Source organism: uncultured Rummeliibacillus sp., assembly GCF_934216135.1.
In the GTDB taxonomy this organism is placed as follows: Bacteria; Bacillota; Bacilli; order Bacillales_A; family Planococcaceae; genus Rummeliibacillus.
The window spans coordinates 1-57671 of the sequence record NZ_CAKQBI010000012.1; the positions used below are offsets into that span (position 1 = coordinate 1).

A 57671-nucleotide genomic window follows, 5' to 3' on the forward strand; every position below is an offset into this window, starting at 1 on the left:
CAATATAAAGATATAGGTAACACAATAGGATAAGGGTGGAGAATTGTGTCCCCACCCCAACTATTTACAAAGAGCCAAATTTAATTACTTTCTATCAAAGGACTATAAAGAAATCCATTATCCTATTCATAAAAAAAGAGTTGCCCGAAAAGGGCAACTCTTTTTTTATGAAGTAGCTTCTTTTTTCTTATCTCTACGTAGACGTACCTTGTAGACGATTAACACTAAAGCCGCAACTATTAATCCCTCTACCATTGGTAAGAAGAATGCTAAAAACGTTAATATAATACATCCCAAGAACAAGAACACATAAATCACAGCTGTTTGCCATGCTTTAAGTGCAGTCCTTGCAAATCCAAGATGATACACAATTGCTGTCAAAACGAAGATAACAGCTAAAAGAATATAACCTGCAATCGTATAATTTGGTGAATATTCGTAAATATAGCGAGCAACACCTGACATACGATCAAATACTTGGTCATGACCATCCGTAGAAGTAGATGCAGCGGCTTGTATAAAATTCAGTTTTAATAGGAAACCGGAATTAAACAAGATTAACATCTCCCCGTCTAGTGAAATTATTATTCAGCGCTACGTTGTTTTTTAGCAGCTTTTTCACGTTCATTTTTGTTAAGAATTTGTTTACGAAGACGAATAGTTTCTGGTGTAACTTCTAAGTATTCATCATCGTCCAAGAATTCTAACGCTTCTTCAAGAGTTAAGATTTTTGGTGTTTTAATAACATTTGTTTGGTCTTTGTTAGAAGAACGGACATTTGTTTTTTGTTTCATTTTAGTGATGTTAACAGTTATGTCGTTATCACGTGAGTTTTGACCTACGATCATACCTTCATAAATTTCAGTACCAGGTTCTACGAATAACACACCACGATCTTCTACTTGCATCATACCGTAAGTTGTAGATTTACCAGTTTCCATAGAAACAAGGGCACCATTACGACGACCACCAACACGACCAGATGCTACTGGTTGATAAGAATCGAAAGTATGGTTAATAATACCGAAACCTTTAGTTAATGACATAAACTCAGTTGTGTAACCGATTAATCCACGTGCAGGGACCATAAAGATTAAACGTACTTGTCCGTTACCTTCATTGATCATATCTTGCATTTCACCTTTACGATCACCTAATGATTCAATAATTGAACCAACGCAATCTTCTGGTACGTCAATTTGTACACGTTCTACTGGTTCACATTTAACGCCATCAATTTCTCTGATGATAACTTTTGGTTTAGATACTTGTAATTCATAACCTTCACGACGCATGTTTTCTACAAGGATAGATAAGTGAAGTTCACCACGACCAGAAACTGTCCATGCATCAGGTGAATCAGTTGGATCTACACGTAAAGATACATCTGTTTGTAATTGTGCATTTAAACGTTCTTCAATTTTACGAGCTGTAACCCATTTACCTTCACGACCTGCGAATGGTGAGTTATTTACTAAGAAAGTCATTTGTAAAGTTGGTTCATCAATACGCATTGGTGGTAACGGTTCAATATTGTCTTGTGGACAAACTGTTTCACCTACGTTGATTTCTTCCATACCTGAAACAGCGATTAAGTCACCTGCATAAGCTTCTTGAATTTCTTCACGTTTTAATCCGAAGAAACCAAAGATTTTAGTTACACGGAAGTTTTTCACTGTACCATCTAATTTAGAAAGTGCTACAGATTGACCGACATGGATAGTACCACGGAATACACGACCAATACCGATACGACCAACGAAGTCATTGTAGTCAAGTAATGCCACTTGGAATTGTAATGGTTCTTCACGAGTGTCAGCAGGTGCTGGGATATGACGAATGACTTCTTCAAATAGACATTTCATATCAGGTTCTTGTTTAGAAGGATCTGGATCTAAAGAAGCAGTTCCGTTTACACCTGAAGCGTAAACTACTGGGAATTCTAATTGGTCTTCGTCTGCACCTAATTCGATCAATAAGTCTAAAACTTCGTCTACAACTTCTTCTGGACGAGCTGAATCTTTGTCGACTTTGTTGACAACTACGATTGGTGTAAGTTTTTGTTCTAAAGCTTTTTTAAGAACGAAACGAGTTTGAGGCATACAACCTTCATATGCATCTACAACTAGTAAAACGCCATCTACCATTTTTAAGATACGTTCTACTTCTCCACCAAAATCGGCATGTCCTGGTGTATCTAAAATGTTAATTTTAGTATTTCCATAATGAACGGCTGTGTTTTTGGCTAGAATTGTAATACCACGTTCACGTTCAATATCATTAGAGTCCATTGCACGTTCTTCAACATGTTCGTTTGAACGGAATGTACCTGATTGTTTTAATAATTGGTCGACTAAAGTTGTTTTACCATGGTCGACGTGGGCAATAATTGCTATATTTCTGAGATCTTCTCTTAAATTTGTCATTGTTCCACTCCACATTCTTTTTTCGAGTCCATAACTTTGCTATTATAACATAAAAAACAGGGAATTGTCTTTTTTTCACTTACTTTTTCAACTTTTTTATTTATTAGTCATGAAATCCTTGATAATCTTATTATTTCGTTTGACAATAGAATTATAACAAATATTTTTTTGGAGGATTATAATGAATAAAGCAAAAATCGTCATGGCTATCTTTGCATTAGCAGGAATTTTAGCCATGTGTTCAATCGGATATGCAATCGCTGCTAGTAGTATTTTAGGTATTATTGGTGGTATTATAGCAGTTTGTGTCGTCTTTGGATTAGCATTTAAAACAAAACGCCAATTCCGCGACAAAGGATTATTGTAATAAAAGCGGAATGCGCTCGTTTAGCCCTGAAGTGCGTTGGAGGGCTCGAATCGAAAGCATCTTTCCAGCTTTCGACCGAGAGACCGAAACGACTCGAAGGGCTAGCGCATGGAGCTGGATATAATAAAAGCGGAAGCGGCTCGTTTAGACACGACTTGCGCTGGAGACTTCGAATCGAAAGCATCTTTTCAGCTTTCGACCGAGAAGTCGAAGCGACCTCGAGTGTCTAGTAGCATCAATATATAAAAGAGATTGCCCCAATTAATTGCTTTGGGACAATCTCTTTTTTTAGAATACTATTTTAATTTAATATAATGTTCAATAATTTCCTCATGAATAGAAGGATTTGCAATAATAAATCCATCTTGTTTTAACAGATTAATCGGTTTGTTTACTAGATTACTCGCAATTGCTCCTACTTCATTGGCAATTACTGCACCACCGGCAATATCCCAAGGAGATAACCGTAATGATAGATAGGCATCCATTCTTCCACTTGCAACTGATGCAATTTCTAACGATGCAGAACCATAAGATCTTGTCCCTCTAACCTTCCGAATAAGCTCTATCATAGGTTCATGCTCGATTCTCTTATTTGGAGTTACCCAAACTGCATTTACGCCAATGATTGATTTATCTAACGAAATTGGTTTGAGTGGTTTTAATGGTACATCATTCATAAAAGCACCCTTACCTTCAATTGCGTAGTACATCTGATTTCTCATCACATCATATATATATCCAAGTTTCCCTATTCCATTCATATAAATACCAACTGAAATAGCAAAGTTTCGATGTTGTCGAATAAAATTCATAGTCCCATCAATTGGGTCGACTATCCAAACAACCCCTTCAAGTGAATCAATCTTCTCCCCCATTCCTTCTTCACCTAAAATTTTGTAGGAGGGATCGAACTCTTTAATCTTTTGTATAAAAAATACTTCAGTTTCTCGATCTATATTGGTTACTAAATCATTGGCATCAGCTTTTGTTTCAATTTTCCACTTTTCTGAAAATGAATGCCGGATACGTTCTCCTGCTTCTATTATAATTGACTTTGCAAATTGATGAACTTCAGCAATCCCCATCGTTACCACACCTTCCCCAAAATACAGAGTTATTGTTATTCTTTTCATTATAACAAAAAAGACACCTGCTTCTCATAATGAAAAGCAAGTGTCATGTTAAAATATTTGAGGTTTCTCTAGGCGAACGCATGAAATGCCTCCAGTTCCATATGAATTTCAGCTAACCTCGCCTTACTTTGAGCAATTTGTTTTGCATCATTCAATTGCATTGCATCAAATAAAGTAGCTAATTCATAATCCACTTCAAGATGGAGTCCTTTAATATATTGCTTTTCAAAATCAACTTTACGAATGATATGAACGACTTGTTTCATGCAAATCAACTCCTTAAAATTTGAGGTTCAACATCAGAAAATAGAATTTTCTGACCATTTTCTACATTATATTCACTTTATTACGTTTGGTAAGTCCTTCTACAAGATTTTTTCCCATTTTTGAAATAAAATAAACATAAAGTTGAAAAAGGAGAGAAAAAAAGTGACTGTAAAATGGACTAACCAAGACTTTGATGTTTTTACAACGCCTGGTCTTGAAGAACGAATGTCAGAGCTTATCAAGCATGTACGCCCTAAATTTGAAGAATTAGGAACAACATATAGTACATACTTTTCAGTTAAAACGGGTGAAGAATTTTTCCCGCATGTTGCAAAACATGCAAGACGTAAAGTAAATCCTCCCATCGATAGTTGGGTTGCTTTCGCACCAAATAAAAGAGGCTATAAAGCACTTCCTCATTTTGAAATTGGACTTTTTAAAACGCATATTTTTATCATATTATGCTCTATTTACGAAGCTCCAACAAAGAAAGAAATAGCAAATAGTTTATTGAAAAATCTGAATATTTTTAGCGGAGTTCCAGGTGATTTTTATATTTCTGGCGACCATTTTGATCCAAATGGCATTTCATTAAGTGACGCAATAACAGATGGTTCACTTGAAAAACTTTTGGAACGACTACGAGATGTTAAAAAAGGCGAGTTTATGATCGGCATTCAAATCCCTAGAGAACAAGCTGTTAATCTATCCGCGGAAGAATTCGCGACAACAGTAGAAGAAACATTTGATGCATTATTGCCTATTTACAAAACAATGGTAAATGTGTAGCGAAAAAGCAATCGGTAATTCTCTTTTTTGAGCAGACCGATTGCTTTTTGTTATCTTCTACGTTTCACTGTTGTTCCTTTAATAATTGTACCATTTTGACTTGTTTTTGTCTGTTTAACAATCTCGTAGCTTCCATAACCACTTTCATCTTCAAAATCGCGAAAAATTGTTTTTTCTTCTGCCATAGATGGAACAATTTCTTTAAATCTACGATATTTCGATAATACTTCTTCTCGTTTTACACCTTTTTCATATGCCTTTTCAATTGTTTGAAAAAATGCGATTACATCAACAATTTCATCAGTAGACCACTCTGTTGAAAATGGGTATGAGTATTCCATATGGCAAGCCACCTCTTCATAATATTAAATATTGAGACTTCATTAATATTGTAAACTGTATAGCGAAAGGTCTGCAACTTTTCGTTATTAATAAATAGTATATTCCCTGGGAAATGACTTTATTCTAAAAAAATATTATGACAAATAAAGGTAATATTATTGAACCCAATACGGCCGTTAATGTCATCGATACAGATCCCATAGATAATGTCTTTTCACCATATTCTGTTAATTTTCCAACACCTATTCCATGAGCACTACTTCCCATAGAGACACCCTTTGCAATTGGCGTTTCAATTTTACAAATTTTATAGATGAATGGACCAATGATTGCACCAATTATTCCAGTTATAATTACAAATACTGCAGCTAGTGTAGGATTCCCATCTATCACTTTACTAATCTGCATTGCAACTGGTGATGTTATAGATTTTGGAATAAGCGTCATTAAATACTCATTTTTTAGATGTAATACACCTGCAAGTGCTATTACAATAGCAATACCACAAAATAACGCTGATCCGATTCCTGTTAAGATTGCTTTATAATTCTTAATAATAAGCTCTCGTTGTCTATACAATGGCAAAGCTAAACTTACCACTGTAGGCCCAAGAAGCCGATCAATCCATTGTCCTCCTATCATATATGTTTCATACGGAATCTGGAATACTAATAATACACTGACGATAATAATCGCACTTGTAAATACAGGGAAAAGGATAGGATGATAAAAATGCGTATAAACCTTTTTCATCAGAAAAAACACAAGTAATGTTGCCACACAAACGGTTATCGCTATCATTTTATAACTCCCCTTTTTGTTGTATTTTTTCAATAGTCGTTTCCACAATAGGTTCTACTAAATTTTCTGATTGCTTTTCTATATGATTTTCAACTAATTGCGTAGCTCTTCCTGATGCAACAATAGACAGTATTGTACTAACTAAGATAATTCCAATAATAATGAGCCCCTGCCAAGAAATAAGCTCTGGATAATCTACAATTCCTACTGTTACTGGAATAAAAAACAATGTCATATACGCTAGTAATGTTTCAGCTCCGCTGGAAATCCAACTCTCAGGAATTATTTTTGTAGCAAGTAACACAAACAATAAGATTAGTCCTACAATACTCCCCGGAAATTTAATATGTAAAGCTCCCATCAGCAATTTTCCACACTCAGATAATACATATAAGAATGCTACTTGGCTTAAAATTTTCAAATATTTCAACCCTCTCTGTTGCATAACAGAACACCCCATCCCATACTAATATAGTACAATTTATCAAAATATTCTAAATTTGTCTAGTTTATTTCTTCTAAAAGACTGATATAAAAAAGCCAGTCTTTGTAGAATATTCTACAAAAACTGACTTGTGATTTATTGGTATATATTTTAGTCTTCTTTATTCTCGTGTGCACGGTCTTTCTTCAAGATTTTAGAAATCAATTCGTATACTAAAGGTACAATTACTAATGTTAAAATTGTAGAACTGATTAATCCACCAATAACAGTAACCCCTACGCCTTTAGAAATAAGGCCGCCACCTTCAGCACCGATTGCTAATGGGATTAACGCACCAATTGTTGCGATAGCTGTCATTAGAATTGGTCGTAAACGTGTTGCACCTGCTTCTAATATTGCTTCACGCATGGTCATACCTGCATGTTCCATATGGATGATACGATCGACTAATACAATGGCGTTGGTTACAACAATACCTATTAACATTAATAATCCAATCAGAGAGGATACACTAATTGTTTCACCTGAAATATACAAGGCAACAAGTGCACCAATCACTGTAAATGGTAGTGAGAATAGGATTGCAAATGGTGCTAAACCTTCACCAAATGTAACAACTAGCGTGAAGTAAACAATGGCAATTGCTGCAGCGATTGCTAAACCTAATTTAGAGAAGGCTTCATTCATATCTTCTGCAACGCCACCGGTATCGACATTGACATTATTCGGTATGTCTAATTTATCAATATCTTTTTGAACTGCTGAAGATGCTTTTGTAATATCTTTTGACGTTACAGTAGCGGTAACATTTGCATAAATTTTACCTTTACTACGGTTAACTTGAGTTGATGTAGTTCCCTCTTTTACTTTCACAACATCAGATACTTTTACTTTTTTACCTACTGGTGTTTCAAGTTCTTCATTTAAAACTTCTTGGAACTTTTCAGGGGATGCGGCTTCCTTATGCACATTCACATCTAGTTCTTTACCATCCTTAGTTACAGTGGTTAAAACTTCTGTTTGTGTATTTGGATTAATCGCCATTGCAATTTGGCCAGTTGTCAACCCTAGAGCTTTAACTTTATCTTGGTCAATTACTAATGTTTTTTCTGCATAGTTCTCAGCAAGTGAAGTTTTAACATCTTTTAAGTTATCTTGTTTCTTCATTAATTTTTCAATGTCTTTTATAACCGGTCTAATATCTTCAACCGTATTACCATAAACAGAGTAAGAGAGTTCGTTACTTGATCCTGTAGATGTGAAATCTTGGCTCTTCCAAGTACCTTTTTGATTGACAGCAAGAACTTCTTTAATAAGTTTTTCTTTTACATCGCCAAAGTTTTCTGTATCTGTATCATAGATAACATAAACTAATGCACCATTCGATGCACCAGGCATCATTGGATTAGATCCACCAATTGAAGATTGAACTGTTTTAACATCTTTTTTGTCCATAATCATTTTTTCAATAACTTCTACATCATCAATGACTTTGTCTCGTGTTTCACCAGGTTCAGGTGTGTATGTTAAGTACACCATTTTTTGTTGGTCATCTGGTAAGAAACTAAAACCAACGAGAGGAGTTAAGAATAAGCTTGCGACTAAAATTACTATCGAAATAATAGATGTGGTCCATTTATGATCTAATACCCATGATAAAATACGTTTATAACCTCTCGATAATTTACCATGTTCTTCTTTTTTCGTTTTTTTGTTACCATATAACTCTTTTTTAAACAATGTATGCGCTAAAACTGGAACAATTGTAATCGCGACAATTAGGGATGCGATTAATGCAAACGCCATTGTTAAACCAAACGGTAAGAATAATTCACCTACCATGCCACCTACTAGACCAAGTGGTAAGAATACCGCAATTGTGACTATTGTTGAAGATAAGATAGGTTTGAACATTTCAATAGTTGCTTCTCTGATCAAAGCACGCCCATGTAACTTTTCATCTTCTAGATAAATTCTTCGATAGATATTTTCGACAACCACAATTGAATCATCGATTACCCGACCAATCGCAACTGTCATCGCACCTAATGTCATCATATTCAACGAAATATCCATTTGTTTTAGTACAGTAACAGCAATTAATAATGACATTGGAATTGAAATAATTGAAATAATAGTTGAACGAACATTACGTAAGAACAACATAATAATGATAACGGCGAAAATTGCCCCGAATAATGCCTTATCGAGCATCGTTTGAACAGAATCTTCTATCGGTTGTCCTTGATCGAGCGTTACCTCAATATCCATACCTTTGTTTTCTTTTTCAAACTTCTTCGCTTCATCCTTAATATCATTTACAACATCAACTGTATTTGCTTCTTGAGATTTAACAACTTGAACTGCAATAGCTGATTGTCCATTTGTACGCGAAACTGACTCTACATCACCAATGACTTTAATAGATGCTAATTCCCCTAATTTCACAAATGGTTTAGTTTGTTGGAAAGCTTTTGCACTTGCCGCTCCTTGTACATTTGCTTGAGCTGCTTTTGCCTGTGCTTGAGCTGCTTGTGCATTGGCAGAAGCACTTTGCATCGTTACAGGTATTTCTAAATTTTTCAAATCTTTTATTGTTGTCATTTTCCCATCAACAACAACTGATTGTTCCTCATCTTTGAATTGGAACATACCTAATGGTACTTGGGTGTCCATTGCTTGAACATATTGTTTAATAGTGTCTTCTGTAAGACCGTATTTAGCTAATTTCTTTTGATCGTAAGTTAACTCTACTTTTTCTACTTGTTGACCAGATACTGTTACAGATGCAACACCATCTACTCCCTCAAGTTTTGGTACAAAATAATTTTCTGTTGTTTTTGTTAAATCTGCTATAGATTGATCTTTATTGGCAACACTTAACGCAACAACAGGAAAAGCATTAATATTCACTCGATCTACAGTAGGTTTTTGAGCTGTTTCTGGTAGTTCTACCTTTTCAAGTGCTTCCTTTATATCACTAACTGCTTCTTTCATATCCGTCTCATATTTAAATTCTATTTGTAGACTAGAAGCATTTTGATATGAATTGGAGTAAACAGCTGAAACACCTTTCAAATGGTTTACTGCCTTTTCAAAAGGAATCGAAATATCATCAGCAACTTGTTGTGGCGTTGCTCCAGGATAGACAGTTGTTACAGTAGCAATCGGAACTGTAATATCTGGTATAGTTTCTAACTTCATTTTTGTTCCTGAATATACGCCTGCAGCAGCCACAATAATCGTTAGAAGCCATACAGCTAGTTTATTTTTTAAAACAAATTTAATCAGCGAATTCATTTTACACCGTCCTTTTTTGACTTATCGGTCACTATTCAATATAATAATGACCAATAAGTCAAAAGTCAAACTATACTATAGTAAGAATCATAGAAAGAGTGAAAATATGTCTAAACGTGATCTAATTATTGAGAAATCCATAGAGATCTTATCTGAACGATCAATAGCATCTACATCCATACAAGATATAACAAATGCATGTGGGATATCAAAAGGCGCATTTTATCTTTCATTTAAATCTAAAGAAGAACTGCTAATTGCAATTGTTGAGTATATTATTCAAGAAATGACTTCAAAATATCAGGACCTACTAAATCTACAAGTTGACCCAAAAGAAAAATTAACACAATACTTTATGTTATCATTTCATTTTTTTGAAAAAAATTCACCTTTTATCTCATCTCATATACGTGAACTTATCAAAATTGTAGATGAAAATGTTTCAGAAAAAATTCATAATCATTTTAGAATTGCTGATCACATGACCCTAACGATTCTTAAAGAAGTGTATCAATCTAAAATAGAAGAAACTCAATATGATTTACTAATATGTATTCGAAGTATGATGAAAGGATACGCTGAATTCATAGTTATGCAAAAACAAAAAGTTGATTATTATCAATTGAGTAAATACTTTGTGAATCGTATTGATCTACTTGTTGAGGCAAATGTACCTCCACTGATAACAAAGGAAATGTATGAACATAATCCACGAAACGTACAACGTATTGAAAAGAAAAACATTATTGACGAAATTAAAAATTGTAAAGAAAATTATCTAGATAATAGTTTTCTCATTGACACCTTTGATATGATCATTGAAGAATTACAAAAAGATTCCCCAAGAAAAGCCATCTTATTAGGGATGGCATCAAATCTTACGACTACCAATCATTTAAAATGGTTGGCTGTATTGCTCAACCAATTTACTGATGAAATGTAAAAAAGCAGTCTAACATCTAAATGTTAGACTGCTTCTTCATTTTGTCAGTATTACATATATCCCCAAACCATGGCTAACAATGTACCAAACACAGTGATTAAACCAACTACAACTGAGTAAATAATTGTAGCATATAAAGCTTTTTTATCTTCTGTTTCACCAATATGCATAAATAATACTAATTGAACAAGCGCTTGTGCAGCTGCTGTTACAAGAAGAACTGTCATGGCAACACCGTTAGACATTCCTTTAAACATCACTACGGTTAGTGCTGCGAGTGTTAAAACAAGAGAACCGACAAAGCCCATTACATGTTCTTTAGGAAATAGTTCTTTCATTTTTACAACACTCCTTTCAAGTAAACAAAGCTGAAGATGAAGATCCATACAACATCAAGGAAGTGCCAGTATAGTGAGAAGATAAATGCTTTGTTTGCTGTTTTAGCATTTAAACCACGTTTTTTAATTTGCATTAAGATGCCTGAACCCCATAGAAGACCGAATGTTACGTGAGCACCATGGGTACCTAGTAATGTCATTAATGAAGACATGAAGGCATTAGTTTGAATTGTTGCGCCATCATGAATATATGTTAAGAACTCATTAATTTCTACACCTAGGAATACAGCACCTAGAAGTAAAGTTAAGATGTAGAAAACCATCATTGCTTTAGTTCGTCCAATACGCATCGCATGAACACCTAAACCAATTAAGAAACTACTTGTTAACAATACGAATGTTTCAACTAATACAGGTGGTAATTCAAAAATTTCTTTACCTGTTGGACCTGAACCTGTGCGATCAACTAATGCGAAGTATACACTAAATAATGTCGCAAAGAGAAGGATTTCGGCCCCAAGGAAAACCCAGAAACCAAAGATTTTCAATTCATTTTCTTCTGTACTGTATTCTAAAGGAACTGATTTATTTTCTTTTGACATTATTGTTCACCTCTCAATCGACGTTCAGTTGCTTCGATTTCAGCCACTTCAATATGATGACCTTCATCTTTTTCAAATGAACGATAAGCCATAAAGCCTAATGTTGCAATAGCAAATACAATTACTAAAGACCATACACTAAATACAAAGAAGAATGAGAATAAGAATAATACACCAGCCATCCACATTGGAGCGCCACTATTATTTGGCATATGAATACGTTCATATTTGCCTGCTGTAATATCTCTACCTTCTTTTTTCGCATACCAGAATTCATCTAAACGATTGATTTTTGGTACAATTGCAAAGTTATATTCTGGTACTGGACTATGAGTTGCCCATTCAAGAGAACGTGCATCCCATGGATCGCCATTTAAATCGCGTGGACTATGACGGAAGCTGTAGTAAATGTTATAGCAAATTAACATAAATCCTACTGCCATCACAAGAGCACCAGCGAATGATAACATATTCAAAGGACCGAATCCTGTATCTGCTGAGTATGTGTACATACGACGAGCATATCCATCTAACCCTAAAATAAATAGAGGGAAGAATGCAACATTAAATCCTACTGCTATACACCAGAATGCTGCTTTACCTAATTTTTCATTCAAGCGGAAACCAAAGATTTTTGGCCACCAGAAATGATAACCAGCTAATACACCAAATACTGTACCTGGGATTAATACATAGTGGAAGTGAGCAACTAAGAACATTGTGTTGTGATATTGATAGTCGGCACTTGCCATTGCAAGCATAACCCCTGTTACACCACCGATTGTGAAAATCGGAATAAACGCTAATGCGTAAAGCATAGGTGTAGTAAATGAAATTTTCCCATGTCGCATTGTTAATAACCAGTTAAAGATTTTAACACCCGTTGGAACTGCGATCAACATAGTTGTTGTTGAGAAAATACCATTAACCATAACACCATGACCCATTGTGTAGAAATGGTGAACCCATACCATGAATGATAATAGTGAGATTAATACCATACTAAATACCATTGATGTGTAACCAAATAAGTTTTTACGTGAGAATGTTGAAATAACCTCACTAAAGATACCGAATGCTGGAAGAATAACGATATATACTTCAGGATGTCCCCAAACCCAGAATAAGTTTGCCCAAAGCATATCCATACCGCCATCTTGCATAGCGAAGAATTTAGTACCAAATTGACGATCTAAAGTCATCAAAGCAAGTGCAACAGTTAATACTGGGAATGCAAATGTAATGATGATATTTGTGATTAATGCTGACCAAGTAAACATAGGCATTTTCATTAATTTCATACCAGGTGCACGCATTTTCATAATTGTTGTGATAAAGTTAATCCCTGTCATTAGAGTACCCAAACCAGAGATTTGTAAAGCCCATGCATAATAGTTATTCCCTACACCAGGGTTAAATTCAATACCTGCTAATGGGAAATAAGAAGACCATCCTGCGTTTGGTGAACCACCAATTACGAAGGAAATATTTAGTAAACCTGCACCAGCTGCAAATAACCAGAAGCTAAGTGCATTTAATCTTGGAAATGCTACATCTCGTGCACCAATTTGTAATGGTACAACGACATTCATCAAACCAATGATAAATGGCATCGCCATAAAGATAATCATGATTAAACCATGAGTTGTGAATATTTCATTGTAGTGCTCCGCATTCAATAAGCCATTCTCTGGGACAGCGGTTTGTGCACGCATTAATAATGCATCAATACCACCTCTAAATAGCATAACCAATGCTACAAAGATATACATGACACCGATTTTTTTATGATCGACAGTAGTTAGCCAGTTTTTGTAAAGCCAGCCCCACTTCTTGAAGTAAGTCAATCCTGCAAATACCGCAATAGCACCAACTACAATACTTATCCCAGCACCTAAAATCATCGGCTCTTTCATCGGCGCGAATAATTCTTCCATGCTCATGTGTGTAACTCCTTTCTTGTCTCAATAGTCTAGTAATCTTTTAAATCGATCACTAAAACTAGTGAGACATATCCATTCCTTCCATTTCGTGAGACTCTTTTGAATCATCTTTTTCTTTTTTACTATCATTGTGTTTGCTCATATCCATTGGAGCTGGACTAAATGATAAGTGTGTTGAAGAAAAACTTTCTCTTCCTACGAAAGATGTTTTCAATAATTTATTGAATTTTGCTTCTGTTAATTTTGGTTCATTTGTTTTTACGTCATTAACCCATTCATCAAAGTCATCTTGTGACATTGCTTGTGTTTCGAATTCCATTTTCGCAAATCCTTCACCGTTGAAGTTTGAGTTACGACCCATATATGAACCTTCTTCATCAGCAGCTAAATGTATTTTAGTTACCATATCGCTCATAGCATATTTTTGACCTGCTAATTGAGGAATCCAGAAACTTGTGATTGGTCCAAATGAATACAATCTAAATTCAATTGGTCGATCTGTAGGGATGTTCACATAGTTTACTGTTTCAATACCTTGTTCTGGATAGCTGAAGTGCCATTTCCAGTTAGATGATGAAGCATAAACAACAAGCGGTTTTTTATCCCCATAACCTTTTGGTTGGTTTTCAACTTTAGAAGTCGTAAATACCGTTACAATTGCTAAAACGGTTACTATTAAAATTGGAATTACTGTCCAAGTGATTTCCAATACTTTACTTCCCTCTTCGTGTGGAGGTTCATAATCTGCTGTTTGTTTTGATGCACGATATTTCGTTAACATATTAACAAGTAATACATAAACGACTAATAAAATAACAGCCATTACTATTATGGATAAGATGATTGTATCCGATAAAGTCTTAGCATTCGGACCTTTTGGATCAAAAATCATCAAAGGTTGGCAGCCAGACAACATTAATGCCAAGAAAGCCATAACTGTCGGCATAATAAGAACTTTTTTCTTCATAATGTACTCCCTTCTCAAAAAACAATTAAAATATAAAGCTTTTAAAATGTTTTATTGAAGTATTCGTCCTTCTAAGATTTGAAACTACCTTCTGAATTAATATAGATTGAATTTGCTACAGTTATAGATTGTAGGTATATAACACTCACTCAATGTTTTAATAGCTCATGTTATATAAACGGACAATATAATAATATTCCCACAACCTATATAGTGGAAAAATGGCACCCAGGTTTTCGCGCCTTTTTCTCCTGAGGTTTTTCAATCATTTTTTAATTCAAATGAATTATACCTCCATATATTTAATAAAAAAATAAAAAAAACCTAATTCCATAATTTAATTGACTCATTTTGAACATTTTGTGGATATAATTTGTATAAAATGTGTACTTATTTTTAAAAAGGGTCTTTTTATTCATGAATATGTTATTATTATGTAATTATTTTATTTAATTTTCCAAATGTATTCGTTTCCATTGTAATAAAAAGGAAAATCTATTATATAAAAATAGATAGATCATTTCAAAAGTATAATATTTTCTGTTAAAAAAGCATTTACTCGAAGGATTAAGCTGATTAAATACAAGAGATAGATAAAACCTGTTTTACTTTTTTATAAAACGCCAGTTAATCTAACATTCAATAGATATTAACGTATTTATCCTCATCATATATAAAAATTGGTATCACATATGTAGCTGCTTTTTCAGTCCTCCTCGTAGTTTTTTAAGAAGTATAAAACTGAAAAAGTATAATTGGCATCAAAAATAAAAAAGCCCCTTAAGATACATGGAAATGTATCTTAAGAGGTAATTTCAAAGAAATTATTATTTTTTAGCAATAATATGAATTGGGTTACCTAATGCAACTTCTGCAGTTTCCATTGTAATTTCACCTAAAGTAGGGTGAGCATGGATTGTCATTGCTACATCTTCAAGTGTCATACCAGCTTCAATTGCTAAGCCTAATTCAGCAATCATATCTGATGCACCAACACCAATAATTTGAGCGCCTAGTAATAAACCATCTTCTTTACGAGCAACAAGTTTTACAAAGCCTTCTGTTTCGTTTAATGCTAGAGCACGGCCATTAGCTGCGAATGGGAATTTGCCAGCAGATACTTCAAAGCCTTCTTCTTTTGCTTGTGCTTCTGTAAGACCTACAGTAGCCATTTCTGGATCTGTGAAGCATACAGCTGGAATAGCTAGATAATCGACAACTGATTTTTGTCCAGCAATAGCTTCTGCAGCAACTTTACCTTCATAAGATGCTTTATGTGCAAGTTGTGGTCCAGGAACGATATCACCGATTGCATAAATGTTTGGTATATTCGTACGACCTTGTTTGTCAACTTTTAATAGACCACGTTCGCCAAATTCAATACCAATTTCTTCTAAGCCCATATCATTTGTATTTGGACGACGACCTACTGTTACTAATACATAATCAGCATCCAAAGTTTTTGCTTCGCCTTTTACTTCGTATTTAACTGTAACACCTGTTTCAGTTTCTTCAACACCTTGTGCTAAAGCTTCTGTTTCAATTGTTACACCTTTTTTCTTAAGACCTTTTTTAACAATAGTTGTCATTTGTTTTTCAAAGCCAGCTAAGATATCTTTACCGCCTTCAAGAATTGTTACTTGTGAACCTAGATTTGCATATGCAGAACCAAGTTCAGTACCAATGTAACCGCCACCAATTACAACAAGTTTTTCAGGTACTTCTTGTAATGAAAGTGCACCAGTTGAGTTTAATACACGTTTTGAGAATTTAAATGTTGGAATTTCAACGGGGCGTGAACCAGTTGCAATAATAGCATTTTTAAATGTATAAGTTTGTGCAGAGTTTTCAGTGATTACTCGTAAAGAGTTAGCATCATGGAAATAAGCTTCGCCTTTTACAACTTCAATATTATTTCCTTTTAATAAGCCTGATACTCCACCAGTTAATTTTTTAACTACAGAATCTTTGAATGCTTGAGCCTTTTTAAAGTCCATTTTAACTTCTGGAACAATAACGCCCATATCATCTGAGTGTTTTGCTTGTTCGAAACGATGTCCGACAGAGATTAATGCTTTTGATGGAATACAACCAACATTCAAGCATACGCCTCCTACGTATTCACGTTCTATAACTGTTACTTTTTGTCCAGTTTGTGCTGCGCGGATTGCTGCAACGTATCCACCAGGGCCAGCTCCTATAACAATTGTATCTGTTTCGATTGGAAAATCTCCTACTACCATTTTAATTACGCCTCCATTAATAATAATTCAGGTTCGCTTAACAAACGTTTAATATGGTTTAACGCATGTTGAGCTGTTGCGCCGTCGATCATTCGATGATCAAAGCTCAATGATAATGCTAACACAGGTGCCGCTACAATTTCACCATTTTTTATCACAGGTTTTTCAGAAATCCTACCGATTCCCAAAATTGCTACTTCAGGGTGGTTAATTACTGGAGTAAACCATTGACCACCTGCTGAACCTATATTAGTAATTGAGCAAGAAGCACCTTTCATCTCATTTGAAGCCAATTTTCCTTCACGAGCTTTTGTCGCTAATTGATTGATCTCATCTGAAACGGCAAATACTGATTTACGATCAGCATGTTTGATAACAGGAACAAGTAATCCTTTATCTGTATCTGCTGCAATACCTATGTTATAGTAATGCTTTTGAATAATTTCTTGTGTTGCATCATCCAAGGAACGGTTAAACTCTGGAAATTCACGAAGAGTACTTACTAGAGCTTTTACCACATAAGGAAGATAAGTTAGCTTAATACCTTTTTCTGCGGCAATAGCTTTGAATTTTTTGCGATGTGCCACTAATTCAGTTACATCTACTTCATCCATTAGCGTTACATGAGGTGCTGTTTGTTTAGAGTGAACCATTGCTTTTGCGATGGCACGGCGAATGCCAGACATTTTTTCTCGTGTTTCTGGGAATTCACCTTGAAGTTCAACAGGTGTTGATGTAACTGTTTCAGTCGAATTTTCATCAATTGCAGATGACACATCCACTTTTTCTGCGTCTTCTTTTGCTCCGCCATTTTTAAATGCCTCAATATCCTCTTTTAGGACACGACCATTTTTCCCTGTTCCTGCAACTGATTTAATATCCACACCGTTGTCACGAGCAAATTTACGAACAGATGGCATCGCAATTACACGCGCTGGTGAATCTGCTTCTACTGCTTTAGTTTCAGGTTCTTTTTGTTCTACAACAGGCGCTTTTTCTACCTTTTTGCCATCTTCAGCAGTCGCTTGTACTTGTGCTTCTGTATTTGCTGCTTCCTCATCTTCCTTATGACCATGAAGCTCAAGATCTTCGTATCCAGGCGCATCAATTTCTAAAAGAACCGTACCAACTGTTGTTAATGTACCCTCTTCAACAAGAACCTTTTCAACTGTACCTTCAACTGGAGAAGGTATTTCTACAACTGCTTTGTCATTTTGTACTTCTGCCAATACAGTATCTTCTTCAATTTTATCACCTGGTTTAACAAACCACTTTACAATTTCTCCTTCATGGATACCTTCTCCTATATCTGGTAAACGGAATTTATATGCCATGTAATTCACCCTTTCTTTGTATTAGTTAAATTAGAATTCTAAAACTTTTTTAGCTGTTGCAACAATATCTTTTGAATTTGGTAACCATACAGCTTCCGCTTGTGGGAATGGGTAAACTGTGTCAGGTGCTGTTACTCGTAAAACTGGTGCTTCAAGACTTAAAATAGCACGTTCTGTAATTTCACTTACAACATTTGCAGCAATACCAGCTTGTTTTTGAGCCTCTTGAACAACAATTGCACGGCCTGTTTTTTCAACAGATGCAATAATTGTTTCAATATCTAATGGCTGTATAGTTCGTAGGTCAATTACTTCAGCTGAATAATTTTCTTTTTGCAATGCTTCAGCGGCTTTTAACGATTCATGAACCATAGCACCATAGGCAAAAATAGAAATATCTGACCCTTCACGTTTAATATCAGCTTTACCAAGAGGAATTGTATAAGATTCTTCCGGTACTTCTTCACGGAAAGAGCGATAAAGTTTTAAGTGTTCTAAAAATACAACGGGATCATTATCACGAATAGATGAGATTAAAAGACCTTTTGCATCGTAAGGAGTTGATGGAACGACTACTTTAAGTCCCGGTTGAGATGCAACTAAACCTTCTAAACTATCTGAGTGCATTTCAGGCGTATGTACACCGCCACCAAATGGAGAGCGAATTGTAACAGGTGCTCCTAGGCTTCCCCCTGAGCGATATCTCATACGCGCTAATTGACCACAAATCGAATCCATTACTTCATATACGAAACCGAAAAATTGAATTTCAGGTACTGGTCGGAATCCTTGAAGAGCGAGTCCAATAGACAGACCACCAATTCCAGATTCAGCAAGTGGTGTATCAAATACACGATCCTCACCAAATTCTTTTTGAAGACCTTCAGTTGCACGGAAAACGCCTCCGTTTACACCTACATCTTCACCGAATACTAACACATTTTCGTCTTCTTTTAATTCACAACGAAGTGCATCTGTAATTGCTTGAATCATTGTCATTTGTGCCATCGGTTACTTCGACTCCTTCTCAGTGTAGATTTGAAATTGTTCTTTCAAGTTGAATGGAAGATCTCCATCATTCATATTACGGATAAGATCTGTTACTTTTTGTTTTGGTGTTTCATCTGCTTTTTTGATAGCAGCTTTAATTTCTTCTTTTGCATTTGCAATCACTTCTGCTTCTTTTTCTTCACTCCATAATCCTTTAGACATTAAGAATTTACGGAAGCGAACAATAGGATCTTTCTTTTCCCATTTAGAATCTGTTTCAGAAGTACGATAACGAGTTGGATCGTCTCCTGCCATTGTATGTGGACCATAACGGTAACAAACTGTTTCGATTAATGATGGACCTTCACCTGCAATTGCACGTTTGCGAGCATCACGAGTTGCCACATAAACTGCCAATGGATCCATACCATCTACTTGAATACTTGGAATACCTGCTGCTATCCCTTTTTGAGCAATTGTAGAAGCAGCTGTTTGCAATTCACGTGGAGTAGAAATTGCATATTGGTTGTTTTGGACGATGAATATTGCCGGTGCTTTAAATGCTCCTGCAAAGTTGATTCCTTCATAGAAATCACCTTGTGATGAACCACCATCACCTGTATATGTTACGGCAACTTCTTTTTTGCCGCGTTTTTGAATACCTAGTGCAACTCCCGCTGTTTGAACATATTGGGCACCAATAATAATTTGAGGTGATAACACATTCACATCTTCAGGAATTTGACCGCCTACGAAATGTCCACGTGACCATAGGAAAGCTTTCCAAAGTGGAAGTCCGTGCCATACAATTTGTGGTACATCACGATAGCCAGGTAAAATATAATCTTCTTTTTCAAGTGCATAATGTGAAGCAATTTGAGAAGCTTCTTGACCAGCAGTTGGTGCATAGAACCCTAAACGTCCTTGACGATTCAATGAGATTGAACGTTGATCCAAAATACGTGTAAAGACCATACGACTCATCAATTCAACTAATTGTTCATCGGATAACTGAAGGTCTACCTCCGTGTTAACAATTTCCCCTTCTTCATTTAAAATCTGGAACATTTCAAATTTCTCTTCGATTTCCTGTAAATTTACTACCGGATCGAATTGTTGAACTTTTTTAGAAACCATGCTATCACATCTCCTTCATTTCTGTATTATAACTTTATACTAATTTCAGTAATACAGCAACCATTTATAATAGTATACCGAATAGTCACTCAACGGTCAACGTAAGTATATATAATATCCAATAATAAGCGTAAACTTTTAGATAACATACTGTATCATACAGAATCGGCACACTGTTATATATAACAGTATTGTTTCATCATTCTTTACTAACACAGTTTTAACAGTTCAATTATTACCTTTTCTTTCATTCCTAAAACAATCTTTTATGTATATTAGTTACTTTCCATTGAATGCAAAGGTTCTTAGGTTATAATAAATAGGAACTATTATTGAAAGGGAGAGCACTATGATTTTAATGCACGATATCATTCGAGAAGGTCATCCAACTTTAAGAGAAGTTGCAAAAGAAATGACTTTCCCTCTATCTATAGAAGAAAAGCAACTAGGTGAAGATTTACTTCAATTTTTGATTAACAGTCAAGATCCAGAAATAGCAAATAAGCATAGCTTACGTTCAGGCATTGGTATTGCAGCTCCACAAGTAAATGTCTCTAAAAGAATGTTTGCTTTGCATTTACCTGATAGTAAAGGCAAACAAATTAGCATGGTTGTCATCAACCCTAAAATTGTCAGCCATTCTGTAGAAGGATCTTATGTATCCTCTGGAGAAGGTTGTCTTTCAGTTGACAGGGATGTACCGGGATATGTTCCCCGTCATGCACGTATTACAGTAAAATTCTTTACACCAGATGGTGAAGAAAAGAAAATGCGTTTAAAAGGTCTACCTGCGATAGCATTTCAACATGAACTAGACCATCTAAACGGCATCATGTTCTACGATCACATTAATAAGGACAATCCTTTCGCTGAAATACCAAATGCTAGTCCATTAGAAGAATAAAAAAGAGGCTATACAAGAGTGAAAATCCTTCACTTTTGTATAGCCTTTTTTTATAACTAAATTTAATACATTAACATAAACCTAATTTTTTCATAGCTAGCGCTAATCCATCGTGATCAACATGATCGGTTACAAATGTTGCTGCCTCTTTTGCTTTTTTATGGCCATTCCCCATTGCAACACTAGTTCCTACAGATTGAAGCATTTCTACATCATTCAATCCATCACCAAACGCTATTGCATCCTCAATATCAAAATCCGTATTCTTTAAGAACTGTTCTATTCCGTATGCTTTTGACACGTCTTTATTAATAACATCTACAGAAAATTTATGCCATCTAATAAATTTCAACTCAGGAAACAGAGATGCATAATTCCCTTCTTCTTTTTCATTAACATATAGCAATATCTGATAAATATCTGAATGCTTATAATATTCTTCGTCGACTTCTGGCATCGGATAATACAAAGAATCCATACTAACTTGTACTCTCTCATCATCTTTTGTTGCTGAAGTCATTTTCACATCATCTAAATAGACAATAGGGACATTTTCATTTGTAGCTTGTGCCACAAGTTTATCAATTGTCTCCATCGGAATTGGTCTTTTTGAAATTACCTTTCCTTTGTATACAACATATTGTCCATTAAAGCTAACAAAGGAATCTAAACCGAGCTCCTCTAATACTGGTTTCAAAAAAAATGGTGATCTGCCGGTCGCTATCGCTATCTCATGTCCATTCTCCTTCGCCTTCTGAATAGCATTGTAGGTTGCTCTTGGTAACTTTTTTTCTGAATTATATAAAGTTCCGTCAATATCAAAAAATAAAATTTTATTTTTCATAAAATTTTGCCAACCCTCTTTCATATTTTCACTGTTAAGGAAATTATCTTTACATTTATTACCTAATTTAATATAATAAACATAAGGAGTGATATGCCATGTTCAAACGTCTAAAAAAACAACTGTTGAAAAGGCTTCGTGGCTTACTCGAGAAAAAAACAATCGCATAAAATCACTTTGCCCTTCATAATTTGGAGGGCTTTTCTTTATTTTAGTTTATCTACATGATAATATAAAGGAAATGCAATTATTTTGAACGTGTTAAAGGAGAGCAAAAAAATGATTTACAAAGTTTATTACCAAGAAAATGTGCTTGAAGTACCAGTTCGCGAAAATACTAAAAGCTTATACCTTGAAGCAGAGGATGTACGTGAAGCCCGTGAAAAGCTTCAAGGTCGCGGTTACAACATCGAATATATTCAATTGCTTGAAGGAAATTATTTAGAATACGAACAAGCAAGTGAAAATTACAAATTGGAGAACTTCTAATTTAATGAAGTTTGTCAAAAATGACCAAACTGCAGTTTTCGCACTCGGCGGACTGGGCGAAATCGGTAAAAATACTTATGCAGTTCAATTCCAAGATGAGATTATCTTAATAGATGCGGGTATTAAATTCCCCGAAGATGATCTTCTTGGTATCGACTATGTCATACCTGATTATACTTATCTAGTACGTAATGTCGATAAAATTAAAGGTCTTTTTATTACTCATGGTCATGAGGATCATATTGGTGGTGTACCTTATTTACTTCGCCAAATTAACATTCCTGTTTACGGAGGCAAATTAGCACTCGGCTTGTTACGCAACAAATTGGACGAGCATGGCTTACTCCGTCAAACAAAACTGATTGAAATTAAAGAAGACGACGTTATTAAATTCCGTAAAACATCTGTAAGCTTTTTTAGAACAACACACAGTATTCCAGATGCATTCGGTATCGTTGTAAAAACACCACCTGGTAATATCGTTCACACAGGTGATTTTAAATTTGATTTCACTCCTGTAGGAGAACCAGCAAACCTCACTAAGATGGCTGAAATTGGTCGCGATGGAGTTCTTTGCTTATTATCCGATAGTACAAATGCTGAGCGTCCAGAGTTTACAATGTCTGAACGTAAAGTAGGAGAAAGTATTGATGAAATACTTCGTAACGTAGAATCTAGAATTATTTTTGCAACATTTGCATCTAATATTCATAGATTAAAACAGGTTACAGATGCAGCGGCCAAACACGGTCGTAAAGTAGCTGTATTCGGTAGAAGTATGGATAATGCGATTACAATAGGTCGAGAATTAGGCTATATTACGGCACCTAAAGAAACATTTGTAGATGCACAAGCATTAAATCGTTTACCAGCTAACGAAGTTATGATTCTTTGTACTGGTAGTCAAGGTGAACCAATGGCTGCTTTATCTCGAATCGCAAATGGTACACATCGTCAGATTCAAATTCAACCTGGTGATACAGTCGTATTTTCTTCTTCTCCAATTCCAGGAAATACGATTAGTGTAAACAAAACCATTAACTTGTTATATCGTGCTGGAGCCGAAGTTATTCATGGTTCACTCAATAATATCCATACTTCTGGTCATGGTTCTCAACAAGAGCAAAAGTTAATGTTACGTCTTATTAAACCAAAATTCTTTATGCCAATTCATGGTGAATACCGTATGTTGCGTATGCATGCAGGTTTGGCTGAAGATTGTGACGTTAATCCAGATAACATCTTTATCATGGAAAATGGTGAAGTTCTAGCATTAAGTTCAGATGAAGGCCATGTTGCAGGTCGTATCCCTTCAGGTTCAGTCTATATTGATGGGAATGGCATCGGTGATATAGGTAATATCGTATTGAGAGATCGTCGTATCCTTTCAGAAGAAGGCCTTGTTATTGTAGTAGTAAGTGTTGATATGGAACAACAAAAAATCGTCGCTGGTCCAGATATTATTTCACGTGGATTTGTTTACATGAGAGAGTCTGGTATGATGATTAATGAAGCACAACAAATGCTAAACAAACATTTGCAACAAACATTACAAGAGAAAACACCTCAATGGTCAGAATTGAAAAGTGAAATCACAGATGTTTTAGGACCATACTTATTTGAAAAGACTAAACGACGTCCAATGATTTTGCCAATAATAATGGAAGTATAATAGAAAGTTCTTTACATGATAGGCTATGAAAAAGAGTGTCTGAAAATTTAGAGACACTCCTTTGCACCAAAGATGGTGGAATTTTGATTCGCCCACCGCTGGGGCATACTTCATAAATTTATTATAAAAAAAGGGGTTATCCAAAAGTTTTTCACTTATTGGATAATCCCTTTTAGCTTCCAAAATTAATTCGTTTAGTTAAGCATTTTCTTCTCAAAGCGACTAATATCTGCATCTGCACCAATAACAATTAGTATATCGCCTTCATGAATAACTTCATCAGCTTGAGGTGATACAATAATATCGGTTTCTCGTTTAATAGCAACAATATTAATACCATATCGTGCACGAATATCTAGTCCTATAATCGTATGTCCTTCAAGTTGATTGTTTACTTTGATCTCCATGATAGAATGCTCATCTGATAATTCTAAATAATCGAGTACATTATTAGACATCATATTGTTAGCAATCCGAATCCCCATATCCCGTTCTGGGTGCACTACGTGATCAGCTCCTATTTTCCGAAGTACTTTTTCATGGTAATCATTCTGAGCCTTAACAGTTATTTTTTGTACACCTATTTCTTTTAACATTAACGTCGTTAAAATACTTGATTGAATATCATCACCAATTGCTACAATAACATGTTCAAAATTGCGGATTCCTAAAGATTTTAAAACAGATTCATCTGTTGTATCTGCTACAACGGCTTGTGTAGCTATTGCTGCAAATTCATCGACTCGTTCAGGGTGTTTATCGATAGCCATGACTTCTGCACCTTGATGGACAAGTTCATTGACTATACTACCTCCAAATCTCCCTAAACCGATGACAACAAATTCCTTTTTCATGCTTATACCTCCGATTTCTGTAGCACATCTCCAAGCTGTATCTCAATCTATTTTACCAAACAATTTCAAGTTTCGCTTTCAAGATTAAAAAAAGGCTACCCTATACAAAGGCAACCTTTTATTTAAATTGATTTAAATTATGCATTTCTTACTTCATCAAGCACCCGATTAACACGTTTTTCAAGCATTTTCATGCCGCTACCACCTGCTTGGAAATGACGAAGTTTGCCGTCTTTATCAAAAACATAATATGCAGGTACATATTGATTTTCAAATACATCTGTAAGTTTCAACTCACTATCAACAAAGATTGGTTGAGTAATACCATGGTTTTCAGCAATAACTTTAATTTCATCCAGATCCAAGTCTTTTTCAGAACGTGGTATATGAACTGCCACTACATTTAACTCATCTTTATATTTATCGCGGAAGTTATTTACTTCTGGCATAGCTTCTTTACATAAATGACAACTTATTGACCAGAAGTGGATTAATGTTGGTTTTTCACCAACTAAATCAGCTTTTGAAACTTGACCATTTAACCAAGCTACTTCACCTACTAATTCAGGCATTTCAGAACGTAATTTCATACTATTTCACCTCATAATTTTCATTAAGTATGTTTTTTCAATATACTTTTTTAAAAAAGGACCTAACTCATGTTAGGCCCTAAAATTAAGAACTATCAGGATTAACCTTCTAGTAATGCATCACCTGGGTGCCAGTTTGCTGGGCAAAGGCCACCAGTTTGTAATGCTTGAAGTACACGTAAAACTTCGTCTACGTCACGACCAATATTGTTGTGATGTACTACTTGGTATTGTAATTCGCCTTCTGGATTGATGATGAATAGACCACGTAGCGCTACGCCTTCTTCTTCAATTAGAACGCCATATTCTTTTGCTACTTGTTGGTTATGGTCAGCTGCTAAAGGATAATTCAATTGACCAATCCCATTATCAGTACGGTCTTTGTTAATCCACGCTAAGTGAGTGTGGATTGTGTCCGTTGATACACCGATAATTTCTGCATCAAGATCTTCAAATTCGTCGAAACGGTCAGACATTGCAGTAATTTCAGTTGGGCAAACAAATGTAAAATCCATTGGATAGAAGAAAAGTACTGTCCATTTGTCGTTTTTCATATTTTCTTCCAGACTTACTTTGCCATATTCTTTGTTTGGCATTACTGCATGCATTTCAAAGCGTGGTGCTTGTTTTGCTACCATACGTTCTGCCATCTTAAATCCCTCCATTAATCTTTAATTTCTGTAGCTTTTCGGTCTACCATCTATTTGATAATGTAACAAATACTTCTATTAAACGCAAAGATTACAACCTATAATTTCTCGTAATTCCGATAAAATGTGGCGAAATTTCTAATTTTTTCTTTCTTATCGTCCGCATTTATTTCTATCAACAATTAATAGTTTAATTATAAAAACACAATAGATCGCCCCCAAGAAAATAGGCCATCCATTGTGTTTTATCAACATGATATTTTGTGAAAATCTATTCTTCTTTGCTTCCTAGGCAGCGTTCACATTCATATAATGTAGATTCGACTTGCTCCACAATTTCACATCCGCATTCAGTACAAAGTTTTGGAAATCTTTCGTTTTGTTCGTTTTGCATACTATCTCCTCCTAATTATAGTTAATGTTTGGCTACCAAGCTGTTTAGAATTTTAAGAAATATGTTGGTAGCTTGGGATTGTTAAAAATTCTTCAAATTCATCTTGTATTGTTAACTCAGAAAAAATTTCAGCTGCTTCTTCAAAACGCCCAGTTACATAATTTTCATATCCAACTTGGTCTTCAATTTTTTGAAGCTCTTCTTTTAGTATTTTTTTAAATAACACGACATCAATTTTTTGGCCATTTTCTAATTTACCCTCAGGATGTCTAATCCATTGCCATACTTGTGTACGAGAAATTTCAGCTGTAGCTGCATCTTCCATCATATTATTGATAGGTGCAGCACCGTTACCTCTCAACCAAGAAGCAATATATTGCACACCAACACTGCAATTGATTCGTAATCCATCTTCAGTAATCGTACCTTGTGGAACTTCCAATAAATCTTCAGCAGTTACATGTACATCCTCACGCTTACGATGAATCTGATTTGGCGTTTTCATATGCTCATCAAATTGTTCCATTGCAACAGGTACTAAGCCAGGATGCGCAACCCATGTTCCATCATGTCCATCTGTCACTTCACGTCTTTTATCTTCACGAACCTTTTCAAACGCAATCTCATTTGCTACAGCATCATCCTTGATAGGAATTTGTGCAGCCATACCACCCATAGCAGGTGCATTACGTTTATGGCAAGTTTGGATACATAATTGTGTATACGCTCTCATAAATGGCGATGTCATCGTTACTTGGCCTCTATCAGGTAAAATAACATCCGAATGATTACGTAGTCGCTTAATATAACTAAATATATAATCCCATCGCCCACAATTTAAGCCAGCAGAGTGATCTTTTAGCTCATATAGTATTTCATCCATTTCAAATGCCGCCGTTATCGTTTCAATTAGGACTGTTGCTTTAATCGTACCTTGCGGAATATCAAGATAGTCTTGCGCAAAGACAAACACATCATTCCATAATCTCGCTTCTAAATGACTTTCTAATTTTGGTAAATAAAAATATGGACCAGATCCACGTTCGATTAATTCTTTTGCATTGTGATAGAAATATAAACCAAAATCAAAAAGGCTTCCTGACATTTGCTCACCATTGATTTCTACATTTCTTTCCAATAAGTGCAACCCTCTTGGACGAACTAACAACGTTGCAGTTTTATCATTCAAACGATATTCTTTACCATTTGATGATTGACTAAAGGAAATTGTTTTACGTACTGCATCGTACATATTAATTTGACCTTCAATCATATTTTCCCATGTTGGAGAAGTAGCGTCTTCGAAACATGCCATAAACATTTTAGCTCCTGAATTTAAAGCATTAATAACCATCTTTCGTGTAACTGGACCAGTAATTTCAACTCGGCGGTCTTGCAAATCTTCAGGTAAGGTGGCAATTGTCCAATCACTTTCCCGGATTTCCTTCGTTTCATCTAAAAAGTTTAAAGCAGTGCCTTCATCTAATTGCTTTTGGCGTTCTTCCCTTTGTTCTAATAATACTTTTCTTCTTTCATTAAATCGCAACTGTAATGTTGCAATAAATTGCAAAGCATCCGGTGTCAATATTTTTTCTGTTGATGCATTTTTTGAACCTTTTATCTCAATAGTAGGCTTGGTGGTTTGTTGAATCCCCAAATGAATCATCCTTTCAAATTAGCTACTTAGAAAAACAATGATAGACTGTTTGAAGCACTCTATGAATATCTATATCTCAAATTATTGTAAGCAATTTAAATATAGGTTTTATAAATAGAAGGTACAATAAACAGTCGTGTTGTCATATTTGACTAATTGGTTCAATTAAGCAAACTGTGCAGTTTCAGTTGAACCTTTCATAGCTGTAGTTGAAGACGTACCACCTGAAATCACTTGTGATACTTCATCAAAGTATCCAGTACCCACTTCACGTTGGTGTTTAGTTGCTGTATAACCCTTTTCTTCACTTGCAAATTCTTCTTGTTGTAATTTAGAGTATGCAGCCATTCCATTATCTTTATAGTCATGAGCTAATTTGAACATACTATGATTTAATGCATGGAAACCTGCTAGTGTTACAAATTGGAATTTGTATCCCATTTTTCCTAGTTCAATTTGGTATTGTGCAATCGTTTCATCATCAAGATTTGCTTTCCAGTTGAACGATGGAGAACAGTTATAAGCTAATAGCTTGCCTGGGAATTTCTCATGAATCGCATCAGCAAATTGTTTTGCTTCTTTTAAATCGGGTTTAGATGTTTCACACCAAACAAGATCTGCATATGGCGCATAAGCTAAACCACGAGCAATTGCTTGATCGATACCAGGTTTTGTACGGAAGAATCCTTCTGGTGTTCTTTCGCCTGTGATAAATTCTGCATCACGAGGGTCAATATCACTTGTAACCATGTCTGCTGCATCCGCATCAGTACGAGCGATTAAAATAGTAGGAACACCTGATACATCTGCTGCTAAACGAGCAGCAATTAGGTTACGGATTGCATTTTGTGTTGGTAATAACACTTTTCCACCTAAGTGACCACATTTTTTCTCAGATGCTAATTGGTCCTCAAGGTGAACTCCTGCTGCACCAGCTTCGATCATTCCTTTGATTAATTCAAAGACATTTAACGGGCCACCAAATCCTGCTTCTGCATCTGCTACGATTGGAGCAAACCAGTCAAACTCGTCTTTACGACCTTCTGCATAATCAATTTGATCTGCACGTTGTAGTGCTTGATTGATACGTTTTACTACTTGTGGAACAGAGTTTGCAGGATATAAAGATTGGTCCGGATACATTTGACCAGAAAGGTTTGCATCAGCTGCAACTTGCCAACCACTTAAGTAAATTGCTTTTAAACCTGCTTTAACTTGTTGAACTGCTTGATTTCCCGTAAGGGCTCCAAGTGCATTGATAAAATCTTCTTCTTGCAAAGATTTCCATAAACGGTTTGCACCTTTTTCTGCTAAGGTATGTTGAATTTGTACTGATCCTCTTAGTTTTACTACTTCCTCAGCCGTATATGGACGCTCAATACCATTCCAGCGCTCCTCATTTTTCCAGCTTTTTTCAAGTTGCTCAATTTGTTGTTGTCTTGTTAACATATAATCCACACCTTCCACTTTGTCTTTTTAACGCTAGCTCTTTATATAAAATACACCCCTATATTTTGTTGCATAACAGCTATCGTTGTTATAAACTAATATACAACAGAAGGTGTATTTTGTTATTATTTTTGGATGAAATCCCCTTTTTTTGAGATAAATGATTGTATTTCAAAGATGAATGAGGAGGAAGATAAAATGGTACAGGAAACAGAAATTTCTATTAAGATAGCAGCAAATCAGTACTGTTCTTTATTAAAAGATTGGCTTCCAGAAGATGCTTCAATTGCAATTGCAGTTGAGGAGACCTATGTTTATTACGCTGCTGGTACACATGACATTCTATTAGATAACGGGAAAAAGATTAAAAGAGGAAGTATTGCAGATCAAGTGATTAATAAGCGAAGGAAAGTAGAAGCTATTATAGATGAGGAACTTCTTGGTACTGCATACTACGGTATTGGTTATCCTATAAATTTCTTAGGGAAACCTGCTGCTTTAATCATTATTCTTTCCCCTGAACACCCAGAGGCTAAAGGTAAACCTTTACGATTCGTGACAGGAAAACAGCAAGATCAATGGGTACCAATCTCCATTGAACAAATATCTCACTTTGAAAGTCTAAATAAAAAAACTTGGTTTTATGTTGATGATGAACAATACAAAATCAATTTTACCTTAAAAGAACTATCGAGAAGATTACCAGACTTCTTTTTAAGAATCCATCGTTCCTATATTATTAACATCCACTCTATTGATCGAATAACACGTGATTTTTCATCGAACTTAATCATTAGCATGAAAAATGGTACAGAGCTTCCTGTAAGTAATTCATATTTAATTGATGTGAAACGAGTATTAGAATTTTAATCTTTTTATTTAAACAAAAAGCTATTTCTGAAAAGCCCTTTAAGACACATCCATAGTAACGAAACGTGAAAGTAATGATTGGATAATCGCTAGAGCAGTACTTTATAGCTTATATTTTTTACAAAAAGAAGGACTTTCCTATAAGATTTTTATAGGAAAGCCCCTCTTTTTTAAGATGCTATTTTACTAATATTATAGTTTAAATCGTACCACTTTATTTTGAAGTTCTTCGGATAGGTTAGCTAACTCTTGTGCATTTTTGCTAATTTCTTCATTTGAAGCAAGTTGTTCTTCAGTAGCAGCACTTGTGTCATTTGCACCATCAGCAACTGAAGATGCCAATTCTTGAACTTGTTTTGCTCCATTAGTTACTCGTTCTGTTTCATCTTGGATTTTTTTGATTGCAACAGAAACAAATTCAACTTTTTCAACAACGCCTTGAACGCCTGTCTCAATTTCATTGAAAACACTTAGTGATTCGTGAGTTTTATTAAGTCCCTCTTTTACTTTTTCTCCACCAGTAGTAATCGCTTTTACTGCATTGGCAGAAGCATTTTGGATTAATTGAACCATTGATTCAATTTCAGATGCTGAATTTTTAGATTGTTCAGCGAGATTTCTTACTTCTTCAGCTACTACAGCAAAACCTTTACCATATTCTCCAGCTCTAGCTGCTTCTATTGCTGCATTTAGCGCAAGTAAATTAGTTTGTTCTGAGATATCTGTTATTAAATTTGTAATAGATTGAATGTCATCAGAATGCTTAGCCATCATTTGCATAATTTCTGTTGTTTCTTGGAATGTACTATGGATGGTATCCATTTGAGTAGCTACATCTGAAACAACTGAAGAACCTTGATCGACTAAACGATTTACACCATTTGTTGCTTGAAGCATTTCTGTATTATGACTAGCAATTTGATCGACGCTTTGTTGCATTTCTAACATAGAATTTACAGAACTAGTTATATGTTTAACCTGTTGTTCACTAGCTGCCATTTGTTCCTCTGCTGATTTTGCAACCATTTGTGTAGATGCTAAACTTTCTTGTGAGCTTGCAGATAATTCTTCTGCATTCGCAGCAACTTGCAAAGAAGTATCACGTACACTCGAAACAATACCTCTTAAATCCTTCGACATGCGATTAAAAGTAGAGGCCATTACACCTATTTCATCTTTATTGTTTACTTTAATCGGTTCAACAGCTAAATTACCGTTTGCGATTTCTTCCAATCCATTTGTGATTTTATGTACAGGTTTTGAAATACTTTTACTTATTAAATATGAAATAACAATACCAACTAATAAACTGATGATGGTTAATACAATGACAATTATATTAGCTGTATTTTGATATTTTTGTAACTCAGTTCTCGTATCTGCCATATGATTTTCTTGGACTTTTTTTAAATCTGCTAAGATTTTTAAAACTTCCCCATTTAATTTATACGATTGAGCTGAATATTGACTGTAATCTTTTCCCGCTTTCTTTAGTTCGATAACTTTGTTGTTAGATTCAAATAATAATTGACTTTGCGTTCTAAGATCTGCTAATAGTTTTTTGGATTCCTTATCCTTGGAACTCTTAATCAATGCTTTTGCGGAAGCTGACCCTTTCTCAATTTGAGCCTGAAAATTGGCTACAGCCTCGTCTTTACCAAACATTACATATTCCAAGATTGCAGTTGCCATATCTTTTTGAATGACAACAATATCTTCTACATAGTTAATGCGCTCAACATCATTATCTAAAACAGCTTCATATCTGCCTGTGAGATCAAAGGTTGAATAGATAGATAGAGTAGAAATTACTATTAATAAGATTAAAATGGATGAAAAACCAACCCACATCTTTTTAGCTATTGTTTTTTTCATATTACGACTCCTTTTGACTATATTCGACACTGTAACATTATACTATATTCACTTATTTAGTAAAACGAAAAGGTAATTATACTCAAAAATTTAATAATAAAATATAATCCTATGTAACTATATAAATTACTACAAAACATCTTATTTATTATTATCACTTTTGAAATATAAAATTTCTTCTTCTCTTAATAAATAAAATATATTTATTTTTACAAAAAAGGTTGAAAAATATGCTTAATTTTGTATAATAAATAACGTTTTAGTAAACTTGAAGTTTTGTAAAACTAAACTTTTGTTATTCAGAGTTAGGCGAAAGTAAACTTACCTAGCTCCTAGTTTACAGATAGTAAATAATTGAGGAGTTCGTTTAGATGCAAATTGGCAAAAAAATTAAACGACTTCGCCTAAAAAAAGGGCTAACCCAAGAAGAATTAGGCGAAAGAACAGATTTGAGCAAAGGATACATCTCTCAACTAGAAAGAGATTTAAACTCTCCTTCTATTGAAACACTCTTCGCATTATTAGAAGTTCTTGGTTCTACCCCCAAGGAATTTTTTGATGATGAAGTAGAGGAACAAAAAGTTGTATATACAGAAGAAGATCACACTATTTACACGGACGAGGAAAAAAAATATTGTATTGAATGGCTTATTCCAACTTCCAATGAAAAAGAAATTGAACCCGTCATGATCACTTTTGAAGAACACGGGGAATTCAAGCAATTCGAGCCTTCTTTATCCGAAACTTTTATATACGTCTTAGAAGGACGAGTAAGACTTATTTTAGGTAAACAAACATTTGTCGCATCAAAAGGACAGACAATCTACTTTGATGCTTCTGACAATCATCAATTATTCAATGATTTTGCAGGTAAGACAGAAATTTTATTAGTTGCAACTGAATCATATTTGTAGCATTGGAGGACAGTAAATGACAGAAAACACTATTATTCGCTTTGATAATGTTTCAAAATCATATAGCGATGGCACGATTGTATTAAAAGATATTAGCTTTGAAATGGAACGTGGTAAGTTTTATACCCTACTAGGTCCATCAGGCTGTGGTAAAACAACTATTTTACGTCTTATCGCTGGCTTTATGGAACCAACAAACGGGACTATTTATTTTAATGGTAAAAAAATTAATAATGTTCCTGCAAATGAACGACAAGTTAACACTGTATTCCAAGACTATGCACTGTTTCCTCATTTAAATGTCTTCGAAAATGTTGCATTTGGTTTACGTATTAAAAAAGTAAGCGAAGCAGAAATTATTAAAAGAGTGGAAGAAGCTTTAAAGTTTGTTAACTTAGCTGGTTATAGTCAAAGAGAAATATCGGAAATGTCAGGTGGTCAACGTCAACGTGTTGCGATTGCAAGAGCGATAGTAAATGATCCAGAAATCATTCTACTAGATGAACCTCTTTCCGCACTTGATTTAAAACTACGTACAGAAATGCAATACGAACTTCGTGAATTACAACAACGTTTAGGAAAAACTTTTGTTTTTGTAACACATGACCAAGAAGAAGCACTTGCAATGTCAGATGAGATTTTCGTATTAAATGAAGGACTTATCCAACAAAGTGGCTCCCCTGTTGATATTTATGATGAACCAATTAACCGCTTTGTAGCTGATTTCATTGGTGAATCCAATATTGTTCCAGGGATTATGGTAAAAGACTTCGAAGTTACGTTTACGGGTAAAACTTTTGAGTGTGTTGACCAAGGGCTGAATCCAAATGAAAAGGTAGATATCGTCATCCGCCCAGAAGATTTAGAAATAACTGATGTTGAGCATGGAAAACTAGTTGTTAAAGTAGATACTCAGCTTTTCCGTGGCGTACATTATGAACTTTCAACTTATGACCAAGATGGCAACGAATGGCTTGTACACTCATTGAAAAAAGCAGATGTTGGTGCAAAAATCGGCTTAGACTTTGACCCAGAAGCTATTCATGTAATGCGTTTAAATGAATCTGAAGAAGATTTCGATAAACGATTAGAATCCTATGGAGAAGATGAAAATGCGTAAGAAAGGGAATTTACTTTCACTAATCCCCTATTATATTTGGATTCTATTATTTGTAATTGCACCAATTCTTTTAGTCGCATATTATTCCCTATTAGATTTACATGGTCATTTTACGATAGAAAACTATAAAAATTTCTTTACTAGTGTTTATTTGAAAATGACATTAAGTTCTTTCTGGTATGCGTTTTTAATTACTTTATTTTCATTGTTGGTATCTTATCCAGCAGCATATTTCATCACAAAATTGAAGCATAAACAGCTTTGGCTTATTTTAATCATTATTCCTTCATGGATTAATCTACTTTTAAAAACATATGCATTCATAGGTATTTTTGGTAATAAAGGACCTATTAACGCTTTTGTACAAGCTATTGGCTTACCAAAACAACAAATTCTATTTACAGATATTGCATTTGTATTTGTAGCTGTTTATATCTTTATACCATTTATGATACTACCTATTTTCAATGCACTCGATAAGTTAAATCCTGCATTAATCGATGCTTCACGTGATTTGGGTGCTTCTAAATTTACTACTTTACGTAGAGTTGTGATACCGTTGACGATGAATGGTATTAAATCAGGGATTCAAGCCGTATTTATCCCTTCCCTATCTCTATTTATGATTACACGCTTAATAGCAGGGAACAGAGTGATTACGCTTGGTACTGCTATTGAGGAACAATTTTTAGTGACTCAAAACTGGGGAATGGGTTCCACAATTGCTGTATTTTTAATTATCTTCATGTTGATCATCATGCTCTTTACTGGTGAAAAACGGAAAGGAGCGGTACGTAATGGAAAAACTAAGTAAAAAATCTAAACTCTACTTAGCATTCGTCTTTGTTGTTCTTTACGCACCTATTCTTTTCCTAGTATTTTATTCTTTCAATAGTGGAGATTCAATGACGAACTTTAAATCATTCACATTAAGTCACTATAAAGATGTGTTCAATGATTCAAGATTGATAGTAATATTGATCAATACGGTTGTCGTAGCCTTACTTTCGGCCTTGATATCAACAATTATAGGTACACTTGGTTCAATCGGTATCATCGCTATTCGCAATCGCAAACTACGAAATATGGTTTTATCATTAAATAATATTCTTATTGTTAGCCCAGATGTTATTATCGGTGCATCATTTTTAATATTATTTACGATGGTTGGCGTTAAATTAGGGTTTACTTCCGTTTTACTTTCCCATGCAGCGTTTAGTATTCCGATTGTGGTCTTAATGGTATTACCAAAATTGCAAGAAATGAATTCATCATTGATTGATGCCGCATTGGATTTAGGGGCAAGCCGTCGTGATGTTTTAACACGTGTCATCTTGCCATATATCAAACCTGGTATTTTTGCAGGATTCTTTATGGCCTTAACTTATTCTTTAGATGACTTTGCTGTTACATTCTTTGTTACGGGAAATGGTTTTAGCACTCTTTCTGTTGAAATCTATTCAATGGCTCGTGCTGGAGTATCTTTAACCGTTAACGCTATATCAGGAATCGTATTCTTTGTAACATTGATCCTTGTATTAGGTTATTACTTTATCTCAAATCACCAATCTAGAACGGGGGCTCAAAAATGAAAGCATTAGTACGAGCTACCATCGGTATTCTACTTGTTAGTGGTGTTCTTATGTATATTGCGCATGCAATGGATACTACTTCAGGTAAATCCGGAAAAAATATTTTAACGGTCTATAACTGGGGAGAATATATCGATCCAGCATTACTTAAGAAATTTGAAAAAGAAACAGGTATTCATGTTGTATATGAAACCTTTGATTCAAATGAAGCAATGATGACAAAAATCGAACAAGGTGGAACGAACTATGATATCGCTGTTCCATCTGAGTATACGATTGAACAAATGAAAGAGCGTCATTTATTAAAAAAAATCGATCATAGTAAAGTTCCAAATTTAAAGAATATAGAACCCGATTTCTTAAACCTAGATTTTGATAAAGATAATCAGTATTCTATTCCTTATTTCTGGGGAACAGTAGGAATTGTTTATAATACAAAAATGATTAAGAACCATAACTTTGAAAGCTGGGACGAACTTTGGGATCCTTCTTTAAAAGGTAAAGTTATTTTGGTCGATAGTGCTCGGGAAGTTATGGGTGTTGGTTTAAATAGTATGGGTAAATCTCTTAACTCAACCGATAGCCATGAATTACAGGCTGCTACTAATAAACTGATTAAAATGGCACCTAATGTAAAAGCAGTTATTGGAGATGAAGTTACTCAGTTAATGATTAACGGTGATGCTGAAGTAGCCTTAACATGGTCTGGGCAAGCTGCAGATATGATGTACGAAAATGAAGACTTGACCTACAGTGTTCCTAAAGAAGGATCTAATTTATGGTTTGATAATATGGTTATTCCAAAAACGTCAAAAAACATTGACGGAGCACATAAATTTATCAACTTCATGTTAGATCCTAAAGTTGCTGCACAAAATGCAGACTATGTCGGTTACTCTACTCCGAACAGAGCGGCATTAAAGTTACTCGATCCCGAAGTTGTCAATGATGAACGCTACTACCCTCCTAAAGAAGTTCGTAACAAGCTTCATGTATATAAAAACTTAGGAAAACAAAAAATCGGTGAGTACAATGAACAATTTTTGAAATTCAAAATGTCCATTCGGTAAGATTTAAAAAATATAAGTTATCTAAGTATATGAGAAAGGGAAATTGCATGACGCAATTTCCCTTTTCTGCATATATGTATAACTTTTTTAATCTAATTTTATTGAATGACATATACACAACCGTTATAATGAAAAATAGTTTTAACATATATTTAGCATCACGAAATAAATAAGGAGATATTATACTATTATGAACAAAAGCAACAAATTTGCACTCCTATTATTAATGTTCAATATGTTTATAACGATGAGCGCTATTGGCTTAATCATTCCAATCATGCCTAACTTTCTTAAGGAATTTGGCGCAACGGCAAAAGTATTAGGATATTTAATCTCCATTATTGCTTTTGCTCAATTTATTTTTTCGCCAATTGCAGGAAGTCTTTCTGATCGCATTGGAAGAAAAAAATTAATCATCTTTGGTTTACTTCTTAATGGCTCTTGCCAAATTCTATTTGGATTAGCTACAGATTTATGGGAATTGTTCATATTACGATTTCTAATAGGGGTAGGTTCTGCTTTCATAACTCCTCCTATAATGGCATTCGCTGCTGATATTACTACCTTAGAACAACGTGGTAAAGCCATGGGGATGATTGGTGCAGCTATTTCTTTTGGTTTTATGATTGGACCAGGAATTGGTGGCGCATTATCTAATGTAAGTTTGCACTTTCCTTTCTTTGTAGCAGGTGCAGCCGCTATTATCTCTGGTATTTTATCATTACTCTTTTTACCCAAAACTGCACCAGTTATTGTTGAAGCACCAGCTGGCAATAATATCGTAAAAGAAATGATTCGCTCGGTTAAAACACCTTATTTTATATTGTTAGTGGTTGTTTTTGTTTTCTCATTTGGTATTGCTAATTTCCAAGCAACATTATCTATGTTTTTAACCTATAAATTTCACTACACTCCAAATGATATTGCTATCTTAATGACGGTTGGTGGGTTCGTTGGGGTAATTGTCCAAGGCCTTTTACTTGGACGTCTATTCAAACGATTTGGTGAGATGAATATTATTTTGATCAGTTTAGTTGTAGCGGCTATTTCTATGCTCGGTATGATTTTCGTTAGTGGTTTCTTTATTATTTTATTTGTTGCAACCACATTCCAAACAGCGACTACTCTAATCCGACCAGCGGTAAATACGCTTATTTCAAAAGTAGCTGGGCAGGAACAAGGTTATGCTGCAGGGATGAACAATGCTTATATGAGTCTTGGTAATATGATTGGACCAGCATTAGCAGGAACCCTGTTAGATTGGCATATGAATATTCCTTTTATCTTAGGGACTGTTATATTAATAGTGTGCTTCGGAATCACTTATATTTGGAACAAAAAATCATTTTCAATTCAATAATCTTAAAATTAAGCGGCACCCTCTGATCGCGAGATGTGCCGCTTTTATTATTTTCTTTTTTTCTTTAATAAAGATTCAACATCTAATCGCTTGTCTTCAATTTGTTTTTCTGTTTTTGTAGAGTTTTCCCTTATCAATACTCCTCTAATAGTCTTCCAACCAAAACGTCTTAAAGTAATATCAACAAAGAACAAGACCATAGCTATTAACACAAACCAAATTGTTATGTTTTGTTGTTCAAAACTACTTTTAGGCAAATTGCGAAATGCCTCTTTTGGTTTTTCTAACATTTTCCCACCAGTAGATTTAGCTATTTGTTGTAGTAGTTCAGAGTTTGGCTGTTGCAGCTGATATTCTTTGTTATATGGTATAGTAATACCCGCTTTAAATGTACCATTGTCTTCGTTTGAAACACTAAAGTAAACAAGCCCTGGCTTATGGTCAATATAAACCTTTGTTTTTCCTGGTGCAATTGTTTCTTCTGTTATTTCTACATCTTTTCCATCATCATCTACTACTGATATATCCATAAAAGCACTCTTTTGGGCTACGTCAGTGATTAAATAAGAACCATCCGTTTGTTGAGAAATGGAGTATGGTACTTCGTCAAATGAAGGAAGAATTTCAGAAACCGCTAAATTCCAGAATTGTGACCATTTGTTCCAACGTGCCCAATCACCTGCCCATTTTCCAGATGTATCTGATGTGTAGGCAATAGATTTTCCAAGACCATAATTCCATTGTGTAATAACTGGATCGTCTTTTTCGCTTTTCGCAATGACTTTCGCAGTTTGCTTTGCTGTAGTTGCAATATATGCATTCATCTGTGGAACGCCATCATTAAATAATGTATCCCATGGAGTTACAGAAGATATAATTGGATAAAATGGATGATCTTCAATATATGTTCTTGTCATCATTGATGTTTCACGCGCTAAAATGGAGGGAATCGTTTCCTCATCCCTTACATCATAAAAACGTCCATTTCCAAAACGCGAGAGTTCTTCTAATAATTTACGATCAGCATCATCACCAATTGCAACAGTCGACATAGTAATATTAGATTTTTTACCTTCTGCAGTCAGCACTTCATACGAAGCATTTGTTGAGGATTGCCCATCTGTTAGTAAGATAATATGCTTTCTCTGTAGCTTTAATGGCTTTAATTGTTCATATGCCATTTGCAGCGATTGGTATATTTCTGTTCCACCCTCTGGATTAACAGCTAAAATGTCTTTAATCGCTTGCTTTTTGTTTTTCAAAGGAGCTGTATCAATAATGCTCCACGGCTGACTATCAAATGCGATAAATCCGAATGTATCACTTTTTCTTAGTAATTCTACAGATCTTGCTGAGGCTTCCTTCGCCAGTTCAATTTTGTTTCCTGACATACTTCCTGAACGGTCCATGACGATGACTAGCCCTAAAGAAGGTAATTGTTCCTTCCCCTTCACTTCCATTTCTACAGGTAATAGTTTCTCAATTGGCGTTTTAAAATATCCACCTAGCCCAAAACTATTATCTCCCCCTACCATCATAAAACCGACACCAAAGTTTTTAACGGATTGTTCAATCAGCCTCATTTTCGCTTCTCCTACTTCATGACCAGGGACATTATCAAAAATAATCGCTTCGTATTGCAAGTATGAAGTTTGGCTAGAAGGTAATTCAGAAGCTGCAATATTCTTAATCGTTAGCTCTTTTCTTCCTATTATTTTTGCCAAAGTAGTAGATTGATTGTTTCCGTGCACTAGTAAAACACGTGGGGTACCTTTTACATTTGTGATGCTCATCCATTTATTATTTTCGATAAATGTATCATTTTTCACTTTAAGTATAGCTTCATATTTTAATAAGCCTTGTTTATTAGCAATATGTTTAACTGTGATCGTATTTTTCCCTACGTCTAATGAAACATTTTTCTTTGCAATCGTTTCATCATTTAATGTGATTACTAACTCTCCATCTGTTGGTTCAGTTGTTTCTATTTGAACTTGCAGTGGTTGTTCTTCACCTTCATAAGCTATGTTTGGTGTTTGGAGATCCGTGATGGCTGTATCTGTCACTTGATTGTTTGCAAGTTGGACTGTATCGATTTGTATATTATTATTCTTGAAATAATTTAATTGATTTTCTACATTTCCATTTGTCTCTAAACCATCAGAAAGCAATACAAGTCGTGATGCTTTATTTTTCGGTAACAGATTCGTGACCAATTGTAGTGCACTTGCTATATTTGTTTCGCTTGTATCAGATAAATCTTGCCATTTTGGTAATTGAATCGCTACGTTTGTAATACCAACATCTGTTTGAATCCCCTTTGCAAAGCTATAAACACCTACATTTTGCTTATCTTTTCTAGTCTTTAAACTCTCTTCAATCCAAGAAGCTACATTCTTATCTGTTCCCTTCATCGATGCAGAGCGATCGACTAAAAAAACTACTTGTTGTTGTCGAATAGGGAGCGAGAGATATGGGCTAGTAGCTGCAAATAGTAAACAAAAAATCGCAATAAATCGTAAGAAAAAGATGAACCAGTGTTCACGTGTTTGTAACGTTTTTGTCTTCAAAATCCAAATCATATATAAGACAAGGGGAATGACTAATAATAGCCAAATTGGTTGGTCAATTCGTAAATCCATATCTACGCTGCACCTCCCATTCCACTATTAGTAAAGCAAGTATCATAATGATAAGAATTGTACTAAAGATTGAATTGTCTTTATTGATAGTATTTTGTTTTGACAGCTCACCATACTGGAAACTCGTACCTTCAGACAAAGTCTTTTCTTGTTGCTCCAGTGCAACTACAAAATAAAGGGGGTCGCTATCGGTTTTAACATAATATAATCCAGGTTTTGATGGCGCTACAAAGCTACCACCATCCGCTATACTCTTGATATATTCGTTATTTGGAGTATAAATATCTATGCCTTTTTTACTTTCTGGTAAGGAAACAACTCTTTTTTCTCCGGGTTTAAAGGTCCCGAGTTGACTGTTATGGGCAGTCAGTTTTTCCTTTGCACTCCATAAGAAAAGAGGAAATGAAGGATGTAATGCCCAATCTGTCATCTGCAAATCCATTAATACAACAATATGACCATTTTCTGTTTGCTGTATTAATGGAGTATCTCCAACCGTTACTAAAGTTTTTGCATTCCGTACTTTTGGATAAACTTTTTCTACATAGATATCCTCAATTGATGCATATGAAAATAGTTTTGGATCAATTATTTTTACTTCACCGTCAACTTTTAGAGCTTTCTTATCATCTCTTCCAATTAATAATATTGGATTCTTTGATTGATGCAGTAGATCTGTATGATTTGTTACTAATATACTTTTACTCTGTATACTTTCCAATTGATTTGAAGAAATGGTACTTGCTGATGAATCAATCGATTGAAATGCTTTTGAAATTAACTGATGCAAAGATTGGTCGACAAATATTTGAGAACTATCAGTTGCTAATAACGTACTCATTGATTGGTCTGCAGCATATTCATCATTTGCCGTTAATCTAGCTGTTAAAGCATCTGTGCTCTTTAAATTATCCAATCTTACTTTTGTAATATGATTTGCTTTTAAATTGATGGTCTTTCTAGCAATCTCTTCTTGATTTGCATTATATATTTTCAAAGTAGTTTGTTGACTTTTTTGGTTTTGGTTTTCTATTTGAGCAATAGCCTCAATACCCTCTGCTGATTGAATTGCACCGAACCTTTGCAGTGAAATGTTTTGATGCTTTTTTTCAGATCCTTGAACAATCCATTTTATATTTTTCGTCCGCTTTGGTAATTGTTTTGGTTCAATAGCATCTGTAAAAATGTAAACTGCCGTTGATTTTTTTCCTATTATGCTTTGTAAAAAGTCCATCGTATTTGGCCAATCTTCATGACTATATGTAACTTGTAATTGTTGGATTGCTCTTTCAATCCTTGCTCTATTCTTTTCATCTTGTAATACTATTTTAGGTTCTGCCCCTACAGTTACAATTGTTACTGCTTTACCACCTAGTTTTTTTGATAGTGCTAGCATTTCGTTCTTATGCTTTTCAAAAATAGTTTCGTTTTCTTCCTTCGCTAGCATGGTCGAAGATGTATCCACTACCCAAATAATTTGTTCACCTGAGATGTTTTTTGTTTTTATATAGGGTTGTAGTAATACGAACATCATAAGAAGTAATGCGAACAATTGCAGATAAAATAGTGCATTTTGTTGTAGATGCTGTAAATAAGGGGATACTTTCGTTTCTTTCATAATTTCTCGCCAAAAAAGTGTGGATGAAACAGATTGCTGAATGTATTTTTTACGAAAGAAATAATAGATTATGACAATTAGTGGCATAATCATTGTCCATAAAAATGATAAATTTAAAAATCCCAATTACATCACCTCACCCAATCCAATGTACCTTTAACAATTGTTGGAATAATATATGCTGGATTCCATCATTCGTGTTAACTGGCAAAAAAGAAATTCCATATTGCTGGCATAACGCTATCAATTGACTTTGATGACGCTCACGCAGTTGTTGATATGAATTGAACACTGTTTGAGACATCGAAACATTTAAGGATTCTTTTGTTTCCATATCTAGAAGTTCTACATCCCCAGTATAAGCTGGGGCAATTTCTTGAGTAGTTTGTATTTGTAAAAAACGTATATCTCCAGCAACCTTTGGCGTTTGTTTCAAAAAAGTTCGCCACTTTTCAATAGGTTCTAATCCATCTGAAATAATTATTAATACTGTTAAATCTTTTGGAATGACTTTCATCGCATGATCAGTAAAATCACCAGCTATAGTAGGCTCCTCAAGCTGAGCTACTATTTGTTCAAATGCTTTTTGAAAGCTTGCGCCTTTTCTTCTAAAAGGAGGGACATTTTTTTCACTAACAAAACTAAATGATAAATGGTCGTCTTGGTTTAGTACCATGGCACCAAGTGCTACTGTTAATTGTTTTGCGACCATCCATTTAACTTCTTGGGACATCGACTTTGTAGTGTCTAAAAGAATATGAACACGCATTTCTTGTTCATCCAAAAATCTTTTAATATAATATTTTTCAGTTCGTGCATAGACATTCCAATCAATCTGGCGTACATCGTCACCGGAGTGGTACTCTCTAAAATCTGAAAACTCTAATGATGAACCAAAGCGTTGTGAGCGGTGAGAACCTTTATATTGACCACGTATTTTAGAATGACTTTGTAAACAATACCTGCGTATCTTACTACTCCATTCTGGAGGTAATATTGTATTTTTTATGTTCATACTTTTTGTCCTTGTTGTAATGCTTCGAGAAGTTGGTCAACTATATCATCAACTTTTAGTCCTGAAGCCTCACCCTCATAATTTAATAGTAAGCGATGACGAAGAGCAGGTTTAACGACCGTTTTTATATCTGCAATTGAAACATGGAATCTTCCATTCATCAGAGCTCTTGATTTTGCTAATTTAATAATACTTTGTAAACCACGAGGACCACTTCCATACTCCACGTATTGCCGTACTATTTCTGGTGCATCTTCTTGATCCGGATGCGTAGCAACAACTAAGTCAGCAGCGTATTCCAACATATCATCAGCAATAATGACTTCTTTGACCATTTTTTGAATCTCTATTAGTTGGTTTGTTGATAATTTCTTTTCAAGCACAGTTTTGTTAACACCTGTCGTTCTTTTCATAATTTCTATCAATTCTTTTTTGGTTGGAGTAGCAACTTGAATCTTACATAGAAAACGGTCCATTTGTGCTTCCGGAAGTGGGTATGTTCCCTCCATTTCTATTGGATTTTGAGTGGCTAGAACGAAAAAAGGCTTTGACATTTGTTTCGTGTCACCTAGAACTGTCACTGTTTTTTCACCCATCGCTTCTAGCAAAGCACTTTGCGTTTTTGGGGTTGCACGGTTTATTTCATCTGCAAGTACCATTTGGCTAAAAATTGGACCTTCTTTAAATTTAAATTGAGATGTTCCATCAGGCATTCTTTCTATAATGCTTGTACCTGTAATATCTGCTGGCATCAAATCAGGTGTAAATTGAATCCTCGTAAAAGATAAATCTAAAACCTCAGAAATTGTACGAATAAGCATTGTCTTTCCTAATCCTGGAAGGCCTTCTAACAGTGCATGACCATCTGCTAATATTGCGTATAGCGTGAAGTCGATTGTTTCATCTTGCCCAACTATATATCGTCCAATTTCTCTTCTCACTTGCTCTAACTGTTTACTTGTTTGTTCGTATTGCTCTGCAGTGTATGTCATTATATTCCCCCTACTATTTCTCAACGGTTGAAAAGTATTGTTGAACAATTTGATGCAACTCTCCTGGAAGTTGCAAACGTTCAGTTGTTTGCATATAAGAATCTTTATAATTGCCTACCACTTCTTTGTATGAGCGGACAGATCCTCTTGAAATTTTCGCATTATTACTTTCTTGTATAGATTGAGGGCTTCCTCCATTTAACTTTCCACTATCAATCGTTGTTTTTCCTTTTTCCCCCATGCGTTTTGGAATAGCTATTAAATCCCTATTCCCTTTACCTATACCTGCACCAACACCGCTAGAACCAATGCCAGTGCCTTTACCTTGATTTCCGTTGCCACTTCCATTACTATTTCCACTGCTGCTACCACTGTTACTGTTAGTGCCATTATTAGTACTTCCATTGTTACTACTACTTTGTTGACCGTTTGATTGTGTTTGGCTATTTTGGTTACCAGATCGTAAAGGTGACTGATTTTGATCACCGCTTTGATTACTACTTGTTGTGTTATTGGTGGCATTTGATGGTGAAGATGAATTTTGACTTTGTGCCAGAGATGAATTTGATTGTGCTGACTGATTCAATGCAAGTTGTAAGCTTGGACTGATTGATGTTCCAGATTGACTTAATACTTTTTGGGTTTGTAAAACTTTTTTTGAAAGTGTTGTAGTTGTTTTCCTTAAATCTTTTAACTGTTCTAATTCCTCTTTTGATAATCCTTTTCCATTAGAAACTTTCTTTTCCTCAAGTTTTTGTTTTTTTAGTGCTAGCTCTTTTTGCTTTTTCACTAGTGCTTGTAATGTTTCTTCAGTCGTTTTTGACTTTTTTAAATCCTTTTGAAGTTTCTCAATTGCATTCTTTGTTTCTTTTGAGTGTGCTTTTTTCTTTATTTCACTAATATCCTTTTTCACCTTTGCTATCATGATTTTTTCTTCTTTAAAAGTCTTTGCAAGTTGCTGTGATGCAGAAGGAAAGAGGGACAATATTGCAATCCCAAAAATAATGGCCGTACTAGAAATGATTAACTTAAAATCCCATAAATTTTTTTGCCTTTTCTTATATTCAGATATTGCACTTGTTGTTTTTTTCTCTGTCCGTTTTATTAACTCTTGTGCTAAAGGTGTATTTACATCCTCTATCGAATACACTGTACGCAGTAAGTTGTCTGGAAAATATTCATCCAGAACATCTAATGATTGCTTTTTTGATGGTCGTTTGCACCATAAATAGAAAGCTGCTATAAAAAATGTTATAACAGCTACCCCCATTGCAATCTCTTGATAAAAAGGAAGGACAAAAAAGCGAGATAGAAGCAAAATTAGAAATGCCAATAATAAGGTATAGACAATCACTTGCTGACTATTTTTCAAAAAATACTCAAACAGCATACTATATCGAGCCTTTTGAACAGCATTAGCTATTTGACTACTACGTTTGCTCATTTACACACTCCCTATTTTTTCTTTTTCATATTTACACGAAGCTTTTTCAATGCAATCCATAAACAAAGACTAGTAATCAAAGTATAAAAAATCAGATATCCAGCCCAAACTGGAAAATGAATTTTTGTTAACTCATAAAGGGAATCTGACATTTCTGGAGTGATTAATGTCATCATTAAAGCGATTGGGTTAATCATTGCCCAAAAATGTGTCAAAGGTGCTGGACTCATCTGCGAAGGTGGAGTGTTTTGCACCATGCTCATACCAATCATAAAGAAAAATGCCGTAATTCCCGTCAAAAATAACATTGCTCCATATGTCGTAATCATTGAAATAATCGTTTTACGAATTAGCGTCGAAAACATAATGCCAATACTCGCAATCGTTATCATAGTTACGATTAAATAAGCGAAAATGATTAATAATTGTCCTGGCGAAATACCACCAAAAAGAAAAACTAAACTATAAAGTGGTAACCCAGCTATTAAAAGCAAAAACAGAAATACTATAGATGAGCTCACTTTCCCAAAAATAATTTGGAACGAGCTTTGAGATGTTGTTAGTAAAATATTCAAAGTTTGTTTCTCACGTTCTGAACTAATAGCTCCTGCTGTTAAACCGGGTGTGATAAATAAGATTAACGCAAGTTGTACATATGTTAACATGCCAAACAAAATAACACTTTGTTCAGGGTTGATGAATCCACTGCCAGTAAAATTCGTAGAAATAAAGATAAACCCAAAAACAAAGATACTTAAAACTAAAAGGTAAAATAAGATTCCTGCAAAACTTTTAAACGAACGAAAACGAAGCTTTAACTCTTTTATTAGGACTGGATTATTAAATGTGGATTTCATACCCTTTCCACCTCCTCTGTAATTGCCATAAAGACATCTTCTAAATCTTTTTCCTCCTCACCAAAAGAAAGAATCGGTAATTCATGTTCAACCATCTTCCTTAACAATTTCATTTGATCTTCATCTGTACCATTAAAGCGGAAATTCACCTTGTAATCTATAATTTCAATAGAAGAGACAAACGGGATCTCCTCGAAGTATTGTTTCGCCATTTTCATGTCATATCCAGCTTTGTATTTCACTGAAATATATTTTTCACCCATAAGTTGTGCTTGAATTTCAGCTACAGAACCATGTGCAATTAGCTTACCTTGTTCAATTACTCCAATTTCATCACACATTTCAGCAAGTTCTGGAAGTATATGAGAAGATATCAAAATAGTCTTCCCCATGTCTTTCAACTGTTTTAAAATATCACGCATTTCCACTCGAGCTCTTGGATCTAGTCCCGATGCAGGTTCATCTAATATTAAAACTTTCGGGTCATGGATTAACGTTCGAGCGAGACATAAACGTTGTTTCATCCCTCTAGATAACACATCTACATATTCATAACGCTTATGTGACAGATTTACTAACTCTAATAATTGAGGGATCAATTTTTCCCTTTGTTTAGCAGGAATACCATAGCTAGAACCAAAGAAATCTAAATACTCTTCTGCCTTTAATTGATCATAAACACCAAAAAAGTCTGGCATATAACCAATTAGCTTGCGAATCTCTTCTGGATTTTGCATTATATTAATACCATCAATAGTCACTTCTCCATCTGTAGGTTGTAATAATGTAGACAATATTGAAAATGTTGTGGATTTACCTGCTCCATTTGCACCGACAAATCCAAAAACTATCCCTTCTTTTATAGTGAGATTGAGCTCATTTAAGGCGTAAAATGAGCCATACTTTTTGGTTAATCCTTTTATTTCTATCATTGTTTAACCTCCCCTTTTAATTGAAGAGTAGGAATGTTTGTATGTTGATCATCAGACATTTTCCTATCAAGTTTAAATTTGATAAGACCCTCATCCGAAATATAATCTTTAACATTTTTTGTAATTGTGAACCTACCATCATTAATAGCTTCAAAACTTGAAGTTTTTACGTTTAAAATCTGGAGTTGTACATTTTTGGGATCTGTATTAGCTAGCTGTAATTCTGTCCATTTGAATTTTTTATCTTGCAGCATTTCTGGAATCACCCAATCGAAATCATAGGTACCTTCCTCAATGTACCAAGATGAACTGTTTTCAGGTCTATCGGCCATAGCTGAATTAGAAGTAGGAATGATATCGTAAGTCATAGAATTAGCTGGTAATACAAACTCACCTGTTAAATTTGTTTTTGGGTTAAAACTTTGAACGAGCAAATTGACATTTGACATGTCTGCTTTACTGTCTTTTAAAGAAATCGGCGTAATAGCATCATCTACCCATCCTACGAGTGCAGGTTGCTCTTTTCCTACGATTAAGTCATAAGCAGCATTTTTTAACATTTCCTTACGTCCATTCATGATATCTTCTTGATTTTTCACTTGATTAGGATAATTTGAGTAAATTGGCATTGCAGGCAATAAAAGAGCTCCATTAAACGTTTGGGTAATCTTCAGCGTTTGCTCTGGTTTGATGGAACCTAACTTCAACCACTGGCTTCCATACCATATTGATAAATCTTTTACAGTATAGGGTAAATTGTTTTTTACAGTTCCTTTGATCGCACTGTCTTCTACTTCAATATCAATATCAAAACTACCTACATTTCTCATTTGCATCTCCCCAGCAATTGTTGAAACAGACCAATAGCGATTATTAAGTACTGTAATTTTATTTTCCTTTTGATAATGTTCTAAAATTCCTTGTTTGTGAATTGTTCCTCCATTATTAAAATTACGTATCAATGTTGACGTACTATTTGTTGGCGTTGTAAATGTGAAATCACCACTGCTATTCGTTAATAACGAATTCATATAATAGCCATTCAAGCTATCGTCTCCATCAATCTTATATACAGCTGATTGTTGGATTTGTGGCTTTGATAATCGATCCTTTGCTCCATATCCAAATACTAAAATAGAAATGAACAATGAAAGTGCAGGAATAATCCACCAAGCATATTCTCGTTTGTCTTTCCTTTTCAAGAGAAAATACAATAATGGTCCAACAACGATAATATAAATCGCAATAATGATAATTAACAGTAAGGTTGATACTTGAAATGTCGGGAACATTTCATTCACAGAAGTATTCCCCTCTGTAAAGTTTGCAAATTGGTAATTTGCATTAATATTACTAATTGCATTGAAAGGAATAATTCTTTGCAATAATTCTCCATAATTTTTTTCTGTAGAAAGTGGCTCATCACCCAATGAAAAAGCTGTTTGAATAATTTGCCCATCTCCTAGACCACTTTTTGCAGCTAAAATATGATTATTTAGTTCCAGAATAGTTTTTACTTCTGCGTCTGCTTTTTTTGCTTTATAGGAAACTATCTCATTAGAAAGCTTAACATCTTTAAACTTTTTCTGAATATCTTTAGACTGTGTTTTAACTGTTTCATCGCTTAAGAATAACGGTAAAAAATCTTTGAATATTCCGATTTCCCCATCTAAATTGTCAGATGCACCAATTAGCAATGTTCCACCTAATTTTACCCACTCTAACAAGGATTGTTGTTCTTCTTCCTTCAAAGAAGAAATTGAATATTCGTCGACAACAACTATATTTGCCATTGACCAGCCCTTTGCAGTTGTAGGTATTATATCTTGTTTCAATCCACCGAGATGAATAATTTCCGTAGAATCAGTTGAGGAAGTCGATGAAAGTGCAGATAAACGGTCAGTGCTATTCGTAAAAGTTAAGATGAAATTATTACTTCTATCATAAACTCGAGGGTTAATCTCCTCGTCGCCGGTAAAACGTATTTCTTTTCCTGTTTTCCAATTACCCTCATATATATGAATCATTTGATTTTTACCTAAATTATTTGAATATTGGTTTGAAAAATAATCTAGCATAATTTTAATAGACTTCGTTTCATTTGATCCGATTTCTAAGGGTGTAACGATTCCCATTCCACCACTATATACATGTTCATTGTCAATGACAATCTCACCTGAAAATGCATCCCCCTTATTTGTTATAGTCAACAATACAGGAAGACCTTTTGTTTCTTTCGCCTTATTGTCTAATCCTGAATGCACTTTAACAGTCAGATTGGATTTTGCCGATACATCTAATGAGAAGGTTGATAAAATATTTATAAATAAGACCACACATGTAAAAAGTATCAACAATCTCTGCTTCATATTAAACGCCTCCTTTTCTTCTCTCTGATACTAATACGAAATTTCATTATATTAGGTTCCATTTTTGGCACATTCGATAATAAATTACATTTTTCTACAAAATAAAAGAGCTGAAGGTCATCCTTCAGCTCTTACTATTTTAAATTTTATATACCATAATATCGTAAAAAACGTTCAACAAATCGTACATTTACTTCGATCAAATCTTCATCAGGTTGAATGGAAGCATGATGTAATCCATATTCTGTATTGGCACCGCCCCAGAACATGGCACCTGGAATATCTTTTAAGAAGAAACCAAAATCTTCACCAGTCATTGCAGGTGGACATTCATAAGGTACGACTCCTTCAGTTTCTTCAGCGCATGCTAATAGAGCTTTAGCACATTGTTCTTGGTTATATACTTGATAATACGAAGAGCCATAGTCAATTTCTACTTTACATTCGAAAGCAATTTCAGTTGCTTTACATAACGCTTCTATTCTCTTCTTAATAAGCGACATTGAGTCTGCGGACATTGTACGAATTGTGCCCTCTAATCTTGCATTTTCTGCGATTACATTTTGGACATATCCTGAAGTCATTTTGCCAATTGTAATAACTCCACTATCTAGCGGGTTTAAGTTACGACTAACAATCGTTTGGAGTTGCAACATTAAATTTGCGGCTGCAACCGACATATCCTTTGTATGGTGAGGATATGCAGCATGACCACCAACTCCTTGAAGATTGATGAATAATTCAGATGTATTTGCAAAAAGCATTCCTGGACGTGTAGCAACCGTACCAACTGGATATTCTGGTGCAATATGCATTGCAAAAATATAGTTAGGAACTAAATCTGGACGTTCTTTCTGCATCCACTCTAGCATTGGTTTTGCCCCACCTGGTCCCTCTTCTGCTGGTTGAAAATAGATGATAATCGTATTTTCTGGTTGTTCTTTCGAAAAGGCTTCTACTAATCCAAGTGCAATTGTCATATGAAAATCATGACCACATGCATGCATAAAACCAGGATGCTCAGATTCATACGGTAATCCGGTATTTTCTTTAATAGGCAATGCATCGATATCCGTACGCCAACCTATTTTAAGTTGTGGATTTTTCCCCGTAATTGTAACAATGATACCTGTTTTCCATGTATCAATCTTAAAATATGGCTTCCACAATTGTTCAATTATATTGAGCAAATATCTATGTGTCTTTTTTTCTTGAAAGCCTATTTCCGGAATTCTATGTAAATCCCTTCTGATTTCCAATAAAGACTTCATCGTAACAACCCCTCTTATAATTGACGAAGATCTTGCATAATTTCTGTTTTAGATTTTGTTTTTTCATCGATTTCTTTAATAACTTTTGCAGGTGCACCTACTACTACAGTATATGGAGGGACGTCTTTTGTCACAATCGCACCAGCTGCAACAACAGCACCTTCTCCAATTCTGCAGCCTTCTAATACAACTGCATTGGCACCAATCATTACATTGTCTTCTACTATTACTGGATCTGCACTAGGTGGCTCAATCACACCTGCAAGTACAGCACCTGCCCCAATGTGACAATCTTTACCTACTGTAGCACGACCGCCTAATACTGCATTCATATCAATCATTGAACGATCACCAATTTCAGCACCGATATTAATGACGCTTCCCATCATAATAACAACATTATTACCAATCGTTACTTGGTCACGAATAATTGCACCTGGTTCAATACGTGCATTAATTCCCTTTAAATCTAAAGTTGGTACAGCAGAATTGCGGCGATCATTTTCAACTACATAATCTTCAATAATATTCTTATTTGCTTCTAAAGTTTGTTGTACTTCAGCCCATTCACCAAATACTACAATAGAATTGCCTTCACCAAAAACCTTACTATTTTCTCCAAATGCTAAAGATGAAACATTCTCACCCTTTATATAGACTTTTACAGGTGTTGCTTTTTTAGCATTTGCTAAATACGAAATAATTTCTTGCGCGTTTAATTTTTGCATTCGACAATTCCCCCTATAAATTTGAAAATATGCCCTTATTGTACACGAAAAGCAAGAATATTTCATTTATTTTTTGAATAATCATACAAACATTCTGCATGTTTTTTCACAAGCTCTACAAATGCTGCTACTTGTCTAAGTTCAAATGAAGACTCATAACCAATTAGCCATGTGTCACGGGTTAACTCAAATTCTTCTTCATTATTTGTTAATGGTATCTTATTGACCTCTTCTTTTCCGCTTAATGTAATGGATGGTAAAATAGCGTACCCTATTCCATTCAGCGCCATTTGTTTACAAGTTTCAATTTGATCTACAGTGATTTGGTGACGAGGATTGGACGGAAAATGTCTTTGCCACCATTGTTGAATTTCTTGATAATAATTCGAATCACTCTTAAATTGGATAAAGGGTCTTTCTGTCTTATATACATCCTCTATCGAATTTATTTCCGTATCTACTAAATATAATGTATCTCGAAAAAGATGCTGTTTGGCACCTTTCCAATCTGTGTGGCCACGTACAATCCCAACATGTGCTTCTCCATCGTAAAGTGATTTTACAATTTCTGAACTCCATCCAGTTATAAGAGATATTTTGGCATCTGGATATTGTGTCACAAAATCCTTTAATACTTTTGGTAACCACGTATGGCCAACAATAGATGCACAAGCGATTTTCAATGTACCATGCACCTTTGAATTTAATGATTGAATGTTTTCATAAATTTCTTCTTTTTTTGTAATTATTTCAATAGCGTATTGAATAACTAGTTCACCGGCTGGTGTTGGTGTCAATCCTTTTTGTGAACGTATAAAAAGTTGAGCACTCCAATCTTTTTCAATGGATTGTAAACGTTGGGATAAGGCTGGCTGGGACAAGAATAATCGTTCAGCAGCTTTTCGCATATTCCCTTCTTCAGAAAGCACTTTGATGATCTGAGCTTCTGTTGTTGTCATTCAAAGAACCTCCTTTTCATAAAACCAGTTATACTTATCTTCATACAGATTTGATGAATTTTCAATCCAAATATCTTAAAAGCAAAAAGAAAAGGCCCTGATAAGGACCTTTTCTTAATTTTCATATTTAATTATTTACTTGATAAATATGTTTTTTTAATTGCTTTAAAATTACACGTCTCGTCATAATACCTACGAATTTTCCTTCATCATCAATTACACATAAGAACGCATGGTTAATAACAAGATCTAAAGCCTTTTGGAATTTATCATGAATATTTAATGTCGCCACTTTCGTGTCCATAATGTCATTTACTTTTATTTCGTTTAGTTTTTCAAATTCGATATGATCGAGCCCTAATATAGATTCTGTAATCATGCGTATACTAAGTAAACCATGTAGACGGTATTGTGCATCAAGTACTGGGATGGATGAGTACCCTGTTTTGGTCAGTACAAGCAATGCGTGTTCTGCACTATTTCCTAATTGGACATGCGCAACTTTTTCAGAAGAAATGATTAAATCTGCTATAGGTGTTTCAAGGAAATCTTTACTAGTCATAGAAATCATAGTATTCTACTCCTTCACTTGTTCAAAATCGAACAAAACTACAATTTCATCTTACCATATAGTATTCAAAGATTTCCAATACTGTACGTGAAAGCATTTACATTTTTCGTATTTCTAAAAAATTGCCATGCTATGAGCGCAATTTTTATCTATAGAGCAGAATATAATATATAATGACAATCCCCATAAAAATACCAGAAATAATATAACACCAAATAATGGGGTTTAACATTGTTGGGTTATTTTCTACAGTTTCCGAATACGATTCATCATAAGGTCCACTTTGTGCTCCTTGATTTTTTGCAATTTTTAACGTCCATATAAAAGAAATCGCACTAATCAGTATCACAACAAATATTAATGGCCAAGTCCATACGCCCATAGAAAACCTTCTCTCTTTTTTAGTGCTTATTATTCCACTTTATATTCCACTTTATTCATGAAAAATATTGTATTATTGCACATTTAAAAACTATCAAAGTTTTTCCTCCAAATAATCAAGGTGAGTTAATACAATAAAAAAAATAAAGACGGCTAAAGCCATTTCATTAGCTTTAAATCGTCTTTAAATTCATATATAAGTTAGGATAACGGTATGTTTTTCATCAATTGATCGATTGGAACTGGTTTACTAAATAAAAAGCCTTGTGCCTTTTTGCATTGTTGATCCTTTAAGAATCCAACATGTTCTTCTTTTTCCACACCTTCTGCAATGACATCTAACCCAAGACTATGTGCCAAGTGAATAATTGTCTTGGCTATTGCTCTATCTTTTTCATCATTATCCATATCTCTTATAAACGATTGATCAATTTTAATAATGTCTATTGGATATCTTTTTATGTAACTTAACGAAGAGTAGCCTGTACCAAAGTCATCAATTGAAATAATAAGCCCCATGCTTTTTAGCTGCTTTAATATGATCATAGTATCTTCGGCATCTGTCATCGAGCTTTCGGTAATTTCAAGCTCCAACATTTTAGGATTAACATCATATTCACTTAAATATTGGAAAATTTTAGAAGATAACTTAGCTTCTCTGAATTGTTTAGGTGAAATATTGACAGCTATTCTTATATTGGAAATGCCACAAAGTTTCCATTCTTTTAACTGTTTACAAGCTTGTTCTATTACCCAATCACCAATTTCAATTATGAGACCCGAGTCTTCGGCTATCGGTATAAACTGTCCAGGAGAAACAAATCCAAATTTTGGATTTTTCCACCGAAGTAATGCCTCACAACTTGTAATTTTACCAGTTTCCAATTCAATTTGCGGCTGGTAATATACTTCTAGCTCTTGTTTCTCAATTGCTCTACGTAAATGTGCTTCCATGAGGGCCGTATTTCGAAATTGCTCTTCCATATCACTATGGTAAAAATCAAATCCTGAGCGCAATTTTTCTTTTACGTAGAGTTGTGCTTGGTTTGATTTTCTTATTAGTTCATCAACATTTCCTCCATCATTTGGAAAAGTCGCAATACCTATAGATGCTGATATAGATAATTCTAAGTCCTCTACTATAAACTGCTCCTTTAAAATATTAATGATTTGGATTGCATAAGATTTTATCTCTTCTTTCGTAGCGTTTTGAATAACAAAAATAAAATTATCACCGTTTAATCTATATAAATATCTAGACTCACTAGTTAATCTAGAGATACGATTGACCACTTCACATAAAATAGCATCTCCAATAGCAGATCCATACGTCTCATTAATCTTCTTAAAACGTTCCAGATCAATGGACATGATTGCTACTTTATTTTTTCTTTGCTTAGCTGTTTCTACAAAATCTTGAAAATGCTTGGTTAGTGCTTTCTTATTCCATACCCCAGTTAATTGGTCATGATAAGTTAGATACGTAACACATGAATTTTCCAAGCTATAAGGTGTGATATCTCGTAATATTAACAATATTTTGCTTACTTGTTGTTGTTCGATTATCGGAATACTCTTAGCGAATATATTTAATGTTTTCCCATCGATTGTTTTAAAACCACATTCCGCTAGTTCAATTGGCTTTTGCAACTTTACCGTATTTTTAATGAACTTTTGCACAGTTTCTTTTGAAAATACCGAGATGAATTCATAAAAGGACTTACCATTTATGTTAGAACTTTTGTAACCAAATTTTCCGTTCGCTATATGATTAGCATCGATAATAGTACCATTAGCCTCAATCGTAATAATTGGATCTAAATTATGTTCAAACAATACAGAAGGTGAGGCTTGTTTTGTATTATTTAAGGCACAAAAATAGTAAGAATTTTTTTCTTCATGAACTACTAATAATGTGATTTTATAATTTTCTCCAAGTTGTTTTGTTACGATATTGCTTTGTGTATTTTCTAGCAATGTCTTTAATGGTAACCAAATATCTTTTGGTAAATAATCCTTTGCAATTTGATGTTCTTTTTGAAGATTTCCAAACTGCTTTTTACATCTATCATTCACAAAAACAACAGAATATGTATCTGCCATGCGATGAATTACGAAACTAAATGCATTTGTATCTAACTCACTATAATAATTAGCCATATTATGCAAAGTCGTAAGGTCTAAAGTTGTCCCTTTCATGTCATGCCTCCAATGAAAACATAAACTATATTCCTATGATAATCGATTTCAATGAGAATTCATATAAAAATTAGACTTATTTTTTAATCTTTTAATATAAATAACCTAAAAAGCACTCGCTGATTTTAGGTATTAAGACCTTATTTATAATAATTATAACTTAGAACCCACTAAAACAGATCTTCTTATTAATAAAGGCTAACTAGAAATCATGCCAATAGGTAGACGCCACTAGCTCTATTCCTCATCAACTAACCCATGGAAAGCCTCTTTCAAGAAAATCTCTTGGCTATTAATCCTAGCATCAGATTTTTTCTTTTCCTTATATCGATATACGCCATCTGCCCCTTGTACACGAGCTTTTACATTATCCTCTAATTCAGTTTCTAATATCTTCATAATACGTTTTTTTATCTCTGTATCAAAAATCGGAAATAGAATCTCAACACGTTTAATCATGTTCCTTGTCATCATATCAGCAGAGGATAGATATAAACGATTTTCTCCATTATGATGGAACCAGTAAATTCGCGAATGTTCCAAAAATCTACCAACTATACTGATGACCGTAATATTTTCACTAATGCCCGGTATTCCTGGTCTTAAACAACAAATGCCACGAATAACCAACTCAATACGGACGCCGGCAATTGAAGCTTCATACAATTTCATGATTAACTCTTTATCGGTTAAAGAATTCATCTTCGCGCGAATATGTCCTTTGCCAAACTTTTTATGGCATAAAATCTCTTCATCTATTAACTTGATAAACTCACTTCTAATATCGAATGGAGATACAACAAGATGATGGAAATTTGGTTTTTCTGTATACCCACTTAAATAGTTAAAGAAGTTCGTTGCGTCAATACCAATTTTTTTATTTGTGGTGATAATCCCCATATCCGTATAGACTTTTGCCGTTGCATCATTATAATTTCCCGTTCCTAAATGGACAAATCGTTCAATCCTACCTTGGCGTTTTCGAACGACTAGCGTAATTTTAGAATGAGTTTTTAAAT

At 34.5% G+C, this 57671-nt stretch carries 52 protein-coding genes (1 of these 52 running past the window's edge); 13 read left to right on the top strand and 39 right to left on the bottom strand.

Going from position 1 to position 57671, the window contains the following annotated elements; genetic code table 11:
• Positions 1 to 165: 165 nt before the first annotated feature.
• Positions 166 to 465: a YlaH-like family protein gene (locus Q0977_RS09470; RefSeq protein ID WP_119414764.1), complete on the bottom strand. Its 300-nt coding sequence runs from the start codon at positions 463 to 465 to the stop codon at positions 166 to 168.
• Between the two features lie 119 nt (positions 466 to 584).
• Positions 585 to 2426 carry a translational GTPase TypA gene (gene typA / locus Q0977_RS09475; RefSeq protein WP_119414746.1) on the bottom strand — a complete coding sequence of 614 codons (1842 nt, stop codon included), beginning with the start codon at positions 2424 to 2426 and terminating at the stop codon, positions 585 to 587.
• 181 nt (positions 2427 to 2607) lie between these two features.
• Between typA and Q0977_RS09480 the strand changes: the two genes are divergently transcribed.
• Positions 2608 to 2793: a DUF5325 family protein gene (locus Q0977_RS09480; protein WP_119414745.1), complete on the top strand. Its 186-nt coding sequence runs from the start codon at positions 2608 to 2610 to the stop codon at positions 2791 to 2793.
• 296 nt (positions 2794 to 3089) lie between these two features.
• Here Q0977_RS09480 and Q0977_RS09485 read toward each other — a convergent pair whose 3' ends face one another.
• Positions 3090 to 3881, bottom strand: coding sequence for an inositol monophosphatase family protein (locus Q0977_RS09485; protein WP_119414744.1), 792 nt, complete (start codon positions 3879 to 3881; stop codon positions 3090 to 3092).
• A 116-nt stretch (positions 3882 to 3997) separates the two neighbouring features.
• Positions 3998 to 4195 (bottom strand): hypothetical protein, encoded by a 198-nt coding sequence (locus Q0977_RS09490; RefSeq protein WP_119414743.1) that lies wholly within the window; start codon positions 4193 to 4195, stop codon positions 3998 to 4000.
• Between the two features lie 163 nt (positions 4196 to 4358).
• Between Q0977_RS09490 and Q0977_RS09495 the strand changes: the two genes are divergently transcribed.
• The gene (locus Q0977_RS09495) at positions 4359 to 4985 is read left to right on the top strand and encodes a YktB family protein (protein WP_299513048.1); all 627 of its coding nucleotides are present in this window, start codon (positions 4359 to 4361) and stop codon (positions 4983 to 4985) included.
• Positions 4986 to 5035: 50 nt separating this feature from the next.
• Here the strand turns inward: Q0977_RS09495 and Q0977_RS09500 are convergent, their stop codons facing one another.
• The 4 genes from Q0977_RS09500 to Q0977_RS09515 all read right to left on the bottom strand — a co-directional run bounded on the left by Q0977_RS09500 (position 5036) and on the right by Q0977_RS09515 (position 9873).
• Positions 5036 to 5326 (bottom strand): UPF0223 family protein, encoded by a 291-nt coding sequence (locus Q0977_RS09500; RefSeq protein ID WP_119414741.1) that lies wholly within the window; start codon positions 5324 to 5326, stop codon positions 5036 to 5038.
• 124 nt (positions 5327 to 5450) lie between these two features.
• Positions 5451 to 6128 carry an LrgB family protein gene (locus Q0977_RS09505; RefSeq protein WP_119414740.1) on the bottom strand — a complete coding sequence of 226 codons (678 nt, stop codon included), beginning with the start codon at positions 6126 to 6128 and terminating at the stop codon, positions 5451 to 5453.
• A gap of 1 nt (position 6129) precedes the next feature.
• Positions 6130 to 6573, bottom strand: a complete 444-nt coding sequence (locus Q0977_RS09510; RefSeq protein WP_158582312.1) for a CidA/LrgA family protein — start codon at positions 6571 to 6573, stop codon at positions 6130 to 6132.
• Positions 6574 to 6723: 150 nt separating this feature from the next.
• Positions 6724 to 9873 (bottom strand): efflux RND transporter permease subunit, encoded by a 3150-nt coding sequence (locus tag Q0977_RS09515; protein ID WP_119414738.1) that lies wholly within the window; start codon positions 9871 to 9873, stop codon positions 6724 to 6726.
• 106 nt (positions 9874 to 9979) lie between these two features.
• Between Q0977_RS09515 and Q0977_RS09520 the strand changes: the two genes are divergently transcribed.
• Positions 9980 to 10816, top strand: a complete 837-nt coding sequence (locus Q0977_RS09520) for a TetR/AcrR family transcriptional regulator (RefSeq protein WP_158582311.1) — start codon at positions 9980 to 9982, stop codon at positions 10814 to 10816.
• A 50-nt stretch (positions 10817 to 10866) separates the two neighbouring features.
• Here Q0977_RS09520 and qoxD read toward each other — a convergent pair whose 3' ends face one another.
• The 8 genes from qoxD to pdhA all read right to left on the bottom strand — a co-directional run bounded on the left by qoxD (position 10867) and on the right by pdhA (position 20370).
• Positions 10867 to 11154 carry a cytochrome aa3 quinol oxidase subunit IV gene (gene qoxD / locus Q0977_RS09525; RefSeq protein ID WP_124218615.1) on the bottom strand — a complete coding sequence of 96 codons (288 nt, stop codon included), beginning with the start codon at positions 11152 to 11154 and terminating at the stop codon, positions 10867 to 10869.
• 2 nt (positions 11155 to 11156) lie between these two features.
• Positions 11157 to 11756, bottom strand: coding sequence for a cytochrome aa3 quinol oxidase subunit III (gene qoxC, locus Q0977_RS09530; RefSeq protein ID WP_119414735.1), 600 nt, complete (start codon positions 11754 to 11756; stop codon positions 11157 to 11159).
• Positions 11756 to 13699, bottom strand: coding sequence for a cytochrome aa3 quinol oxidase subunit I (qoxB, locus tag Q0977_RS09535; protein WP_124218616.1), 1944 nt, complete (start codon positions 13697 to 13699; stop codon positions 11756 to 11758). The genes qoxC and qoxB overlap by 1 nt, the downstream gene beginning before the upstream one ends.
• A 58-nt stretch (positions 13700 to 13757) precedes the next feature.
• Positions 13758 to 14666, bottom strand: a complete 909-nt coding sequence (gene qoxA, locus Q0977_RS09540) for a cytochrome aa3 quinol oxidase subunit II (RefSeq protein WP_119414733.1) — start codon at positions 14664 to 14666, stop codon at positions 13758 to 13760.
• An 827-nt stretch (positions 14667 to 15493) separates the two neighbouring features.
• On the bottom strand, positions 15494 to 16909 hold the full coding sequence (gene lpdA / locus Q0977_RS09545; protein ID WP_124217610.1) for a dihydrolipoyl dehydrogenase: 1416 nt from the start codon (positions 16907 to 16909) through the stop codon (positions 15494 to 15496).
• A 5-nt stretch (positions 16910 to 16914) separates the two neighbouring features.
• Positions 16915 to 18243 (bottom strand): dihydrolipoamide acetyltransferase family protein, encoded by a 1329-nt coding sequence (locus Q0977_RS09550; protein WP_119414731.1) that lies wholly within the window; start codon positions 18241 to 18243, stop codon positions 16915 to 16917.
• Between the two features lie 30 nt (positions 18244 to 18273).
• A complete protein-coding gene (locus Q0977_RS09555) occupies positions 18274 to 19251 on the bottom strand; it encodes an alpha-ketoacid dehydrogenase subunit beta (protein WP_119414730.1) in 978 nt (325 codons plus the stop codon).
• 3 nt (positions 19252 to 19254) lie between these two features.
• Entirely contained in the window at positions 19255 to 20370 is a 1116-nt protein-coding gene (gene pdhA, locus Q0977_RS09560) for a pyruvate dehydrogenase (acetyl-transferring) E1 component subunit alpha (protein WP_119414729.1), read from the bottom strand.
• 349 nt (positions 20371 to 20719) lie between these two features.
• Here pdhA and def point away from each other — a divergent pair, with 349 nt between their 5' ends.
• Positions 20720 to 21274: a peptide deformylase gene (gene def, locus Q0977_RS09565; RefSeq protein WP_119414728.1), complete on the top strand. Its 555-nt coding sequence runs from the start codon at positions 20720 to 20722 to the stop codon at positions 21272 to 21274.
• Between the two features lie 70 nt (positions 21275 to 21344).
• On the opposite strand, the gene Q0977_RS09570 is transcribed toward def, so the two are convergent.
• Entirely contained in the window at positions 21345 to 22118 is a 774-nt protein-coding gene (locus Q0977_RS09570; protein ID WP_119414727.1) for a Cof-type HAD-IIB family hydrolase, read from the bottom strand.
• A gap of 279 nt (positions 22119 to 22397) precedes the next feature.
• Between Q0977_RS09570 and Q0977_RS09575 the strand changes: the two genes are divergently transcribed.
• Together Q0977_RS09575 and rnjA are read left to right on the top strand one after the other, a co-directional pair.
• Positions 22398 to 22607, top strand: coding sequence for a DNA-dependent RNA polymerase subunit epsilon (locus Q0977_RS09575; RefSeq protein WP_119414726.1), 210 nt, complete (start codon positions 22398 to 22400; stop codon positions 22605 to 22607).
• A 4-nt stretch (positions 22608 to 22611) separates the two neighbouring features.
• Entirely contained in the window at positions 22612 to 24279 is a 1668-nt protein-coding gene (gene rnjA / locus Q0977_RS09580) for a ribonuclease J1 (protein ID WP_119414725.1), read from the top strand.
• A 194-nt stretch (positions 24280 to 24473) separates the two neighbouring features.
• Here the strand turns inward: rnjA and Q0977_RS09585 are convergent, their stop codons facing one another.
• The 6 genes from Q0977_RS09585 to aceA form a co-directional block, all read right to left on the bottom strand.
• Entirely contained in the window at positions 24474 to 25133 is a 660-nt protein-coding gene (locus Q0977_RS09585; protein ID WP_119414724.1) for a TrkA family potassium uptake protein, read from the bottom strand.
• 137 nt (positions 25134 to 25270) lie between these two features.
• Complete coding sequence (locus Q0977_RS09590) at positions 25271 to 25723, bottom strand: TlpA disulfide reductase family protein (RefSeq protein ID WP_124217608.1); 453 nt, start codon at positions 25721 to 25723, stop codon at positions 25271 to 25273.
• Positions 25724 to 25824: 101 nt separating this feature from the next.
• Positions 25825 to 26373, bottom strand: coding sequence for a peroxiredoxin (locus Q0977_RS09595; RefSeq protein ID WP_299513111.1), 549 nt, complete (start codon positions 26371 to 26373; stop codon positions 25825 to 25827).
• A 271-nt stretch (positions 26374 to 26644) separates the two neighbouring features.
• The gene (locus Q0977_RS09600) at positions 26645 to 26767 is read right to left on the bottom strand and encodes a YhfH family protein (protein ID WP_199670654.1); all 123 of its coding nucleotides are present in this window, start codon (positions 26765 to 26767) and stop codon (positions 26645 to 26647) included.
• A 52-nt stretch (positions 26768 to 26819) separates the two neighbouring features.
• Positions 26820 to 28433, bottom strand: coding sequence for a malate synthase A (gene aceB, locus Q0977_RS09605; RefSeq protein ID WP_299513114.1), 1614 nt, complete (start codon positions 28431 to 28433; stop codon positions 26820 to 26822).
• A 156-nt stretch (positions 28434 to 28589) separates the two neighbouring features.
• Entirely contained in the window at positions 28590 to 29873 is a 1284-nt protein-coding gene (aceA, locus tag Q0977_RS09610) for an isocitrate lyase (RefSeq protein WP_119414721.1), read from the bottom strand.
• Between the two features lie 198 nt (positions 29874 to 30071).
• On the opposite strand from aceA, the gene Q0977_RS09615 reads away from it, so the two are divergent.
• Positions 30072 to 30743 carry a LytTR family DNA-binding domain-containing protein gene (locus Q0977_RS09615; protein WP_119414720.1) on the top strand — a complete coding sequence of 224 codons (672 nt, stop codon included), beginning with the start codon at positions 30072 to 30074 and terminating at the stop codon, positions 30741 to 30743.
• A gap of 192 nt (positions 30744 to 30935) precedes the next feature.
• Here the strand turns inward: Q0977_RS09615 and Q0977_RS09620 are convergent, their stop codons facing one another.
• Complete coding sequence (locus Q0977_RS09620) at positions 30936 to 32618, bottom strand: methyl-accepting chemotaxis protein (RefSeq protein WP_299513119.1); 1683 nt, start codon at positions 32616 to 32618, stop codon at positions 30936 to 30938.
• Between the two features lie 371 nt (positions 32619 to 32989).
• On the opposite strand from Q0977_RS09620, the gene Q0977_RS09625 reads away from it, so the two are divergent.
• From Q0977_RS09625 to Q0977_RS09650, 6 genes are all read left to right on the top strand, one after another.
• Complete coding sequence (locus Q0977_RS09625) at positions 32990 to 33532, top strand: helix-turn-helix domain-containing protein (protein WP_124217606.1); 543 nt, start codon at positions 32990 to 32992, stop codon at positions 33530 to 33532.
• Between the two features lie 16 nt (positions 33533 to 33548).
• Positions 33549 to 34652: an ABC transporter ATP-binding protein gene (locus Q0977_RS09630; protein ID WP_119414717.1), complete on the top strand. Its 1104-nt coding sequence runs from the start codon at positions 33549 to 33551 to the stop codon at positions 34650 to 34652.
• Positions 34645 to 35466: an ABC transporter permease gene (locus tag Q0977_RS09635; protein ID WP_119414716.1), complete on the top strand. Its 822-nt coding sequence runs from the start codon at positions 34645 to 34647 to the stop codon at positions 35464 to 35466. Before Q0977_RS09630 ends, Q0977_RS09635 begins: the two co-directional genes overlap by 8 nt.
• Entirely contained in the window at positions 35450 to 36244 is a 795-nt protein-coding gene (locus Q0977_RS09640; RefSeq protein WP_119414715.1) for an ABC transporter permease, read from the top strand. Before Q0977_RS09635 ends, Q0977_RS09640 begins: the two co-directional genes overlap by 17 nt.
• A complete protein-coding gene (locus Q0977_RS09645; protein ID WP_119414714.1) occupies positions 36241 to 37314 on the top strand; it encodes a PotD/PotF family extracellular solute-binding protein in 1074 nt (357 codons plus the stop codon). The genes Q0977_RS09640 and Q0977_RS09645 overlap by 4 nt, the downstream gene beginning before the upstream one ends.
• A gap of 190 nt (positions 37315 to 37504) precedes the next feature.
• The gene (locus tag Q0977_RS09650; RefSeq protein ID WP_124217603.1) at positions 37505 to 38674 is read left to right on the top strand and encodes an MFS transporter; all 1170 of its coding nucleotides are present in this window, start codon (positions 37505 to 37507) and stop codon (positions 38672 to 38674) included.
• 47 nt (positions 38675 to 38721) lie between these two features.
• Here Q0977_RS09650 and Q0977_RS09655 read toward each other — a convergent pair whose 3' ends face one another.
• From Q0977_RS09655 to Q0977_RS09725, 15 genes are all read right to left on the bottom strand, one after another.
• A complete protein-coding gene (locus Q0977_RS09655) occupies positions 38722 to 41316 on the bottom strand; it encodes a VWA domain-containing protein (RefSeq protein WP_299513140.1) in 2595 nt (864 codons plus the stop codon).
• Positions 41300 to 43060 carry a BatA and WFA domain-containing protein gene (locus Q0977_RS09660; RefSeq protein WP_124217601.1) on the bottom strand — a complete coding sequence of 587 codons (1761 nt, stop codon included), beginning with the start codon at positions 43058 to 43060 and terminating at the stop codon, positions 41300 to 41302. Before Q0977_RS09660 ends, Q0977_RS09655 begins: the two co-directional genes overlap by 17 nt.
• A gap of 10 nt (positions 43061 to 43070) precedes the next feature.
• Positions 43071 to 43949 carry a DUF58 domain-containing protein gene (locus Q0977_RS09665; protein WP_124217600.1) on the bottom strand — a complete coding sequence of 293 codons (879 nt, stop codon included), beginning with the start codon at positions 43947 to 43949 and terminating at the stop codon, positions 43071 to 43073.
• Positions 43946 to 44941, bottom strand: a complete 996-nt coding sequence (locus Q0977_RS09670; protein WP_299513145.1) for a MoxR family ATPase — start codon at positions 44939 to 44941, stop codon at positions 43946 to 43948. The genes Q0977_RS09665 and Q0977_RS09670 overlap by 4 nt, the downstream gene beginning before the upstream one ends.
• A 13-nt stretch (positions 44942 to 44954) precedes the next feature.
• Entirely contained in the window at positions 44955 to 46385 is a 1431-nt protein-coding gene (locus tag Q0977_RS09675) for a hypothetical protein (protein ID WP_124217598.1), read from the bottom strand.
• Positions 46386 to 46396: 11 nt separating this feature from the next.
• Positions 46397 to 47242, bottom strand: a complete 846-nt coding sequence (locus tag Q0977_RS09680; protein WP_299513148.1) for an ABC transporter permease — start codon at positions 47240 to 47242, stop codon at positions 46397 to 46399.
• A complete protein-coding gene (locus tag Q0977_RS09685) occupies positions 47239 to 48174 on the bottom strand; it encodes an ABC transporter ATP-binding protein (protein ID WP_299513152.1) in 936 nt (311 codons plus the stop codon). The genes Q0977_RS09680 and Q0977_RS09685 overlap by 4 nt, the downstream gene beginning before the upstream one ends.
• On the bottom strand, positions 48171 to 50543 hold the full coding sequence (locus Q0977_RS09690; RefSeq protein ID WP_124217596.1) for a hypothetical protein: 2373 nt from the start codon (positions 50541 to 50543) through the stop codon (positions 48171 to 48173). Before Q0977_RS09690 ends, Q0977_RS09685 begins: the two co-directional genes overlap by 4 nt.
• A gap of 146 nt (positions 50544 to 50689) precedes the next feature.
• Complete coding sequence (locus Q0977_RS09695; RefSeq protein WP_119414705.1) at positions 50690 to 51814, bottom strand: N-acetyldiaminopimelate deacetylase; 1125 nt, start codon at positions 51812 to 51814, stop codon at positions 50690 to 50692.
• A gap of 14 nt (positions 51815 to 51828) precedes the next feature.
• Positions 51829 to 52542 carry a 2,3,4,5-tetrahydropyridine-2,6-dicarboxylate N-acetyltransferase gene (dapD, locus tag Q0977_RS09700; RefSeq protein WP_119414704.1) on the bottom strand — a complete coding sequence of 238 codons (714 nt, stop codon included), beginning with the start codon at positions 52540 to 52542 and terminating at the stop codon, positions 51829 to 51831.
• Positions 52543 to 52604: 62 nt separating this feature from the next.
• On the bottom strand, positions 52605 to 53501 hold the full coding sequence (locus tag Q0977_RS09705) for a LysR family transcriptional regulator (RefSeq protein ID WP_119414703.1): 897 nt from the start codon (positions 53499 to 53501) through the stop codon (positions 52605 to 52607).
• Between the two features lie 127 nt (positions 53502 to 53628).
• Entirely contained in the window at positions 53629 to 54072 is a 444-nt protein-coding gene (gene cbpB / locus Q0977_RS09710) for a cyclic-di-AMP-binding protein CbpB (protein ID WP_119414702.1), read from the bottom strand.
• A gap of 145 nt (positions 54073 to 54217) precedes the next feature.
• Positions 54218 to 54454, bottom strand: a complete 237-nt coding sequence (locus Q0977_RS09715) for a short-chain dehydrogenase (protein WP_119414701.1) — start codon at positions 54452 to 54454, stop codon at positions 54218 to 54220.
• Between the two features lie 200 nt (positions 54455 to 54654).
• Positions 54655 to 56652, bottom strand: coding sequence for a GGDEF domain-containing phosphodiesterase (locus Q0977_RS09720; RefSeq protein ID WP_299513160.1), 1998 nt, complete (start codon positions 56650 to 56652; stop codon positions 54655 to 54657).
• Positions 56653 to 56889: 237 nt separating this feature from the next.
• On the bottom strand, positions 56890 to 57671 hold the 3' portion of the coding sequence (locus Q0977_RS09725; protein ID WP_299513163.1) for an RNA degradosome polyphosphate kinase. Its footprint extends 1330 nt past the window's final position; 782 of the gene's 2112 nt are visible here — the last part of the coding sequence; its start codon lies beyond the right edge, outside the window; its stop codon occupies positions 56890 to 56892.

Coding starts and splice junctions, on each gene's coding strand:
- Q0977_RS09675 (WP_124217598.1), bottom strand. CDS start 46,385: ATGAGCAAACGTAGTAGTCAAATAGCTAATGCTGTTCAAAAGGCTCGA.
- Q0977_RS09595 (WP_299513111.1), bottom strand. CDS start 26,373: ATGGCAGAACGTATGGTAGCAAAACAAGCACCACGCTTTGAAATGCAT.
- dapD (WP_119414704.1), bottom strand. CDS start 52,542: ATGCAAAAATTAAACGCGCAAGAAATTATTTCGTATTTAGCAAATGCT.
- Q0977_RS09620 (WP_299513119.1), bottom strand. CDS start 32,618: ATGAAAAAAACAATAGCTAAAAAGATGTGGGTTGGTTTTTCATCCATT.
- aceA (WP_119414721.1), bottom strand. CDS start 29,873: ATGTTAACAAGACAACAACAAATTGAGCAACTTGAAAAAAGCTGGAAA.
- typA (WP_119414746.1), bottom strand. CDS start 2,426: ATGACAAATTTAAGAGAAGATCTCAGAAATATAGCAATTATTGCCCAC.
- aceB (WP_299513114.1), bottom strand. CDS start 28,433: ATGATTCATTTGGGGATTCAACAAACCACCAAGCCTACTATTGAGATA.
- Q0977_RS09485 (WP_119414744.1), bottom strand. CDS start 3,881: ATGGGGATTGCTGAAGTTCATCAATTTGCAAAGTCAATTATAATAGAA.
- Q0977_RS09490 (WP_119414743.1), bottom strand. CDS start 4,195: ATGAAACAAGTCGTTCATATCATTCGTAAAGTTGATTTTGAAAAGCAA.
- qoxD (WP_124218615.1), bottom strand. CDS start 11,154: ATGAAAGAACTATTTCCTAAAGAACATGTAATGGGCTTTGTCGGTTCT.
- Q0977_RS09590 (WP_124217608.1), bottom strand. CDS start 25,723: ATGAAATTACGTTCTGAAATGCCTGAATTAGTAGGTGAAGTAGCTTGG.
- Q0977_RS09520 (WP_158582311.1), top strand. CDS start 9,980: ATGTCTAAACGTGATCTAATTATTGAGAAATCCATAGAGATCTTATCT.
- Q0977_RS09655 (WP_299513140.1), bottom strand. CDS start 41,316: ATGGATTTACGAATTGACCAACCAATTTGGCTATTATTAGTCATTCCC.
- qoxC (WP_119414735.1), bottom strand. CDS start 11,756: ATGTCAAAAGAAAATAAATCAGTTCCTTTAGAATACAGTACAGAAGAA.
- Q0977_RS09720 (WP_299513160.1), bottom strand. CDS start 56,652: ATGAAAGGGACAACTTTAGACCTTACGACTTTGCATAATATGGCTAAT.
- Q0977_RS09650 (WP_124217603.1), top strand. CDS start 37,505: ATGAACAAAAGCAACAAATTTGCACTCCTATTATTAATGTTCAATATG.
- Q0977_RS09585 (WP_119414724.1), bottom strand. CDS start 25,133: ATGAAAAAGGAATTTGTTGTCATCGGTTTAGGGAGATTTGGAGGTAGT.
- Q0977_RS09630 (WP_119414717.1), top strand. CDS start 33,549: ATGACAGAAAACACTATTATTCGCTTTGATAATGTTTCAAAATCATAT.
- Q0977_RS09645 (WP_119414714.1), top strand. CDS start 36,241: ATGAAAGCATTAGTACGAGCTACCATCGGTATTCTACTTGTTAGTGGT.
- Q0977_RS09510 (WP_158582312.1), bottom strand. CDS start 6,573: ATGCAACAGAGAGGGTTGAAATATTTGAAAATTTTAAGCCAAGTAGCA.
- rnjA (WP_119414725.1), top strand. CDS start 22,612: ATGAAGTTTGTCAAAAATGACCAAACTGCAGTTTTCGCACTCGGCGGA.
- lpdA (WP_124217610.1), bottom strand. CDS start 16,909: ATGGTAGTAGGAGATTTTCCAATCGAAACAGATACAATTGTTATAGGA.
- pdhA (WP_119414729.1), bottom strand. CDS start 20,370: ATGGTTTCTAAAAAAGTTCAACAATTCGATCCGGTAGTAAATTTACAG.
- Q0977_RS09695 (WP_119414705.1), bottom strand. CDS start 51,814: ATGAAGTCTTTATTGGAAATCAGAAGGGATTTACATAGAATTCCGGAA.
- qoxB (WP_124218616.1), bottom strand. CDS start 13,699: ATGAGCATGGAAGAATTATTCGCGCCGATGAAAGAGCCGATGATTTTA.
- Q0977_RS09480 (WP_119414745.1), top strand. CDS start 2,608: ATGAATAAAGCAAAAATCGTCATGGCTATCTTTGCATTAGCAGGAATT.
- Q0977_RS09505 (WP_119414740.1), bottom strand. CDS start 6,128: ATGATAGCGATAACCGTTTGTGTGGCAACATTACTTGTGTTTTTTCTG.
- Q0977_RS09640 (WP_119414715.1), top strand. CDS start 35,450: ATGGAAAAACTAAGTAAAAAATCTAAACTCTACTTAGCATTCGTCTTT.
- Q0977_RS09575 (WP_119414726.1), top strand. CDS start 22,398: ATGATTTACAAAGTTTATTACCAAGAAAATGTGCTTGAAGTACCAGTT.
- Q0977_RS09550 (WP_119414731.1), bottom strand. CDS start 18,243: ATGGCATATAAATTCCGTTTACCAGATATAGGAGAAGGTATCCATGAA.
- cbpB (WP_119414702.1), bottom strand. CDS start 54,072: ATGATTTCTATGACTAGTAAAGATTTCCTTGAAACACCTATAGCAGAT.
- Q0977_RS09680 (WP_299513148.1), bottom strand. CDS start 47,242: ATGAAATCCACATTTAATAATCCAGTCCTAATAAAAGAGTTAAAGCTT.
- Q0977_RS09685 (WP_299513152.1), bottom strand. CDS start 48,174: ATGATAGAAATAAAAGGATTAACCAAAAAGTATGGCTCATTTTACGCC.
- qoxA (WP_119414733.1), bottom strand. CDS start 14,666: ATGAAGAAAAAAGTTCTTATTATGCCGACAGTTATGGCTTTCTTGGCA.
- Q0977_RS09615 (WP_119414720.1), top strand. CDS start 30,072: ATGGTACAGGAAACAGAAATTTCTATTAAGATAGCAGCAAATCAGTAC.
- Q0977_RS09690 (WP_124217596.1), bottom strand. CDS start 50,543: ATGAAGCAGAGATTGTTGATACTTTTTACATGTGTGGTCTTATTTATA.
- Q0977_RS09555 (WP_119414730.1), bottom strand. CDS start 19,251: ATGGCACAAATGACAATGATTCAAGCAATTACAGATGCACTTCGTTGT.
- Q0977_RS09635 (WP_119414716.1), top strand. CDS start 34,645: ATGCGTAAGAAAGGGAATTTACTTTCACTAATCCCCTATTATATTTGG.
- Q0977_RS09705 (WP_119414703.1), bottom strand. CDS start 53,501: ATGACAACAACAGAAGCTCAGATCATCAAAGTGCTTTCTGAAGAAGGG.
- Q0977_RS09500 (WP_119414741.1), bottom strand. CDS start 5,326: ATGGAATACTCATACCCATTTTCAACAGAGTGGTCTACTGATGAAATT.
- Q0977_RS09515 (WP_119414738.1), bottom strand. CDS start 9,873: ATGAATTCGCTGATTAAATTTGTTTTAAAAAATAAACTAGCTGTATGG.
- Q0977_RS09625 (WP_124217606.1), top strand. CDS start 32,990: ATGCAAATTGGCAAAAAAATTAAACGACTTCGCCTAAAAAAAGGGCTA.
- Q0977_RS09670 (WP_299513145.1), bottom strand. CDS start 44,941: ATGACATACACTGCAGAGCAATACGAACAAACAAGTAAACAGTTAGAG.
- Q0977_RS09715 (WP_119414701.1), bottom strand. CDS start 54,454: ATGGGCGTATGGACTTGGCCATTAATATTTGTTGTGATACTGATTAGT.
- def (WP_119414728.1), top strand. CDS start 20,720: ATGATTTTAATGCACGATATCATTCGAGAAGGTCATCCAACTTTAAGA.
- Q0977_RS09570 (WP_119414727.1), bottom strand. CDS start 22,118: ATGAAAAATAAAATTTTATTTTTTGATATTGACGGAACTTTATATAAT.
- Q0977_RS09600 (WP_199670654.1), bottom strand. CDS start 26,767: ATGCAAAACGAACAAAACGAAAGATTTCCAAAACTTTGTACTGAATGC.
- Q0977_RS09470 (WP_119414764.1), bottom strand. CDS start 465: ATGTCAGGTGTTGCTCGCTATATTTACGAATATTCACCAAATTATACG.
- Q0977_RS09665 (WP_124217600.1), bottom strand. CDS start 43,949: ATGAACATAAAAAATACAATATTACCTCCAGAATGGAGTAGTAAGATA.